The organism is Pseudomonas sp. IT-P294, assembly GCF_949767865.1.
GTDB lineage: Bacteria > Pseudomonadota > Gammaproteobacteria > Pseudomonadales > Pseudomonadaceae > Aquipseudomonas.
This window is the reverse complement of sequence record NZ_CATKQW010000044.1, coordinates 282,374-339,156: the sequence shown is the minus strand read 5'-3', so window position 1 is coordinate 339,156 and position 56,783 is coordinate 282,374. Positions and strand designations below refer to the sequence as shown.

The following is a 56,783-nucleotide window of genomic DNA, read 5'->3' as shown; positions in this document are numbered from 1 at the left end:
CATACTCGCGGCACTGGCGGTAGCCTTGAGCTTTGCCTTGCGCAAACCATTCAATAGCGCGCTGGATGCACCGCTGCCGCCTCTGCGCAATCGGTTGTTGAATGCCGTGGCTCTGTTGCTCGTTGCCGGCCTGAGCCTGCAGTTACTCAGCCAGGACGCGCCGCGCGCTCAAGGCGGGAACGCCTATCAGAACGAATTGGCAAGCAATGGCCCCTACCAGTTCTTCGCCGCCTTCCGTAACAATGAACTGGATTATCCGCAGTTCTACAGCAGCCTGCCGCCCGCCGTCGTTGCCCAGCAGATTCGTACCGAACTGAGCGAACCCAATGCTCGTTTCGTTGGCGAAGACCCGCAGGACATCCGCCGCATGATCGACAACCCGGGGACGCTGCGAAAGCCCAATATCGTACTGGTGACCATCGAGAGTTTCAGCGCCAAGTACATGGGCAGCAATGGTGACAGCCGTAACCTGACCCCTAATCTCGACGTCTTGCGCAAGCAGAGCCTGTATTTCAACAATTTCTACGCTACTGGCACCCGCACCGATCGTGGTCTGGAAGCCATCACGCTGGCGATCCCGCCAACGCCGGGGCGCTCGATCGTCAAGCGTGTGGGGCGTGAAAGCGGGTTCGCCAGCCTCGGGCAGCAACTTTCCGCGGTGGGCTACGACAGCGTGTTCGTCTATGGCGGTCGTGGTTACTTCGACAACATGAACGCATTCTTCAGCGGTAACGGTTACCGCGTGGTCGACCAGAGCAGCGTCGATGAAGCCGAAATTCACTTCAAGAATGCCTGGGGCATGGCGGATGAAGACCTGTATGCCCAGACGTTGAAGCTGGCCGATGCCGACCACGCCAAACAACAGCCTTTCTTGCTGCAACTGATGACCACCTCCAATCACCGTCCTTATACCTATCCCGACAACCGGATCGACATCAAATCCGGCAACGGTCGTGACGGTGCGGTGAAATACACTGACTATGCCATCGGTCAGTTCCTGGATCAGGCACGCAAGAAGCCGTGGTTTGATAACACCATCTTTGTCTTTGTCGCCGACCACACGGCCGGCAGCGCGGGCAAAGAGGATTTGCCGATCAGCAACTATCAGATTCCACTGTTCGTCTATGCGCCGAAATTGATTGAAGCTCGAGAAACGGCGCAACTGGCCAGTCAGATCGACCTCGCCCCGACCTTGCTGGGCCTGCTGAACCTGGATTATCAGTCGACGTTCTTCGGCCGTAACCTGTTGCAGGATAATCCGCTGCCGCCACGCGTGGTGGTTGGCAATTATCAGCATCTGGGCTTGTTCGATGGCAAAAATCTGGCGATCCTGAGCCCCCGGCAAGGATTGCGCCGCCACGATGATGCGTTGACCGAAAGTCGCGAGTCACGTGCCACCAACAGCGATCCGTTGATCACTCGCGCCATCACGTATTACCAAACCGCCAGTTATGGCTTCAAGCAACAGCTGCTTGGCTGGAGAGCGCCCATGGAGGGTGCCGGCCAAGTCAGCGAACGTTAATCGAATGGCCCCGGGCTGATGCCCCGGGGTTTATTCAATCGCAGGATCTCTCATGTCATCATCCGCTGTCCGTCCCACCCCACGCCCGCTCAATTTCTGGGTATGCCTGGGTGTCCCCGCCGTTGCGGCCATCATTTTGATGTTGCTCGAGCTGACATCGCTGGACATGGACCTGGCCAAACTGTTCTACGACCCGGTCGCCGGGAATTTCATCGGGCGCCACAGTTACTTCCTGGAAACCATCGTCCACACCCGCGCCAAGCAAGTGGTCATCGCGTTTTCGGTGTTTGCTATCCTCGCCTTCATCGGCTCCTTTTTCATGGACAAGCTCAAGCCACTCAAGCGTGAACTGGGTTGTCTGGTGCTGTCGTTGGCGTTGGCGACTTCATTCGTGACGCCGATGAAAGCGGTGACCGCGGTGCAATGTCCCTGGAGCCTCGAGCAATTCGGCGGGCATGAGACCTACAGCGAACTGCTCAGCCCGCGCCCGCACACCGACAAGCCAGGCCGTTGCTGGCCGGGTGGTCATGCCGCTACCGGCTTCACACTGTTCGCGCTTTTCTTTGTCCTGCGTGATCGTCGTCCGCGTCTGGCCCGCCAGGCGTTTGTGTTCGCTTTCGCCTTGGGCTCGGTGTTTTCCATCAGTCGGATGATGCAGGGCGCGCACTTCTTCTCCCACAACGTGTGGACGGCGATTTTCTGCTGGCTGATCTGTCTGGGGTCGTATTACTACATCCTGTATCGACCCGCTTTAAAGGCCGGGCGAATAGACAAAGCAGTACCCGCCCGCGCCTGATACACCGTTCTAAATGCGGGAGTGAGGTTGCTCGCTCCGGCAATCAACCGATCCCTCCCCCACGAAATCCGCACAATAAAAAACCCCGCTGGCTCACGCCAGCGGGGTTTTTTCGTACAGGGTAAGGCTGGCTTACATCATGCCGCCCATGCCGCCCATACCGCCCATGTCTGGCATGCCGCCAGCTGGACCGTCTTCCTTGATCTCGGCGATCATGGCTTCGGTGGTGATCATCAGGCTAGCGATGGAAGCCGCTGCCTGCAGAGCCGAACGAGTCACTTTAGCCGGGTCGAGGATACCCATTTCGATCATGTCGCCGTATTCGCCGGTAGCAGCGTTGTAACCGTAGTTACCCGAACCCTGCTTGACCTTGTCGACAACTACGCTTGGCTCGTCACCGGAGTTAGCAACGATCTGGCGCAGTGGCGCTTCAACAGCGCGACGCAGCAACTGGATACCAACGTCCTGATCAGCGTTGTCGCCTTTCAGTTCGGAGATAGCCTGCAGAGCGCGAACCAGTGCCACGCCGCCGCCAGGTACCACGCCTTCTTCAACGGCTGCACGGGTAGCGTGCAGGGCGTCTTCAACGCGGGCTTTCTTCTCTTTCATTTCTACTTCGGAACCAGCGCCAACCTTGATCACTGCAACGCCGCCGGACAGCTTGGCCAGACGCTCTTGCAGTTTTTCACGGTCGTAGTCGGACGAAGTGTCGGCCACTTGCTGACGGATCTGCAGAACGCGAGCCTGGATGTCAGCCTCAACGCCGGCACCGTCGATCACGGTGGTGTTTTCTTTGGACAGGATCACGCGCTTGGCATTACCCAGGTGTTCCAGGGTAGTGCTTTCCAGGCTCAGACCGATCTCTTCGGAGATAACGGTACCGCCAGTCAGGACAGCGATGTCCTGCAGCATGGCCTTGCGACGGTCGCCGAAGCCCGGAGCCTTGACGGCTGCGACTTTAACGATGCCACGCATGTTGTTCACAACCAGAGTCGCCAGGGCTTCGCCTTCAACGTCTTCGGCCACGATCAGCAGTGGACGGCCGGCTTTGGCAACGGCTTCCAGTACTGGCAACATTTCGCGGATGTTGGAGATCTTTTTGTCGACCAGCAGGATCAGCGGACCGTCGAGTTCGGCGGTCATGGTCTCTGGCTTGTTGACGAAGTACGGGGACAGGTAGCCACGGTCGAACTGCATGCCTTCAACAACCGACAGTTCGTTTTCCAGGCCCGAGCCTTCTTCAACGGTGATCACGCCTTCTTTACCGACTTTTTCCATGGCTTCGGCAATGATGTCGCCGATGGAGCTGTCGGAGTTGGCCGAGATGGTGCCGACCTGAGCGATTGCACGGGTGTCAGCGCAAGGCTTGGACAGTGCTTTGAGCTCTTTGACGATAGCGATGGTCGCTTTGTCGATACCGCGTTTCAGGTCCATCGGGTTCATGCCGGCAGCGACGGCTTTCAGGCCTTCGTTGACGATCGACTGAGCCAGAACGGTAGCGGTGGTGGTGCCGTCGCCTGCGTCATCGTTGGCACGGGAGGCAACGTCTTTGACCAGCTGCGCGCCCATGTTTTCGAAGCGATCTTTCAGCTCGATTTCTTTGGCAACGGAAACGCCGTCCTTGGTGATGGTCGGAGCGCCGAAGCTTTTCTCGATGATCACGTTACGGCCTTTAGGGCCCAGGGTCGCTTTTACTGCGTCAGCCAGGACGTTGACACCGGCGAGCATTTTCTTGCGGGCGGAATCGCCGAATTTAACTTCTTTAGCAGCCATGATCGATATTCCTTAAATACTTTGTAGTAGCGGGAAAATGAGCGGGGGAATCAGCCTTCGACAACAGCGAGAATCTCGTTCTCAGCCATTACAACCAGGTCTTCGCCATCAACTTTCACAGTGTTGCTGCCGGAGTACGGGCCGAACACAACCTTGTCACCCACTTTCACGGACAGTGCACGCACTTCACCGTTGTCCAGCACTTTGCCTGGGCCTACAGCGAGGACTTCACCCTGGTTTGGCTTTTCAGCAGCCGAACCTGGCAGGACGATACCGCCAGCGGTTTTCTTTTCTTCTTCGCTGCGACGGATAACGACGCGGTCATGCAGAGGACGAAGCTTCATTGTCGATCTCTCCTAATTGTGGTTTTCATCGGCCGGTGTATTCCCGGCGGGTTTAACAAATCCGGCGGTGCCGGGTGCGGCTCGACAAGCGAGACGCGGAAGTCTGTCTGGCGTGATCGCCAGAAACCTTGCGGTGACCGTTACATAAGGGCGTACAAGCTGATTACAAGGGCGGGCAGCAAAAAATTTTCACCTTGTTGCCCCAAAAACGAACACGGCACCCAAAGGTGCCGTGTCATTGAAAGGTGTTACTTGGAATCGCGGTGTTCGAACTCGCCTTCGATCACATTGGGCTCGCGGCCCAGCGGCGCTCGCGGAGCAGGACCGCCTCGGGGTTGCAGGTCATCGGCGAACGCACGCTGACGGATCGCTTGTTCCTCGGCGCGCTGGCGCATTTTATTGGCCAGCAGTCGACGGGAGATCGGCAGCAACATGATCAAGCCCAGGACGTCGGTGACGAAACCCGGCAGGATCAACAGACCGCCCGCCAGGGCCAGCATCAGGCCTTCGAGCATGGTCTGCGCCGGCAGTTCGCCGCGGTTCAGGCTTTCACGCGCCCGCAATGCAGTGGCCAGACCGGCGATGCGGAGCACGAACACGCCGAGCATCGAGCCGAGAATAATCAGCAGCAGGGCCGGGAAAAACCCGATCGCCCCGCTGACCTTGACGAATACGAACAGCTCCAACACCGGAAACAGTACAAAGAGCAATAAAAAAGGGCGCATCAAATGGTTCCTCAACGCAAGAATGCCTTGCCAGTCTTCCCTAGATGACGTCGCCGATTCGTGAATTCAAGCACCGGCCACTTCATTTTTCGGCCAATGCTCGGCGTGGGCCAGGAAAACCAAGGCTTCGCGCACTTGTGTCGGCGTATTACAAGGCGCTTGAAACGGCAGCCAGTACAGGGCCTGACCAATGCGCAGGTGCATGCCTTCAGTGTCGATGCCCGCCAGTTGCGCCGGCTCGGTTTTGGGCAGGCCTGCCAGATCGACGTAATGAGCGATGGCCTTGGCGTGATCGGCATTCATGTGCTCGACCATACTCGCTTCGGCTTTGCCGGCAAACGGGTTGGCCAGGGTCAGGTGATCGACCCAGTGAATCGCGCCAAAACCACCGATGTAGCGGTGACGCACAGGCTTGAGCACCCAGAAATCGAAATCGTGAGCCTTGTGGTAGCTCTGCGAATCAGGGAAATAGCGGTAGTAACGTTCCGCCGCCGCTTCGATGGCCGCATCGTCCTCGAGCTTTTCTGCTTCGGCGAGGTAAGTCAGGCGACCAACGGCTTGCACGTCATCGGCCTCGCGCTCGCCCACGAACAACGAACATTTCGGGTCTTTTTGCAGGTTATGGGTGTGCTGTGCGATGCGGCTGATAAGGATTAGCGGCCGCCCCTGCTCGTCGAGGCAGTAAGGAACGACGGAGCCAAACGGGAAACCCGGCATCGACTTGGAGTGTGTCGACAACACCCCACGGTATTCCTTGAGAAGCAATTCTCGGGCATTCTTGGCCGCTTCTACGCTCAATTTATGACTCCTTAAATAGAATCCGTCGAAAAAACGGACAGGCGCCTGGGGATAGTTTCCAGTACGCCATCGGGGCAGTTCTCATGTGCAACCAGGCCACATCCGGTGCAGATCGAGAGGCTCTCTAGAAGGAAGACCACTCCAACCTGCTACTGGGGCATGCGAATGCAACTCACCGACAAAGTAATCATTATCACTGGCGGTTGCCAGGGTTTAGGCCGTTCCATGGCCGAGTATTTCGCAGGCAAAGGCGCGAAACTTGCGCTGGTCGACTTGAACCAGGAAAAGCTCGACGACACCGTCGCCGCTTGCAAGGCCAAGGGTGTCGAAGCCCGTGCTTACCTGTGCAACGTTGCCAATGAAGAGCAGGTCACGCACATGGTCGCCCAGGTGGCTGAAGATTTCGGCGCGATTCATGGCCTGATCAACAACGCCGGGATCCTGCGCGACGGCCTGCTGTTGAAGGTCAAGGACGGCGAAATGACCAAGATGAGCCTGGCCCAGTGGCAGGCGGTGATCGACGTCAACCTGACCGGCGTGTTCCTGTGTACCCGTGAAGTCGCGGCCAAAATGGTCGAGCTGAACAACAGCGGCGCGATCATCAATATCTCCTCGATTTCCCGTGCCGGCAACGTTGGCCAGACCAACTACTCTGCCGCCAAGGCCGGTGTGGCAGCGGCGACCGTGACCTGGGCCAAGGAACTGGCGCGCTACGGTATTCGTGTGGCGGGCATTGCGCCGGGCTTCATCGAAACCGAAATGACCCTGGGCATGAAGCCCGAAGCGCTAGAGAAAATGACGGCCGGTATTCCGCTCAAGCGAATGGGCAAGCCGGACGAGATCGCCCATTCGGCGGCGTACATTTTCGAGAACGATTACTACACCGGCCGGATCCTGGAAATGGATGGCGGGTTGCGCATCTAAGGCCCCCCCAAAACAACTGTGGGAGCGAGCTTGCTCGCGATGGGGCCATAACATCCACCCTTGATGGTGACTGTTACACCGCTATCGCGAGCAAGCTCGCTCCCACAGGTTTCAGTGTTGATTGATGGATATCAATCGTCGCTGATGGTGATGTTCGGCATTGCCGGCGATACCGCTTCCTGCAACACAATCCGCGCGCCAACGTGGCGGGCGAGTTCCTGGTACACCATCGCAATCGGGCTGTCCGGCTCGGCGATCACGGTTGGCTTGCCGCCATCGGCCTGTTCGCGGATGGCCATCGCCAGCGGCAACGAGGCCAGTAGCTCAACGCCGTACTGGCTGGCCAGCTTCACCCCACCGCCCTCACCGAACAGATGCTCGGCATGTCCGCAGTTGGAACAGATGTGCACGGCCATGTTTTCCACCACGCCCAACACCGGGATGTTGACCTTGCGGAACATCTCGACGCCTTTGCGCGCATCCAGCAATGCCAGATCCTGCGGGGTGGTGACGATGACTGCACCGGCCACCGGGACTTTCTGCGCCAGGGTCAGCTGGATGTCCCCGGTGCCTGGCGGCATGTCGATGACCAGGTAATCCAGATCGCCCCAGGCGGTCTGCGTTACCAGTTGCAGAAGCGCGCCGGACACCATCGGCCCACGCCAGACCATCGGCGTGTTGTCGTCCGTCAGGAACGCCATCGACATCACTTCGACGCCATGGGATTCGATCGGCACGAACCACTTCTGATCCTTGATCTTCGGCCGGGTGCCCTCGGGGATGCCGAACATGATGCCCTGGCTCGGACCATAGATATCCGCATCGAGAATCCCGACCTTGGCGCCTTCACGGGCCAGGGCCAGCGCAAGGTTGGCGGCGGTGGTGGATTTGCCCACGCCACCCTTGCCGGACGCCACGGCCACCACGTTCTTGACGTTGGCCAGGCCTGGAATTTGCGCCTGGGCCTTGTGGGCAGCAATCACGCTGGTGATGTCAACGCGAGCAGTCGTCACGCCGTCGAGGCCTTCGATCGCCATTTGCAGCATTTGCGACCAGCCACTCTTGAACAGGCCGGCGGCGTAACCCAATTCCAGCTGGACGCTGACGCGATCGCCCTGGATGTCGATGTTGCGCACACACCCGGCGCTGACCGGGTCCTGGTTCAGGTAAGGGTCGGTGTATTGGCGAAGGACGGCTTCCACCGCTGCGCGATTGACGGCGCTCATGGGCAACTCCGATAGCAGGACTGAAAATCAGGCGGGTATCCTACCTGTTCTAAAGGCCGGACGGCATGCTTTCAGAATGTGACAATTATCCCATGGCCACACGCAATTTCTCAGACCGTGCATAAGGTTCTCGGGGGTGAAAAATATGCGCTGGCGCTTTATAGTGGCCGACCTCCGTTTCATCAAGTAGCCGAGCCCCATGTCCGAGCCACGCAAGATCCTCGTTACCAGCGCCCTGCCCTATGCCAATGGTTCGATCCATCTTGGCCACATGCTGGAATACATCCAGACCGATATGTGGGTGCGTTTCCAGAAGCACCGCGGCAATCAATGCATCTATGTCTGCGCCGACGACGCCCACGGTTCGGCCATCATGCTGCGCGCGGAAAAGGAAGGCATCACCCCGGAACAACTGATCGCCAACGTCCAGGCTGAACACAGCGCCGACTTTGCCGAGTTCCTGGTGGACTTCGACAACTTCCACTCCACTCACGCCGAAGAAAACCGTGAGCTGTCGAGCCAGATCTACCTGAAGCTGCGCGACGCCGGGCACATCGCCCAGCGTTCGATCACTCAGTACTTCGACCCGGAAAAGAAAATGTTCCTGGCCGACCGCTTCATCAAGGGCACCTGCCCGAAATGTGGCACCGAAGACCAGTACGGCGACAACTGCGAAAAATGCGGTGCGACCTACGCACCGACCGACCTGAAGGATCCGAAGTCGGCGATCTCTGGCGCCACCCCGGTGCTCAAGGATTCCCAGCACTTCTTCTTCAAGCTGCCGGACTTCCAGGAGATGCTGCAAACCTGGACCCGCAGCGGCACCCTGCAAGAAGCCGTGGCGAACAAAATCGCCGAATGGCTGGATGCCGGCCTGCAACAGTGGGACATCTCCCGCGATGCGCCGTACTTCGGTTTCGAAATCCCGGACGAGCCGGGCAAGTACTTCTACGTCTGGCTGGACGCGCCGATCGGCTACATGGCCAGCTTCAAGAACCTGTGCAACCGCACGCCGGAGCTGGACTTCGACGCGTTCTGGGGCAAGGACTCCACCGCCGAGCTGTACCACTTCATCGGCAAGGACATCGTCAACTTCCACGCCCTGTTCTGGCCAGCGATGCTCGAAGGCGCCGGTTTCCGTAAACCGACCGGTATCAACGTGCACGGTTACCTGACTGTCAACGGTCAGAAAATGTCCAAATCGCGCGGCACCTTCATCAAGGCCCGGACCTATCTGGATCACCTGTCGCCGGAATACCTGCGCTATTACTACGCGGCCAAGCTGAGCCGTGGCGTCGACGACCTCGACCTGAACCTTGAAGACTTCGTGCAGAAGGTCAACTCCGACCTGGTCGGCAAGGTCGTCAACATCGCCAGCCGTTGCGCCGGTTTTATCCAAAAGGGCAACGGTGGTTTGCTGGTGGCCGGCAACGCCGCACCGGAACTGACCGAAGCGTTCCTGGCGGCAGCGCCAAGCATCGCCGAAGCCTATGAGGCGCGCGACTTCGCCCGGGCCATGCGTGAAATCATGGGCCTGGCCGACCGCGCCAACGCCTGGATCGCCGACAAGGCGCCGTGGTCGCTGAACAAACAGGAAGGCAAACAGGATGAAGTCCAGGCCATCTGCGCCCTGGGCGTCAACCTGTTCCGCCAGCTGGTGATTTTCCTCAAGCCGGTCCTGCCATTGCTGGCCGCCGATGCCGAGGCATTCCTGAACGTCGCGCCATTGACCTGGAACGACCACGCGACGTTGCTCAGCAACCATCAGCTGAACGAGTTCAAGCCGCTGATGACCCGTATCGACCCGGTGAAAGTGCAAGCCATGAGTGACGCCTCCAAGGAAGACCTGACCGCCAGCGCTACCGACACCGGCGACGCTGCACCTGCCGGCAACGGTGAACTGGCCAAGGATCCGCTGTCTGCGGAAATCGAGTTCGACACCTTCGCCGCAGTCGACCTGCGCGTTGCCTTGATCCTCAAGGCTGAACACGTTGAGGGCGCCGACAAGCTGCTGCGCCTGACCCTGGACATCGGTGACGAGCAACGCAACGTATTCTCCGGGATCAAGAGCGCTTATCCGGATCCGTCCAAGCTCAATGGTCGCCTGACCATGATGGTCGCCAACCTCAAGCCACGGAAAATGAAGTTCGGCATCTCCGAAGGCATGGTGATGGCTGCCGGCCCTGGCGGCGAAGAGATCTACCTGCTCAGCCCTGACAGCGGCGCCAAGCCCGGCCAGCGCATCAAGTAAGGTTTGATCGGCTAAACCGATCCCACAGTCGTGCGTGACGCGACTGTGGGATTTTCATATCTGGCCCACCCTCCATCCTTGCCGGATAATGCCTAAGCTTTTTAGACCGCCGCGTTTAAAAGCCCCGTTCTTGCCGGCACGATCATGACTGAATTTGTTTTTACGCTTATCAGCACTGCCCTGATCAACAACCTCGTGTTGCACTGGCCGCTGGGCGTCGATCCGCTGTTGGGCAGCGAGCGTGAACGAGTTCATGCCCTGGGCATTGCGACGACGAGCCTGATGCTGATGGTTGGCATTCTGGGCTACTCGGCCTATCACTGGCTGCTGGTCCCGCTGGAACTCACTTCGCTGCATCTGTTCGTGTTCCTGCCGTTGAGCGTATTGCTGGTCGGTCCGCTGCTGAAACTGCTTTCACGATTGCTGCCAAAGCGCTCGTTCGATGGCCTCTGGCTTTTGCTGCTGGGTAATGCCGGCGTACTCGGCCTGACCTTGCTCAACGCCCAGGCCGACCAGGGATTTTTCCACGCCACGGCCCTGAGCCTCGGCGCCGGGCTGGGCTTCTGGCTGGTGCTGAGCCTGTTCAGCGACTTGCGCCAACGCACACTCGATAACGATGTTCCCCTGCCCTTTCGCGGCCTGCCGATCGAGTTGATCGGCGCCGGGCTGATGGCAGTGGCTTTTCTCGGATTCAGCGGACTGATCAAAACATGAGTCTGATTCAACGCATCGACGCCCTCTTGCCGCAGACTCAGTGCGGCAAGTGCGGCCACCCCGGATGCAAGCCCTACGCCGAAGGCATTGCCAGTGGCGAACCGATCAACAAGTGCCCGCCGGGCGGCAGCGAAACCATTGCGGCCCTGGCCGACTTGCTGAAAGTACCGGTGCTGGAACTGGACGTCAGCCGCGGCTCGGCCCCGGCGCAGATCGCCTATATTCGTGAAGCCGAGTGCATCGGTTGCACCAAGTGCATTCAGGCGTGCCCGGTGGACGCCATCGTTGGCGCGGCCAAGTTGATGCACACGGTGATCGTCGACGAATGCACCGGTTGCGACCTCTGCGTCGCGCCCTGCCCGGTGGATTGCATCGAGATGCGCCCGCTGCCAATCGCCACGGTGCTGCCGATTGTTGGCGGCCTTGCGTTCAGCCTCGATGAACAACGAGCCCGCGCCGCCAAGCGCAATCGCGCACGCCACCGTTTCGAACAGCGAAATGCCCGCCTGCGCCGCGAAGAAGAACACAAACTTGCTGAACGTCAGGCCCGTGCTCAACGCGCCGCGCCGCAAAGTGAAGTGACAACGCTTGATCCGGTGCAGGCGGCGCTTGAGCGAGTGCGTGCACAGAAAGCGGCAAACATTGATGCGGCAGTGAAAAAAGCCAAGATCGATGTGGCGATGAGCCGTGCGCAACTGAACAAATCACTCAAGGCATTCGGGCATCCACCGACCTTCGATCAGCAGTCGCAATTGATTGTCTTGCAACAACAGTTCGAGGCTGCCGAACAGGCTTTGGCGAATCTGGAAAGCACGGCACCACCAGCCCCGGTCACGCCGGTCATTCCAGCGAAAAATGCAGAATTAAATCGAGCAAAGATCCAGTTGGCCATGCGCCGCGCCGAACTCAAGAAAGCGCAAACCGGCGAAGCAGCGGCTGAACAGATCCAGGCGCTGGAACTGGCGGTGAAGGAAGCCGAGCGTCTGCTGGAGGCCTATGTCACCCCTTGAATCGGTGGACGAACGCCTTCAGCAGGCCATGAAGCTGGTGTTGCTGGCCACCGTGCCGGGCCTGCTGGTGTTGTTCTGGCTGTATGGCTGGGGCGTGTTGATCAACCTGATCCTGGCGAGCGTGGCGGCGCTGGCTGTTGAAGCGGCGGTGTTGCAGCTGCGCAAACGCCCCTTGCGACCGACCTTGAGCGACGGCAGCGCCTTGGTCACCGCGACGTTGCTGACTGTGGCCTTGCCGCCTTACTGCCCGTGGTGGCTGACGGTGAGTGCTGCAGCGTTCGCGCTGTCGGGCAAACAGGTGTATGGCGGCGTCGGCAAGAACCCCTTCAACCCGGCAATGCTCGGTTTCGCCTTTGTCCTGTTAGCCTTTCCCCTGCAAATGACCCTTTGGCCATCGTCACACGGCATGGACCTGCTCGGCGGTTTGCAACAGGTCTTCGGTTTCAGCCTCAACCATGCGCCGGATGCCTGGGTCCAGGCGACTGCACTGGACAGTCTGCGGATCAATAAAAGCCTGACCATGGAGGAGCTCTTCGCCGGTAACCCGGCCTTCGGCCATTTTGGCGGCCGTGGCGTGGAATGGGTCAATCTGGCTTTTCTGGCAGGCGGCGCTTTTCTGCTGCAGCGACGCGTATTCAGCTGGCATGCGCCGGTCGGCATGCTCGCCAGTCTGTTTATCATCAGTCTATTGTGCTGGAACGGTTCGGGCTCCGACTCCCATGGCTCACCACTGTTTCACCTGCTCACCGGCGCGACCATGCTCGGTGCATTCTTTATCGTCACTGAACCGGTGTCCGGAGCGAAGAGCCCCGGTGCCCGCCTGCTGTTCGGCGCTGGCGCGGGATTACTGACCTACCTGATTCGTACATGGGGCGGTTATCCGGACGGTGTGGCCTTTGCGGTGTTGCTGATGAACCTCTGCGTACCGGCGCTGGAACGTTTCGTCGCGTCCAGACAGGAGCACATTGCGCCATGAACCGAGCGACGAGCGTTGTGATGCTGGTGCTGCTGGCCGGGCTGGGGATTGGCGCGACGTACCTCGTGCAACATGCCAGCGCACCTCGCATAGCCGCTACACACCGATTGATCGACAGCCGGAACCTGCTGGACCTGCTGCCACCGGGAAGCTACGACAATCAGCCGCTGGAACAGCCGCTGCCCGTCGACAACATCGAACTGAGCAACAGCAAGCTCTTGGGCGGCTACCTGGCAACCAAGGGCGGCCAACCGAGCGCGGTGTTGCTGCGTAGCCAGACATTGGGCTACGAAGGCTCCATCGAGTTGTTGATCGCGATCGGCACCAACGGCAAGTTACTGGGGGTCAAAACCCTCAAGCAATCGGAAACCCCGGGGCTGGGCGGCAAGATCGCTGACCGGCCCAACGCATGGCTTGAGGGATTTACCGGCAAGTCTCGAGCCGAACCTGGCGACACGGGCTGGGCCTTGAAAAAAGATCAGGGACAATTCGATCAGATCGCGGGCGCAACCATCACTTCAAGGGCCGTGATCAGCGCCATCCATGAAGCCCTGCGCTACTTTGATGAACACGCACAACAGCTGATCGGGAGTAGCGCTCATGAATAAGTCATCGACGCTGCAAAACTCACTGATGCTGGCGCCACTGATCGGCGCCACCGACGCCTGGGCAAACGCTCTGGGCCTGTGGCTGATGTTTGTCGTGGTGACCTGCGCCTACGCCCTCTTGATGGGCGTGCTGCGACCACGACTAGAGCCGTCCACCCGTTTGCTGGCCAGCGTCGTGCTGGCGGCTACGTTGACCGCTTGCGCGGAGCTTGGTGCGCAAGTCTGGTCGCTTCAATGGCATCTGCACGCAGGCGTCTACGCCGGATTGATTGCCTTGCAATGCGTCGTGCTGGAACACAATGGCTTTTTCCAGGAATCCCGGCGCGATCGCCTGCGCTTGTGCGCAGGGTTTGGCGCACTGATGGTGGGCCTTGGCCTGCTGCGCGGATTCATCGGCGACAGTGGCCTACACCTGGCGACGCTGGCCCCCGGCGGCTTCATTCTGTTGGGGCTGTTGATCGCCGCGCGCCAGGCCTGTCTCCGCTCGACCTCTTCAATTTGATTGCCTTCGAGGAAACGCATCGCCCATGAATGCCGCAAAACGTCTGGAAATTTTCCGCAGATTTCACGAAGACAACCCGGAACCGAAGACCGAACTGGCATATTCCTCGCCGTTCGAATTGCTGATTGCGGTGATTCTATCCGCCCAGTCAACCGATGTCGGCGTCAACAAGGCCACCGCCAAACTGTATCCGGTGGCCAATACACCGGCGGCGATCTATGCCTTGGGGGTCGAGGGACTTTCGGAATACATCAAGACCATTGGCCTGTACAACAGCAAAGCAAAAAACGTGATCGAAACCTGTCGCTTGCTGGTAGAGCGCCACGGCGGTGAAGTACCGCAAACCCGCGAGGAACTGGAAGCGCTGCCCGGAGTGGGTCGCAAGACTGCCAACGTGGTGCTCAATACTGCGTTTCGTCAGCTGACCATGGCGGTCGATACCCACATTTTCCGCGTCAGCAATCGCACAGGTATTGCACCCGGCAAGAACGTCGTCGAGGTGGAGCACAAACTGATGAAGTTCGTGCCCAAGCAATACCTGCTCGACGCCCATCACTGGTTGATCCTGCACGGACGCTACGTCTGCCTGGCCCGCAAGCCTCGCTGCGGCAGTTGCCGTATCGAGGATTTATGCGAATACAAGGCAAAGACCTCGGACGATTGAGGCACTATTAGATTTATTGATATACCGATTGAAAAAATCTTTTTTACCCGCCGGTCGATTGTCGATATAAGGAGCGCCAAAGGCAGTCTTAGCCTGGAGTTAACCTATGAGCACTGGCAAAGAGCAATTGGACGTAGAAGACGACTTCACACCCGTTGAGGCCGATGACGCTGAACCGGTGGTTGAAGTGGCAAAGACCAACCTGAGCAAACGCCGTACCATCGACAATCTGCTGGAGGAGCGCCGACTGCAAAAGCAATTGGCCGATTACGATTTTGACCTATAACACCTAAAAGCCTCCCGAAACGGAGGCTTTTTACTAAGTGCCGATCCTGCAGGCAGTCCCTTCATCGTGGTTCGTCAAACGCTGGCGTACTCATACCAGACCATTGCGTTGAGCCAATTCGATCAGATCGACCAGGGAGCGAGCATTGAGCTTCAACAACAGGCGGGTCTTGTAAGTACTGACCGTTTTGTTGCTGAGAAACATGCCATCAGCGATCTCCTTGTTGGTCTTTCCTCGAGCAAGCTGTTGCAACACCATCATCTCGCGCCCCGACAGACGATCCACCATGTCCGCCTCACTGGCATTGCCAAGACTTGAACGCACGGTGTGCAACGCCTGATTGGGGAAGTAACTGTAGCCAGACAGCACTGCCTTGATCGCACTGAGCAACTCAGTGAGATCCTGTTGTTTGCAAACATACCCGGCGGCCCCCGACTGCATGCAACGCATGGAAAAATGCCCGGGCGCCTGAGACGTCAGTATCAGCACTTTAAGAGGCATTGCCGTTGAGGTAAGACGCGCAATGACTTCCAATCCATCCAGTTTCGGTATTCCAATATCCAGAATGACAATATCCGGCATTAGCTCACGGGCAAGTTGTAACGCATCCACGCCATTATCTGTTTCTGCAATGACCTCGTAGCCATGTCGCTCCATTAGCATACGTACCGCAAGACGAATGACGGGGTGATCATCCACGATCAGCACTTTATTCATGGGCAAGTCCAATTTTCGCTGTTCGAATTTTTAGAGCCCGCACAATAGCCTAGTCGTTTCAGACATGGCATGCCGCCCCCCTCGGCCACCCACACCGAGAGACATTCCCTACAAAAAAGCAGGAGAAGTCTTACAAGATTCTTACGATTACTGTGTGTCTTAAATTTTATTGACCCGTGCACGTGTTACGTTTCAATTTTTTTTGTATCGATATACATCTGAAAACAAACGATCTGCCGAAGTCCATTTGTCACACGAAAGGCCCGGAATTGAGCTACGCTTGAAATCAACCCGCCCCCAAGACACCTGGGTTGAACGCAACTCCCCCATGTCTGCACGCGCGTTACTTTCAGTAAAAAAGCTCACACCAGCGCCACGCCGGAAACAAAAACAAACTCAACAATGACTAAAACAACTACCCACTCACACCTGATTTAACATGAACACAGCTACTATAACAACTTACTGAAAACCCCTATAACAAGGAGTTCCTACACACAACTAATAAACAACACAACACCAACTTATACCCCTTTAAAAAAACCTCTAAATCTTCGAGAAAAAGACATCATTCATGAGCATACGACATGATAAAACCCAAGAGAAAAATTACCAACCCCATGACAATCATTGCGATATTTGCAGCACTGTCTGAAACATCAGCAGCTGTCTCCCTTCCCTTCCTCGACAACAAGGAGCGAGAGATTTATATCTGGTTCCTTATCAGCTTCCCCTTTTATTTGCTCTTTCTGTTCTTTGCCACACTCAACTTCAATTACCGATCGCTTTATGCGCCCACTGACTTTGAGAAAGGAAAGCACTTCATAAAAGTCATGGGCAACGCTGATCGACCGCACAGCAGCACTTTCGAAGACCCTCCGGAACATTGGGTGAACCACTACCTGCGTTTGCCCATGCGGTCACAGGACCTGCACATCATTGATGCGCGGGTCATGTGCAGAAAAACGGAATTCAACCACCTGATGGAGAAGGTCCAGCAACAACAGGAAAAGCCTGAGCAACTGATCGTGTTTATCACCAGCGCCGACTCGGAGGCATTTTTGAAGGAAAACGCGCTCAAGCACTCGAAACAAACCCGAAAGCGTCATGCTTTCTGCATTGCTTACAATTTGAGTTCACGTGACGTGACGACGGTGGGCTGAGGATTTATTCCCACAGCAGCAGGCGATGCTCTGGAAGAGAATCGGGGAGAAACGCAGAAGGAGAGGTATGAGCAACAACGAATAGAACGATAAATCGCATGTCCGGGCAGAAAATCCCCCCCTTTCAGCAATGTGGCCTTGTCATCGACAAGGCCACATTTCTATTGCGACTTCAAAGGTCTCAGAACAGCTTCCGGCCTTTGTTTGCAGCAATGCGCATACGCAAGGCGTTGAGCTTGATGAAACCCGCCGCGTCGGCCTGGTTGTAGGCGCCGCCGTCTTCTTCGAAGGTCGCGATGTTGGCATCGAACAACGATTCGTCGGACTTGCGGCCGGTGACGATCACATTGCCCTTGTACAACTTCAGGCGCACAACGCCGTTCACGTGAGCCTGGGACGCATCGATCATCTGTTGCAGCATCAGACGCTCAGGGCTCCACCAGTAACCGGTGTAGATCAGGCTGGCGTATTTAGGCATCAGCTCGTCTTTGAGGTGAGCCACTTCACGGTCCAGGGTGATCGATTCGATCGCACGGTGAGCGCGCAGCATGATGGTGCCGCCAGGGGTTTCGTAGCAGCCACGGGACTTCATGCCCACGTAACGGTTCTCGACGATGTCGAGACGGCCGATACCGTGTTCGCCACCGATACGGTTCAGGGTCGCCAGCACGGTGGCCGGGGTCATTTCGACGCCGTCCAGTGCCACGATGTCGCCGTTGCGGTAGGTCAGTTCCAGGTACTGCGCCTTGTCTGGAGCCTTCTCCGGAGAGACGGTCCACTTCCACATGTCTTCTTCGTGCTCGGTCCAGGTGTCTTCCAGCACGCCGCCTTCATAGGAGATGTGCAGCAAGTTGGCATCCATCGAGTACGGGGATTTTTTCTTGCCGTGACGCTCGATCGGGATGTTGTGCTTTTCAGCGTAATCCATCAGCTTTTCACGGGACAGCAAGTCCCATTCGCGCCACGGAGCAATCACTTTTACGCCTGGCTTCAAGGCGTAGGCACCGAGTTCGAAACGAACCTGGTCGTTGCCTTTGCCGGTAGCGCCGTGGGAAATGGCGTCAGCGCCGGTTTCGTTGGCGATTTCGATCAGGCGTTTGGCGATCAACGGACGAGCGATGGAAGTACCCAGCAGGTACTCGCCTTCGTAAACGGTGTTGGCGCGGAACATCGGGAAAACGAAATCGCGCACGAACTCTTCGCGCAAGTCGTCGATGTAGATCTCTTTGACGCCCATGGCTTGTGCCTTGGCGCGTGCAGGTTCGACCTCTTCGCCCTGACCCAGGTCAGCGGTGAAGGTCACGACTTCACAGTTATAAGTATCCTGCAGCCACTTGAGGATCACCGAAGTGTCCAGGCCGCCGGAATACGCCAGAACGACCTTGTTTACGTCCGCCATGCCATCACTCCACGGGGTTCTACGGAAAGCCGTGAAGTCTACCGGTCATACGAAATAATTTACAGAGGCGCGACAGCTTATGACGACGAAGCGACAGATTATGTCGAGCGAGCGACGATTTCAGCGGGTTCAGGAGGTCGTGGCAGCGCTGCCGGGCGTCGCGACTTGAGGCGCCACTTTATCGGTCGGGGCCACCCGTTCCAGGCGCACCGCGACCCGGCGATTCTTCGCGCGGTTGGTGGCGCTGGTGTTTGGCGCCACAGGGTAACGCTCACCGTGGAAACGCAGGGTGATCTGCGATTCCTGAATGCCATTGGCCTTGAAAAAGTCCATCACCGCCAACGCCCGACGGCGTGACAACTCACGGTTGGTCAGGCGATTGCCGCTGTTGTCGGAGTGCCCGTCGAGCTCGATGTGATTGACCGTCGGATCGGCCTTCATGAACTCCAGCATCACCTGCAACTGGGCCTTGCCCCGCGCGTCGAGGTCAACACCTTCACCCGGGAACCCGATTTCGGACTGTTTGACCTGTTCGAAATTCTTCGGCAGCAATTTTGCGACGCAACCCTGGTAGTCGTTGAAGGCTTTGCTGAACTTGACCGGCAACAGGCGCACCTCAGACACACGACCGTCGCCGGAGGAATGCCGGATGACCGGACTGCGACCGTCCATCAATCCGCTGATCAGGCGTCCAGCCTGAACTTGCGAACTGTTGAACAGCACATTGCCACTGCCGATTTGCACCGACCCCAGGTTGATGTCGCCACGTCCCGGTTGCCACGGTGCAGCCGCTGCCAGAAGGGTCGCTGAACCGCCGCCGATCATCGCGTTGTAGGATTTGAGACGAAACGTCGCCTGCTCGCCAGCACGGCGCACGAACTCACCCGACCCGAAATCGGTGATCGGCTGACTCAGGCGGCATTCGAACTTGTCACCTTCGACCGTCCATTCGATGCTCTCCAGACGCGTCTGGAAAGTGAGCGCCATTGCAGGAAGGCTGGCAAACACACTGAGCAAGGCTAAATAACGCTGGCGCACGGGAGGCTCCACTGGCTTCTACAACAAAAAGACCGACACACGCATGTTTACGGCGTACTACTGGATATCGGAAGCTTCCTTCAAAACTTGATAGCGAGTGCCTGGAAGAGTCTTTTCCGGTAGCATTCCCCTCAGTTTGACCCGCCTGGAATCCCCTCATGTCCGACCGCCTGACCCTGCTGCGTCCCGACGACTGGCATATCCATCTTCGCGATGGTGCCGTGTTGACCAATACCGTTGCCGATGTTGCGCGCACCTTTGGTCGCGCCATCATCATGCCCAACCTGGTACCTCCGGTGCGTAACGCCGCTGAAGCCGATGGCTATCGACAGCGGATTCTCGCTGCACGCCCGGCTGGCAGTCGCTTCGAACCGTTGATGGTGCTGTACCTGACCGACCGTACCCAACCCGAAGAAATTCGCGAGGCCAAGGCCAGCGGTTTCGTTTACGCCGCCAAGCTGTACCCGGCCGGCGCGACCACCAATTCGGACTCTGGCGTCACCAGTATCGACAAGATCTTCCCTGCACTCGAGGCCATGGCCGAGGTCGGGATGCCCTTGCTGATTCACGGCGAAGTCACCCGTAGCGATGTCGACGTGTTCGATCGCGAAAAGCTTTTCATCGATGAGCACATGCGTCGTGTGGTCGAGCGTTTCCCGACGCTCAAAGTGGTGTTCGAACACATCACCACCGCTGACGCCGTGCAGTTCGTCAACGAGGCTTCGGCCAACGTTGGCGCAACCATCACCGCCCATCACCTGCTGTACAACCGCAACCACATGTTGGTGGGCGGGATTCGGCCGCACTTCTATTGCCTGCCGATCCTCAAGCGCAATACCCACCAGGAAGCCCTGCTCGATGCCGCCACCAGCGGCAGCGACAAGTTCTTCCTCGGCACCGACTCGGCGCCTCATGCCCAGCATGCCAAGGAAGCGGCCTGCGGCTGCGCCGGTTGCTACACGGCTTATGCCGCCATCGAGATGTACGCCGAAGCCTTCGAACAGCGCAACGCGCTGGACAAGCTCGAAGCGTTCGCCAGCCTCAACGGCCCGCGTTTCTACGGCCTGCCGGTGAACACCGATCGCATTACCTTGGTCCGCGATGAGTGGACCGCCCCAACCAGCCTGCCTTTCGGCGAGCTGACTGTCATCCCGCTGCGCGCCGGTGAAAAACTGCGCTGGCGCCTGCTGGAGGAACACGCGTGAGTGAAGACCATTTCGACGACGAACAGGACGGTCAAGGCGGTGGAGGCGGTCCTCGTCATCCAATGGCTGCCAGATTCCGTGGTTACCTGCCGGTTGTCGTCGACGTAGAAACCGGTGGCTTCAACTCGGCCACCGATGCCCTGCTGGAAATTGCTGCAACCACCATCGCCATGGACGAAAAAGGCTTTGTGTACCCCGATCACACCTATTTCTTTCGTGTAGAGCCTTTTGAAGGCGCCAACATCGAAGCGGCCGCGCTGGAATTCACCGGGATCAAACTCGATCACCCGCTGCGCATGGCCGTGAGCGAAGAAGCCGCATTGACCGATATCTTTCGAGGTATCCGCAAGGCCCTGAAAGCCAACGGCTGCAAACGGGCGATTCTGGTCGGGCACAACAGCAGCTTCGATCTGGGTTTCCTGAATGCCGCGGTCACGCGCCTGGACATGAAACGTAACCCGTTCCATCCGTTCTCCAGTTTCGATACCGCGACCCTTGCCGGTCTGGCTTACGGTCAAACCGTGCTGGCCAAGGCCTGTCAGGCTGCCGACATCGATTTCGACGGTCGTGAGGCTCACTCGGCTCGCTACGACACCGAAAAGACGGCCGAGCTGTTCTGCGGCATCGTCAATCGCTGGAAGCAAATGGGCGGCTGGGAAGACTTCAACGACTGATCCTGTCGCTGAATAATCCCGCGCATAAAAAAACCGGCCACTGAGGCCGGTTTTTTTATGCCTGACGCTTGGGCTTACAGCGCCGCAGCGTGCTCGGTCAGGTAAGCAGCAACGCCTTCTGGCGAAGCGTTCATGCCCTTGTCGCCTTTTTTCCAGTTGGCAGGGCAAACTTCGCCGTGCTCTTCGTGGAATTGCAGAGCGTCGACCAGACGAATCAGCTCTTCCATGTTACGGCCCAGCGGCAGGTCGTTGATGATCTGCGAGCGGACAACGCCTTTGTCGTCGATCAGGAACGCACCACGGAAAGCTACGCCGTCAGAGGACTGCACGTCGTAAGCCTTCATGATTTCCTGCTTGATGTCAGCAGCCATGGTGTAGCGAACCTGGCCGATACCGCCATTGTTCACCGGGGTGTTGCGCCAGGCGTTGTGGGTGAAGTGCGAGTCGATCGAAACGGCGACCACTTCAACGTTACGTGCCTTGAAGTCAGCCATGCGGTTGTCCAAAGCGATCAGCTCGGACGGGCAAACGAAGGTGAAGTCCAGTGGGTAGAAGAACACCAGGCCGTATTTGCCTTTGATGGCCGAGGACAGGGTAAAGCTGTCTACGATTTCGCCATTGCCCAGTACAGCCGGCACGGTGAAGTCAGGGGCTTGTTTGCCTACGAGTACGCTCATTGAATATCTCCTGGTCTATTAACGTGAAGAACTGGGTTCGCGTCAGCCTGCCACCCTCAGGCGACAGCCCTGTGACACGACCCCCTTCGCAAGGACCGACCATCATACACGGCGTATTTGAGCTGTCCTTAACGGTTTTTCAACGCGACGGAAAAATTGCCGCTTGCCTGGATACTGGCCGATGGCCTTATTGGAAACCGTTCGTCAGTGATGCGGATTTATAACGCGAAGCTTTCAGAAAGCACTTTGACAATCATTCTCGTTAACATTAAGATCCATCGCAATTGAGTCTCAACCAGCGACGGTTTTCACTTATGTATGTTTGCCTCTGCACTGGCGTCACCGACGGTCAAATCCGCGATGCAATCTATGAAGGTTGCTGCAGCTACAAGGAAGTCCGTAACGCCACCGGCGTCGCCAGCCAATGCGGCAAATGCGCCTGCCTTGCCAAGGAAGTCGTTCGCGAAACGCTGGGCAAACTGCAATCGGCACAGGCCGCGATTCCTTATCCTGTAGAATTTACCGCCGCCTGATACCCCGAATTTCAATGAACCGGACTTGATGTCCGGTTTTTTTATGGCTGCAAATCAATCGCTTACGCGCAAGACGCGGAACACAAACATTCTTATTCCGATTAATTTTCATATAAGTTTCAATTACTTAGGTTTGACACCCTTAGTTGCGCGGCTCAAACTCCGGCTTATAGACAGCTAATAAAGGGCAGGACCCCATCATGAAAGGCGACATTACAGTCATCCAGCATCTCAACAAGATCCTTGCCAATGAACTGGTCGCGATCAATCAATACTTCCTGCATGCACGCATGTATGAAGATTGGGGCTTGAACAAACTCGGCAAGCACGAGTACCACGAATCCATCGATGAGATGAAGCACGCGGACAAGCTGATCAAGCGCATCCTGTTCCTCGAGGGCCTGCCGAACGTTCAGGACCTTGGCAAGCTGCAGATCGGTGAACACACCCAGGAAATGCTTGAGTGCGACCTGCGCATCGAACGCACCGGCCATGCCGACCTTAAAGTCGCTATCGCTCATTGCGAAACCGTTGGCGACTACGGTAGCCGCGAACTGCTCGAAGACATTCTGGAATCTGAAGAAGAACATATCGACTGGCTGGAAACCCAACTGGGCCTGATCGATAAAGTCGGTCTTGAGAACTACCTGCAATCGCAGATGGGCGAAGACGAGTAAGTTTGCACCCGCTGAAATCGAGACAATAAAAAGCCCCGCGCTCTTTTAAAGAGGCGGGGCTTTTTTAATGACCGGGGTTCAGGCTTCGGTCTTGCCAGCAGCTGCTTTTTCAACAGCGGCCTTGATCGTGCTCTGCAACGAACCGTCAGCAGCCATCTCAGTCATGATGTCGCTACCGCCAACCAGCTCACCACCGACCCACAATTGCGGGAAGGTTGGCCAGTTGGCATATTTTGGCAGGTTCGCGCGGATTTCCGGGTTCTGCAGGATGTCCACGTACGCAAACTTTTCACCACATGCCATCACGGCCTGCGCGGCTTTCGCGGAGAAGCCGCACTGCGGGGCATTCGGCGAACCTTTCATGTAAAGCAGAATGGTGTTGTTAGCAATCTGCTCTTTAATCGTTTCGATGATATCCATGGAGCACCTCGGCTGAACTTTCCGACTCATAGGTCGGCACGGTGGCGCATTGTAACGGAAACCCGAGCGCCATGCTCGGTCTCCCCGACAGACTCAATCAAGCCGCCACCACGGTCACCGGAACGCCGTTCAACGCCGCATTTCCCGACAACTCATCGAGCTGACACTCGTCGGTCAGGTCGTTGGCGCTGGAACCCGGCTGGCTGCTGGCGATCGTCATTTGCACGCCCGGGCGCGCATGCCCCCAACCGTGAGGAAGACTGACCACGCCTTTCATCATATCCAGGCTGGCGAGCACTTCAACTTCGATCACGCCGACCCGCGAACTGACCCGTACGCGCTGTCCGTCGCCGAGTCCGCGACTGCTCAGATCATCCGGGTGCATCAACAATTGATGGCGCGGCTTGCCCTTCACCAAGCGGTGATAGTTGTGCATCCAGGAATTGTTGCTGCGCACATGCCGGCGGCCAATCATCAGCAATTCGTCGGCGGCCGGTGCTTGCAGCGCGGCGAAACGGGCCAGGTCGGCGAGAATAACGGCAGGCGCTGCCTGGACCCGCTGGTTGGCGGTTTTCAGACGCGGCGCCAGGTTGGACTTGAGCGCACCCAGATCGACGCCATGCGGGTGATCGAACAGCGTCGCCAACGAAAGCTTGTGTGGCGAGGCATCGCCATAAAGCCCCATCCGCAAGCCATGATCAATCATCTGCGCGGGAGCAATGGTCGGTTTCAATTCCTTGCCGGTCTTCGCCGCGAACGCCTTGGCCAGGCCGACGAAGATTTCCCAGTCATGCAACGCGCCTTCGGGTTTGGCCAGGATCGCCCGGTTGAAGCGCGTCACGTTGCGCACCGCGAACAGGTTGAACGTGGTGTCGTAGTGATCGTTTTCCAGCGCCGAGGTCGACGGCAGGATCAGGTCGGCGTAGCGCGTGGTTTCATTGATGTAGAGGTCAACGCTGACCATGAACTCCAGCCCGTCCAGCGCCTGTTCCAATTGCCGGCCATTGGGCGTGGACAGGACAGGATTGCCGGCCACGGTGATCAGCGCACGAACCTGCCCTTCTCCGCCGGTGAGCATCTCTTCGGCCAACGCCGAGACCGGCAACTCGCCGCTGTATTCCGGACGCCCGGACACACGGCTCTGCCATCGATTGAAATGCCCGCCCGACGTCGAAGCCACCAGATCCACCGCCGGCTCTGTACACAGTGCACCACCGACGCGGTCGAGGTTGCCGGTGACGAGATTGATCAGTTGCACCAGCCAATGGCACAGCGTGCCGAAGGCCTGGGTCGAAACTCCCATGCGGCCATAACAGACCGCTGTCGGCGCCGCCGCGAAATCCCGCGCCAGTTGGCGGATCTGCTCCGCCGGCACTGCGCACAGGGGGCTCATGGTTTCGGCGGTGAACGTTGCAATCGCCTCGCGCACTTCATCCAGGCCGTCCACCGGCAGATGACTGTCGCGGGCCAGGCCTTCGGTGAACAACGTGTTGAGCAAGCCGAACAACAACGCCGCATCGCCACCGGGGCGCACAAACACGTGCTGGTCGGCAATCGCCGCCGTTTCGCTGCGGCGCGGATCGACCACCACCACTTTACCGCCCCGGGCCTGAATCGCCTTCAGGCGCTTTTCCACATCTGGCACGGTCATGATGCTGCCGTTTGACGCGAGCGGGTTGCCGCCCAGAATCAGCATGAAATCGGTGTGATCGATGTCCGGGATCGGCAACAGCAAACCGTGGCCGTACATCAAATGACTGGTCAGGTGATGAGGCAACTGATCGACCGAGGTCGCGGAAAACCGGTTGCGGGTTTTCAGCAGTCCCAGGAAGTAATTGCTGTGGGTCATCAACCCATAGTTGTGCACGCTGGGGTTGCCTTGATAGACCGCAACCGCGTTCTGCCCGTGACGCTCCTGAATCGCGCAGAGGCGTTCAGCAACCAGGTTGAACGCGTCTTCCCACTCGATAGGCTGCCATTCACTGCCGACCCGCAGCATCGGCTGGCGCAGGCGATCCGGATCATTCTGAATGTCTTGCAGGGCAACCGCTTTGGGGCAGATGTGCCCGCGGCTGAACGTATCCAGCGAATCGCCTTTGATCGAGGTGATCTGCACGCCGTTGCCGTCGATTTCGGACGTCTCGATGGTCAGGCCGCAGATGGCTTCACACAGGTGGCAGGCACGGTGATGGAGAGTCTTGGTCATGGCCAGTCTCTGTTTTGTTCTGGGCGGGCAATGTCGGCCGCGGGAACAAAACTATGGCGCCTGCCCCGCGCCTGCGCCAGCGACGTTCGTCTCGTGAATTGCTGACTATCAGGCCAGCCGATGGCCGCGCACGATCAGTTCGGCGGCAACCCGGGGGGCGGCGCCTGCAACTGGATCTCCTGAATGGTTTCGATCTGTTCCTGTGCGATATGCACGCCCGTGAGCTCACCGATCAGTCGCCAATGCTCGTCGAGCCCGGTGCTGATAGTTGCCATGCGGTCGATCATCCGTCGACCGGCAGCCTTGGTCACATCGTCGTCACTGCGCATCAATTCGAAGGACATCGACGTCATGGAGGCGGTGAGGTGAGTCAGTGAGCGGGCCGTGAGGCTCAGTAGATCCATTAACAACTGTTCTTTTGATTCCATTCCGATGCTTCCTGCGTCGCTCGTGACTTAGTTATAACCCAGCACCTTGCATTAGCAAATGTTTCAGACTGAACACATGTCTTGGCGGCGAGCGAATGCCAGGTCAAAAACCGACCGAGAAGACGCCATCCCCGCCCCACTTGATTGCCAAGCCCGTCGAGCCCGGTGTACAAATGACGGGCTGCTGTCTGGAAACCGGCTTCAAATGCGCTACTGCGGTCACCCCGTAGCCCCTCTGAAATCCCCGAACACCGTAGCCTATTGGAAAAACGCGACATTTAATGTCAAGATCGCGCCTTCCCCTATTTCGTCGCCCCGTGCGGCTTACGCCGCAGGTCTCGCCCGTTTTTTTAGTTAAACAAGGCTTTGAGTATCTGCGGTCTGTTGCAAAAAGGTAGTCAATGATGAGCGCAAGGCACTTTCTCTCCCTGATGGATTGCACGCCCGAAGAGCTGGTCAGCGTGATCCGTCGAGGCGTTGAGCTCAAGGACCTGCGTAACCGCGGCGTACTGTTCGAGCCTCTGAAAAACCGCGTCCTGGGGATGATTTTCGAAAAATCCTCGACCCGCACCCGTATTTCCTTCGAAGCGGGCATGATCCAGCTCGGTGGCCAGGCTATCTTCCTGTCGCCGCGCGACACCCAGTTGGGCCGTGGCGAGCCGATCGGTGACGCCGCCATTGTCATGTCGAGCATGCTCGATGCGGTGATGATCCGCACGTTTTCCCATAGCACACTGACCGAATTCGCCGCCAATTCGCGCGTCCCGCTGATCAACGGCCTGTCCGATGACCTGCATCCGTGCCAGTTGCTGGCCGACATGCAGACGTTCCTCGAGCACCGTGGTTCGATCCAGGGCAAGACCGTGGCCTGGATCGGCGATGGCAACAACATGTGCAACAGCTATATAGAAGCGGCGATCCAGTTCGACTTCCAATTGCGCGTTGCCTGCCCTGAAGGTTTTGAACCCAATGCGCAATTCCTGGCCAAGGCCGGCGATCGCGTGACCATCGTCCGCGATCCGCAGGATGCCGTGCGCGGCGCCCACCTGGTGAGCACTGACGTCTGGACCTCCATGGGCCAGGAAGAAGAAACCGCCAAACGCCTGAAGCTGTTCGCGCCGTACCAGGTCACCCGCGCCCTGCTCGACCTGGCCGCCGAAGACGTGCTGTTCATGCACTGCCTGCCGGCTCACCGTGGCGAGGAAATCAGCCTCGACCTGCTCGACGACAAACGCTCGGTCGCCTGGGATCAAGCAGAAAACCGTCTTCATGCACAAAAGGCCCTGCTCGAGTTTCTCGTCCCGCCTTCGTACCATCACGCATGAGCCATCCATTACTGCTCAATCTGCGCAACCTCGCCTGCGGCTATCAAGAGCAGCGGGTTGTGCAGAACCTCAACCTGCATTTGAATGCCGGCGATATCGGTTGTCTGCTCGGTTCCTCGGGCTGCGGCAAGACCACCACACTGCGGGCGATTGCCGGTTTCGAACCGGTGCACGAAGGTGAAATCACCTTGGCGGGCGAGACCCTGTCCAAACCCGGTTTCACCCTTGCCCCGGAGAAACGCCGGATTGGCATGGTGTTTCAGGACTACGCGCTGTTTCCGCATTTGAGTGTCGCCGAGAACATCGCCTTCGGGATCCGCAAGCATCCGCAAAAGGAGCGTGTCACTGAAGAATTGCTGGAACTGGTCAACCTGAAAAACCTTGGCAAGCGCTTTCCGCACGAGTTGTCCGGCGGTCAGCAGCAGCGTGTCGCATTGGCCCGCGCACTGGCGCCTGAACCGCAATTGCTGCTGCTCGACGAACCCTTCTCCAACCTCGATGGCGAACTGCGACGCAAGCTCAGCCATGAGGTGCGTGACATTCTCAAGGCCCGTGGCACCAGTGCGATTCTGGTGACCCACGATCAGGAAGAAGCCTTCGCGGTCAGCGATCATGTCGGGGTTTTCAAGGAAGGTCGCCTGGAACAATGGGACACGCCCTACAACCTGTATCACGAACCGCTGACACCCTATGTGGCGAGTTTCATTGGCCAGGGTTATTTCATCCGCGGCCAGTTGAGCAGCCCGGAGTCGGTGCAGACCGAACTGGGTGAGTTGCGCGGCAACCGAGCCTACACGTGGCCGGTAGGCGGTGCAGTGGACGTATTGCTGCGCCCGGACGATATCGTTTATGCGCCGGACAGCGCATTGAAGGCGCGGATTGTCGGCAAGTCGTTCCAGGGCGCATCCACGCTCTATCGTTTGCAGCTGCCAACCGGCGCGCAATTGGAGTCGATTTTCCCCAGCCACGCCGATCATCTGGTCGGGGCAGAAGTGGGCATTCGTGTCGCGGCTGAACATCTGGTGTTGTTCCAGGCGTCCGGCAGCACGGCCGCGCAGATTCCGGCGACCGAATCCGGCGTGCGCCGCTACAGCACCGCCAGCTGATACACACGGACAAAAAATGTGGGAGCGAGCCTGCTCGCGATGACGGTGTATCAGTCAACATCATCGTTAACTGACACGCAGCCATCGCGAGCAGGCTCACTCCCACATTTGTCTTGTGGTCAACCGAGAATGAGCGTTCCGCTCGCAACCAGCGTTGCCTGCCCGCCAATCTTCACTCGATCCCCTTCCAGCCGACAGAACAGCTCCCCGCCTCGCTTCGAGCACTGGTAGGCGGTGAGATTCGTCTTGCCCAACCGCTTCGACCAGTACGGAATCAGACTGCAATGGGTCGAACCGGTCACCGGGTCTTCGTTGATGCCGATCGCCGGAGCAAAGTAGCGGGACACGAAATCATGCCGACTGCCCTTGGCAGTGACGATGGCGCCCGGCCACGGCAGCTTGGCCAGCGCGACCATGTCAGGCTGACAATCGAGCACAGCTTGCTCGGACTCCAGCACCACGAACAATTCATTGGAACCCAACACATCGACCACTTCGACGCCCAAGGCGCGCTCGACATCCAGGGTCACACCCACTTCTGACGGCACAATGGCCGGGAAATCCAGCCACAAGCGCCCGCCCTCACGACTCACACTCAACGGACCGGACTTGCACATGAAGTCCAGACGTTCGACCGGTTCGTTGTAGATCTCAAACAAAACATAAGCGCTCGCCAGGGTCGCATGACCGCATAGCGGCACTTCGGTGGCCGGCGTGAACCAGCGGATGTGCCAGCCCTGCCCTTCGCGCACCACGAAGGCAGTCTCGGCGAGATTGTGCTCAGCGGCGATCTTCTGCATCAACTCATCGGCGAGCCAGGCTTCGAGCCGATAGACCATCGCCGGGTTGCCACTAAATGGCCGATCGCTGAACGCGTCGACCTGATGAAACGCTAGCTGCATGACTTTCTCCTTATGTCCGGCCACCGAGGATGTCGTTGCCTGACCATTCGTACCAGTGACAGAGCGGGCAATTTTTCGTCATTCAGCGGCTCAGGCTCGGCCAATGTCGGCGAATTTCGCTTGGGTATGTTCAGCCAGCACCGCTGGCGCCAACTCGACTTCCAGCCCGCGTCGACCGGCGCTGACAAAAATGCTGGCGAAGGGCTGCGCCGAGTTGTCGATGAAGGTGCGCAGGCGCTTTTTCTGTCCCAGCGGACTGATGCCGCCCAACAGGTAACCCGTCGCGCGTTGTGCCGCGGCAGGATCAGCCATTTCAGCTTTTTTCACACCGGCCGCATGAGCCAGGTGCTTGAGATCCAGACTTCCGACGACCGGCACCACGGCCACCAGCAATTCACCTTTTTCACTGGCGGCCAACAAGGTCTTGAACACCCGTGCCGGGTCCAATCCCAGTTTTTCCGCGGCCTCCAGTCCATAGGACGCAGCCTTCGGATCATGTTCGTAACTGTGCACGCGATGTTCGGCTCGAACTTTTTTCAACAAATCCAATGCGGGGGTCATGACAACTCCAGACGGGGGCGGCTGTAGAAAAATACTGCGCTGAATTCTAGGCCATCGCTCAGTAAAAGGCTCTATTGCGGCACTCATTCATAGGCCTGGCCACATGATTTGCCGTTCATCCACGCTCAGTCCACCGCGTGAACGTTGCGATCATTCACGTGACTAATAGTTGAAATGTGACCGATGGTTCACTTTCGACCTTTGACAGCAGCGTTTCTTGTCTATATTTTTTCGTTTCTGAATACAGCACGAAATGTCTTACAGCAGCACCCGCAGCAGGCCGAGAACAGGATGGGGATTCTGCCTCGGAGGAAAACGCGCTTTGGCCATGATGAAAGAAGCGCCAGACAACAACAAAAAACGAGGTTTTCAATGACTACTGCTTTACAACAACCGTCGCTCTCCAGCCAATGCACGGCCGAGTTTCTGGGCACTGCGCTGCTGATCTTTTTCGGCACTGGTTGTGTTGCCGCGCTTAAGGTCGCTGGCGCCAGCTTTGGCTTATGGGAAATCAGCATCATCTGGGGCGTCGGCGTGAGCATGGCGATTTACCTGACTGCCGGCGTTTCCGGCGCTCACCTCAATCCAGCTGTCAGCATCGCGTTGAGCATTTTTGCCGATTTCGAAAAGCGCAAACTGCCGTTCTACATCCTCTCCCAGATTGCCGGCGCGTTCTGCGGGGCCTTTTTGGTCTATACGCTGTACAGCAACCTCTTCTTCGATTTCGAACAAACTCACCATATGGTTCGTGGCACCCAGGCCAGTCTTGAATTAGCGTCGGTGTTTTCCACCTTCCCTAACCCGGCCCTGTCCACGGCGCAGGCGTTCCTGGTCGAGGTGATCATCACGGCGATCCTGATGGGCGTGATCATGTCCCTGACCGATGACAACAACGGTCTGCCAAAGGGCCCTCTGGCACCACTGCTGATCGGTCTGCTGATCGCAGTGATCGGCAGTTCGATGGGCCCGCTGACCGGTTTCGCCATGAACCCGGCACGGGATTTTGGTCCCAAGCTGATGACTTTCTTTACAGGCTGGGGTGAAATTTCCCTCACTGGCGGCCGCGATATTCCGTATTTCCTGATTCCGATTTTTGCACCGATTGTCGGTGCCTGCCTCGGCGCTGCCGCCTATCGCGGGCTGATTGCCCGTCATCTGCCCGGCGCCATCCCTGCTACAACGGACGCAACACCGGCCATTGACGGCAAACCAAGAACTTCTTGATACCGTAGGCGCGTGATCCTGCCCAATTGATTGCGCGCCTGATCCCTCTCCCTTTTTTCGTCCAAGGCAATCGACATGACCGACACTCAGAATAAGAACTACATCATTGCCCTCGATCAGGGTACGACCAGTTCCCGCGCGATCATTTTCGACCGCGACGCGAACGTGGTCTGCACCGCCCAACGTGAATTCGTACAGCACTATCCGCAAGCCGGCTGGGTTGAACACGACCCGATGGAAATCTTCGCTACCCAAAGCGCCGTGATGGTCGAGGCCCTGGCTCAAGCCGGCCTGCATCACGATCAGGTCGCCGCCATCGGCATCACCAACCAGCGCGAAACCACCGTGGTCTGGGACAAGACCACTGGCCGCCCGATCTATAACGCGATCGTCTGGCAGTGCCGCCGCAGCACCGAGATCTGCCAGCAGCTCAAGCGTGACGGCCACGAGCAATACATCAGCGACACCACAGGCCTGGTCACCGACCCGTACTTCTCCGGCACCAAGCTCAAGTGGATCCTCGACAATGTCGAAGGCAGCCGCGAGCGTGCGCGCAATGGCGAATTGCTGTTCGGCACCGTCGACAGCTGGCTGATCTGGAAATTTACCGGCGGCAAGGTGCACGTTACCGACTACACCAACGCCTCGCGCACCATGCTCTTCAACATCCACACCCTGGAGTGGGACGCGAAGATGCTGGAGGTGCTGGATATTCCGCGCGAAATGCTGCCGGAAGTTAAATCCTCTTCCGAAATCTATGGCCACACCAAAAGCGGGATTGCCATCGGCGGTATCGCTGGCGACCAGCAGGCTGCCCTGTTCGGCCAGATGTGCGTCGAGCCCGGCCAGGCGAAAAACACCTACGGCACCGGTTGCTTCCTGCTGATGAACACCGGCGACAAGGCTGTGAAATCCAAGCACGGCATGCTGACCACCATCGCTTGCGGCCCACGTGGCGAAGTGGCTTACGCGCTCGAAGGCGCCGTGTTCAACGGTGGTTCGACCGTGCAGTGGCTGCGCGATGAACTGAAAATCATCAACGATGCCCACGACACCGAATACTTCGCCAACAAGGTCAAGGACAGCAACGGCGTTTACCTCGTGCCGGCCTTTACCGGTCTGGGCGCGCCGTACTGGGACCCGTATGCACGCGGCGCCTTGTTCGGCCTGACCCGCGGTGTACGCGTGGATCACATCATTCGTGCAGCGCTGGAATCGATCGCCTACCAGACCCGCGACGTGCTGGACGCCATGCAACAGGATTCCGGCGAACGCCTGAAATCCCTGCGCGTGGACGGCGGCGCGGTAGCGAACAACTTCCTGATGCAGTTCCAGGCCGACATCCTCGGCACACAAGTCGAACGTCCGCAAATGCGCGAGACCACGGCACTGGGCGCTGCTTACCTGGCCGGCCTGGCGTGTGGCTTCTGGGGCAGCCTGGACGAGTTGCGCGGCAAGGCGGTCATCGAGCGCGAATTCGAACCGAACCTGGACGAAACCGCCAAAGAAAAACTCTACGCCGGCTGGAAAAAAGCCGTCAGCCGCACCCGTGACTGGGAACCGCATGAGGGCGCTGAATAAGCCAAGCTGAGGACTCGTATCAGTATGTAACTGGCAGGGAGTGGATTCGTGCGGCATCATGGGCAAATTTTGCACGGCAGCCCAAAGGAAGCCCCATGAATCTGCCTCCCCGTCAGCAACAAATCCTCGAGCTGGTCCGCGAACGCGGCTATGTCAGCATCGAGGAAATGGCTACGTTGTTCGTCGTTACACCGCAGACCATCCGCCGCGACATCAATCAGCTCGCGGAAGCCAATTTGCTGCGCCGCTACCATGGCGGCGCTGCCTACGATTCCAGTGTCGAAAACACCGCCTACGCCATGCGCGCCGATCAAATGCGCGATGAAAAGCAGCGTATCGGTGAAGCCATTGCGGCCCAGATCCCTGATCACGCCTCGCTGTTCATCAACATCGGCACCACCACCGAGTCGATTGCCCGGGCGCTGCTCAATCACAATCATCTGAAAATCATCACCAACAACCTGCACGTCGCCTCGATGCTCAGCGCCAAGGACGACTTCGACGTCCTGCTGACGGGTGGCAATGTGCGGCGCGACGGTGGCGTGGTCGGTCAGGCGAGTGTCGATTTCATCAATCAGTTCAAGGTCGACTTTGCGCTGGTCGGCATCAGCGGCATCGATGAGGACGGCAGCCTGCTGGACTTCGATTATCAGGAAGTGCGGGTGTCGCAGGCGATCATCGCCAATGCACGCCAGGTCATTCTGGCAGCGGACTCCAGCAAATTCGGGCGCAACGCCATGATTCGCCTGGGGCCGATCAGCTTGATCGATTGCCTGGTGACCGATCAGCCGCCATCGCCAGCGTTGGCGCAATTGCTGAGTCAGCACAAGATTCGGCTGGAAGTCGTTTAACCCCCCTCATCTCTTCGTCGTTCCTACACGCCATCGCGGGCAAGCCCGCTCCCACAAGGCCGCCTGGACCTGTGGGAGCGGGCTTGCCCGCGATGGCGATCGCCTGCGCAACACACTTCTTGCGCCTTATCGCGCGTTTAAATGTTCGGAAATTTTCCTTTAGCCGCCCTTCGATCAGTATTTTCAATCGAAGTTGACTGGCTGTGGGCGGCTTTATGGGCTACCATTTTCGCAAATGAACATTAATGTTCGAATTCCAATACAGAAAATCAAAAAAGCCCGAGGCCTGCCGATGCCCACTTCTACCTTGCCTACGCCCCCCCTTGCTGAGGTCTACGACATTGCCGTCATCGGTGGCGGGATCAATGGCGTGGGGATCGCAGCGGATGCCGCCGGTCGCGGTCTTTCGGTATTCCTTTGTGAAAAGGACGATCTGGCCAGCCACACCTCGTCGGCCAGCAGCAAGCTGATCCACGGCGGCTTGCGCTACCTGGAACATTACGAATTCCGTCTGGTGCGCGAAGCACTGGCCGAGCGCGAAGTGCTGCTGGCCAAGGCTCCGCACATCGTCAAGCAAATGCGTTTCGTGCTGCCGCACCGTCCGCACTTGCGCCCGGCGTGGATGATCCGCGCGGGCCTGTTCCTGTATGACAATCTAGGCAAGCGGGAAAAACTGGAAGGTTCGAAAAGCCTGAAGTTCGGTCCCGACAGCCCGCTCAAAAGCGAAATTACCAAGGGCTTCGAATATTCCGACTGCTGGGTCGACGACGCGCGCCTGGTGGTGTTGAACGCCATGGCCGCCCGCGAGAAAGGCGCCCATGTCCACACCCAGACCCGCTGCGTCAGCGCTCGTCGTATCAAGGGTCTGTGGCACCTGCACCTGGAACGCGCCGATGGCAGCCTGTTTTCGATTCGCGCCAAGGCACTGGTGAACGCGGCCGGCCCATGGGTCGCCAAGTTCATTCGTGACGACCTGAAGATGGAATCGCCGTACGGCATCCGCCTGATCCAGGGTAGCCACCTGATCGTGCCGAAGCTGTACGAAGGCGAACACGCGCACATTCTGCAAAACGAAGATCAGCGCATCGTCTTCACGATTCCGTACCTGAACCACTTCACCCTGATCGGCACCACCGACCGTGAGTACACCGGTGACCCGGCCAAAGTGGCGATTACTGAAGGCGAAACCGATTACCTGCTCAAAGTGGTCAACGCTCACTTCAAGAAGCAGATCAGCCGCGAGGATATCCTGCACAGTTACTCCGGGGTTCGCCCGCTGTGCAACGACGAATCCGACAATCCGTCGGCCGTCACCCGCGATTACACCCTGGCGCTGTCCGGCACCGGCGAAGAAGCGCCGCTGCTGTCGGTGTTCGGCGGAAAGCTGACCACTTACCGCAAACTGGCCGAGTCGGCGCTGGCTCAACTCGCTCCGTACTTCAAGCACATCAAGCCAAGCTGGACGGCCACCGCCACCCTGCCGGGCGGTGAAGACATGACCACCCCGCAGGCCTTGTGCGCCTTGATTCGCGACAAGTACGACTGGGTGCCGACCGAGATCGCCCGCCGCTGGGCCACCACCTATGGCAGCCGTACCTGGCGCATGCTCGAAGGCGTGCAGAATCTCAGCGACCTGGGCGAGCACATCGGTGGCGGTCTCTACACCCGTGAAGTCGACTACTTGTGCAGCGAAGAGTGGGCGACCACCGCGCACGACATTCTGTGGCGCCGTAGCAAGCTGGGCTTGTTCACCACCCCGGCGGAACAGCAGAAACTGGCGGATTACCTGAGCAAGGTCGAGCAAAACCGTAGCAAGATCGAAGCGGCCTGATCGGTAGCCCGGTTAAACGAAAGCCCCTGAATCTCACGATTCAGGGGCTTTTTGCATTCCCCCAGGCAAACATTTCTCTTGTGGGAGTGAGCCTGCTCGCGATAGCGGAATGTCAGTCAACACCGCTGCCGGATCTGACGACCTCATCGCGAGCAGGCTCACTGCTATAGGGATTAGGATAGGCCGGAGATTGCATTCGGTTTTCCGAACGCGACCTGTCGGTCGATTCGGTAAACCGGATTATCTTTTGGGAAAAACCCTGCCATAAATATTTATTCTTCTTATAAATCAACAGTTTGATTTGTCGCACCTGGCCTGGCACGAGTCATGCTCTACACTCTTGGACGAATGCCAGTTGCCCCCGCTCTTCAAGAGCTGCCGGTCATTCGAAGCACAAAAGGGCCGATGAACTGGCTCCATAAAAAAAACAATGTCGAGGAAAATTTGATGCGCATCGTTCCCCATCTCCTGGGCGCAGCCATTGCTGCCGCTCTGATTAGCACTCCAGTTTTCGCTGCCGAGCTCACCGGCACACTGAAGAAGATCAAAGAGTCCGGCACCATCACCCTCGGGCATCGTGACGCTTCCATTCCGTTTTCCTATATCGCGGACGCCACCGGCAAGCCGATGGGCTACTCCCACGATATCCAGATGAAAATCGTCGAAGCCATCAAGAAAGACCTGGATATGCCCAATCTCCAGGTCAAATACAACCTCGTGACTTCGCAAACCCGTATTCCGCTGGTGCAGAACGGCACCGTGGACGTCGAGTGCGGCTCCACCACCAACAACGTGGAACGTCAGCAACAAGTTGACTTCTCCGTCGGCATCTTCGAAATCGGCACCCGCCTGCTGACCAAGAAAGGCTCCGCGTACAAGGACTTCGACGACCTCAAGGGCAAGAACGTCGTGACCACCGCGGGCACCACGTCCGAGCGCATCCTCAAGTCGATGAATGCCGACAAGCAGATGGGCATGAACGTCATCTCCGCCAAAGACCACGGCGAGTCCTTCCAGATGCTGGAATCGGGTCGTGCCGTTGCGTTCATGATGGATGACGCCTTGCTGGCCGGCGAAGCAGCCAAGGCCAAGAAAGCCGATGACTGGGCCGTTACCGGTACACCTCAGTCCTACGAAATCTACGGCTGCATGGTCCGCAAGGGCGACGAACCGTTCAAGAAGGCTGTGGATGACGCGATCATCGCAACCTACAAATCGGGCGAGATCAACAAGATCTACGACAAGTGGTTCATGCAGCCAATTCCGCCAAAAGGCCTGAACCTGAACTTCCCGATGAGCGACGAGCTCAAGGCCCTGATCGCCAACCCGACCGACAAAGCGGCTGACGACAAGAAGTCCTGATTTCTGACTAACCTTATCTCCTGAAAGGGCCGCTGCCCTTTCGGGAGGTTGTCACTCCCTGCTGACATTTTTGGAAACACTCGAACCGGTGGTTGTCGAGCCGCTCGTGTGTGCCTGATCGACTAGATCGGGCGGGAACGGAGCTTCCCCAGGCGGGCACTTGTACATCGATCGATCAGAGGGGAGACCCTAATGAATTACAACTGGGACTGGGGCGTGTTCTTCAAGTCCACCGGCGTGGGCAGCGAGACGTATCTCGACTGGTACATCTCCGGTTTGGGCTGGACTATCGCCATCGCCATCGTGGCCTGGATCATTGCCCTGACACTGGGTTCGGTTCTGGGCGTCATGCGCACCGTGCCGAATCGCATCGTATCGGGCATCGCGACCTGCTACGTCGAACTCTTCCGTAACGTGCCGCTGCTGGTTCAGCTGTTCATCTGGTACTTCCTGGTACCCGACCTGCTGCCGCAAAACCTGCAGGACTGGTACAAACAGGACCTCAACCCGACCACTTCGGCTTTCCTCAGCGTCGTCGTCTGCCTGGGCCTGTTCACCACTGCTCGCGTTTGTGAACAAGTGCGCACCGGTATCCAGGCCCTGCCCAAAGGCCAGGAGTCCGCGGCTCGCGCCATGGGTTTCAAGCTGCCGCAGATCTACTGGAACGTGCTGCTGCCCCAGGCCTACCGAATCATCATTCCGCCGCTCACCTCGGAATTTCTCAACGTGTTCAAGAACACGTCCGTGGCCTCGCTGATCGGCCTGATGGAGTTGCTCGCGCAGACCAAACAGACCGCCGAGTTCTCTGCCAACCTGTTCGAGGCGTTCACCCTGGCGACCCTGATCTATTTCACCCTGAACATGAGCCTGATGCTGCTGATGCGCCTGGTCGAGAAGAAAGTCGCCGTACCGGGCCTGATCTCCGTAGGGGGTAAATGATGGAATTCGACTTTTCGGGCATCATCCCGTCCCTGCCGGGTTTGTGGAACGGCATGGTCATGACCCTGCAGCTGATGGCCATGGGCGTGATCGGCGGGATCATCCTCGGCACCATCCTGGCGCTGTGCCGTCTGTCCCACAGCAAACTGCTGTCGAACCTTGCCGGCGCCTACGTCAACTACTTCCGTTCCATCCCGCTGCTGCTGGTCATCACCTGGTTCTACCTGGCGGTGCCGTTCGTGCTGCGCTGGATCACCGGCGAAGACACTCCGATCGGTGCGTTCGCGTCCTGCATCGTGGCCTTCATGATGTTCGAAGCGGCGTACTTCTGCGAAATCGTCCGGGCCGGCGTGCAGTCGATTCCCAAGGGCCAGATGGGTGCCGCCCAGGCGCTGGGCATGACCTATGGCCAGATGATGCGTTTGATCATCCTGCCGCAAGCGTTCCGCAAGATGACCCCGCTGTTGCTGCAACAGAGCATCATCCTGTTCCAGGACACGTCGCTGGTCTATGCGGTCGGCCTGGTGGACTTCCTCAATGCTTCACGTGCCAGTGGCGACATCATCGGCCGCTCCAATGAGTTCCTGATCTTCGCCGGTTTCACATACTTCATCATCAGCTTTGCCGCCTCGCAGCTGGTCAAGCGTCTGCAAAAAAGGTTCGCCGTATGATCTCTATCAAGAACGTCAACAAGTGGTATGGGGACTTCCAGGTACTGACTGATTGCAGCACCGAGGTCAAAAAAGGCGAGGTGATTGTGGTGTGCGGGCCGTCCGGTTCCGGTAAATCCACGCTGATCAAATGCGTCAACGCCCTGGAACCGTTCCAGAAAGGTGACATCGTGGTCGACGGCACCTCCATCGCCGACCCGAAGACCAACCTGCCGAAACTGCGTTCGCGCGTGGGCATGGTGTTCCAGCATTTCGAACTGTTCCCGCACCTTACCATCACCGAAAACCTGACCATCGCGCAGATCAAGGTGTTGGGCCGCAGCAAGGAAGAAGCCACCAAGAAAGGCCTGCAACTGCTTGAACGCGTCGGGCTGTCTGCCCATGCGCACAAGCATCCGGGCCAGCTTTCCGGTGGTCAGCAACAGCGTGTGGCGATTGCCCGTGCGCTGGCGATGGACCCGATCGTCATGCTGTTCGACGAACCGACCTCGGCGCTGGACCCGGAAATGGTCAACGAAGTGCTCGACGTGATGGTGCAACTGGCCCACGAAGGCATGACCATGATGTGCGTAACCCACGAAATGGGCTTCGCCCGTAAAGTGGCCGACCGGGTGATCTTCATGGACGCAGGCAAAATCATCGAAGACTGCAAGAAAGAAGAGTTCTTCGGCGATATCACTGCCCGTGCCGAACGGACACAGCATTTCCTCAACAAGATTCTGCAGCACTGAGTAGCGAACGCTCGCTCGATACCACACAAATCACCTGTGGGAGCGAGCTTGCTCGCGATGGCGGACTGACATTCAACATCAATGTTGGCTGGACTGACCTTATCGCGAGCAAGCTCGCTCCCACAGGGGACGGTGGTGGTTCGAGATCAAGTGTTGTGGTTGACCCAAGGCATCTGTGATGAAATGCGACCCCACTCTCTATCGCGCAGCGCCGCCATCACTCGCCGTGAAACCCCGTCTGATTCGCCAGTTGTGCCTGCCGCCGCTGATCATCGCCCTGATGATCGGACTGGGTTACATCGGCTTCTGGGTCAGTGAACACTACGGAATCCGTAGCCTCAGCGAGAACGGTCAGCGTCAGCTCGAACTGCACGCCCGTGCCGTCGAGAGCGAGATCAGCAAATACACCTACCTGCCCAGCCTGCTGGAACTCGAATCCAGCGTTTCAACGCTGCTGGCCGACCCAACGCCGGAACACCGGCAAACGGTCAATGATTACCTTGAAGGCCTGAACCGGCGCAGTCGCAGTCGGGCTATCTATGTGATGGACACCACCGGCCGCGTGATGGCCACCAGCAACTGGCGCGATGTCGACAGTTACCTGGGTGAAGACCTGTCCTTTCGCGCCTATTTCCAGAACGCCGTGCGCGGTCAGCCGGGGCGCTTCTACGGCATCGGCAGCACCAGCGGCGAACCCGGTTACTACCTGGCCCACGGCCTGGAAGAACACGGCAAGATCATCGGCGTCGCGGTGGTCAAAGTGCGCCTCGAAGCCATGGAAGAACGCTGGCAACGCGCACGCCTGGAAGCCTTCGTCAGTGACGAGAACGGCATCATCATTCTTTCCAGCGATCCGGCACGGCGTTTGAAATCAGTCGTGCCGCTGAGCGATGAAACCAAGGAAAAACTCGCCCGCAGCCTTCAGTACTACTGGTACCCGCTGAACGAGCTGCAACCGCTGGCTCGGGAAAAACTGGCCGAAGGCGAGGAAAAACTGACCTTCCCCGCCAACAGCGAAGTGGAATCCGATCAAGAGGACATCAGCTACCTCTCGCAAACCCGCCCCTTGAGTGACACGCCCTGGAATTTCACCCTGCTCACGCCGCTACAGGATTTGCGCCGCGAAGCGATCAATCAGGGGATTCTGGTGGCGGTCGCATTTGCCCTGGTGGCGTTCCTGCTGATCGCCTGGAACGAGCGGCGCAAGGTCATTGCCACCCGCCTCGCGGCCCGGGAAGCCTTGCAGGAAGCCAACAATCAACTGGAGCGTCGGATTACCGAACGCACCACCGACCTGCGCGCCAGCAACGAACGGCTCAAGAGCCAGATCCGCGAACGGCGACAGGCCGAAGAAACGCTGCGTCGCGCCCAGGATGAACTGGTGCAGGCTGGAAAACTCGCGGCCATCGGCCAGATGTCGACCAGCATCGCCCACGAATTGAATCAGCCGCTGGCGGCGTTGCGCACGTTGTCCGGCAACACGGTGCGCTTTCTGGAGCGCGGTCAACTGGACGTCGCCAGCACCAACCTCAAGACCATCAACGAATTGATCGACCGCATGGGCCGAATCACCGCCAGCCTGCGTTCCTTTGCCCGCCGTGGCGACGACAAGGGCCAGGCTTGCCTGGGCAAAGCGGTGGACGCGGCGCTACAACTGCTCGGCGGCCGCATGGAAAGTGCACCTGTGCAAGTGCACCGCGAATTCGACGATGTGCAGGTGTGCATCGACCAGACTCGCCTGGAGCAGATCCTGGTCAACCTGATCGGCAACGCCTTCGACGCCATGCAGGCCCAACCGCTGCCGGAATTGTGGCTGGAAGGCGAAGAATTCGATGGTAAATACCGCCTGCGCGTTCGCGACAACGGCCACGGTATCGACGCCGAAGCGCGCAAGCATTTGTTCGAACCGTTCTTTACCACCAAACCCGGTGAACAGGGCCTGGGCCTCGGCCTGACCCTGTCCGCCAGCCTGGCCGCCGCCACTGGCGGGCACCTGGGTGTCGAACACCCGGCCAGCGGTGGTACCACCTTCGTCCTCAGTTTACCGTTGGTAAGCCCCACTCCCGCCGAGCCAATATGAACAACGACCTTAGTGTGCTGATCGTCGAAGACGACCCCCATGTGCTGCTCGGCTGCCAACAGGCGCTGACCCTCGAAGACATTCCCTGCGTGGGCGTGGGCAGCGCCGAAGAAGCGCTGGAGCGGGTCGGCGACAACTTTGCCGGCATCGTCATCAGCGACATCCGCCTGCCGGGCATCGACGGCCTGGAACTGCTGACCCGGCTCAAGGCCCGTGATCGCAGCCTGCCGGTGGTGCTGATCACCGGCCACGGCGATATCTCCATGGCGGTGGGCGCGATGCAGAAAGGCGCCTATGACTTCATGGAGAAACCCTTCTCCCCGGAACGTCTGGTGGATGTGGCACGCCGCGCACTGGAGCAACGCAGCCTGGCGCGGGAAGTATCGTCGCTGCGTCGCCAACTGGCGGAGCGCGATTCCCTGGAAGGCCGGATCATCGGCCGTTCGCCCGCCATGCAGAACTTGCGGGAACTGATCGCCAACGTCGCCGATACGTCGGCCAACGTGCTGATCGAGGGCGAGACCGGCACCGGCAAGGAACTGGTTGCGCGCTGCCTGCATGACTTCAGCCGTCGCCACGCCAAGCAGTTCGTTGCGCTCAACTGCGGCGGCTTGCCGGAGAACCTGTTCGAAAGCGAAATCTTCGGCCATGAAGCCAACGCCTTCACCGGCGCCGGAAAACGGCGGATCGGCAAGATCGAACACGCCGACGGCGGCACGCTGTTCCTCGACGAAGTGGAAAGCATGCCCCTGCCCTTGCAGATCAAACTGCTGCGGGTGTTGCAGGAACGCACCCTGGAACGCCTTGGTTCGAACCAGAGCGTGGCGGTGGATTGCCGGGTGATCGCGGCGACCAAGTCCGACCTTGACCAGTCAAGCAAAGCGGGCGAATTCCGCAGCGACCTGTATTACCGCCTGAACGTGGTGACCCTTGAACTGCCGCCCTTGCGCGAACGGCGCGAGGATATCCTGCAACTGTTCGAGCACTTCCTGCAGCAGTCGTCCCTGCGCTTCGACCGCGCGGTGCCGGAGCTGGACAACCAGACGCTGTCGAACCTGATGAGCCACGACTGGCCGGGCAACGTACGGGAATTGCGCAACGTCGCCGAACGGTTTGCCCTTGGCCTGCCAGCCTTCAAGAAGTCCGGTGCCAGCGGCAGCAATCAGGGCCTGGGCTTCGCTGAAGCGGTGGAAGCGTTTGAACGTAATCTGCTCAGCGATGCATTACAACGCAGCGGCGGCAACCTGACCCAGGCCAGCCTGGAACTGGGCATGGCCAAGACCACACTGTTCGATAAAGTCAAAAAATACGGGTTGAGCCACTGATGGATCTGCTTCTCAAAGCCGCGCTGGGTGCGGCGGTCGTGGTCATTCTGGCGGCGCTGGCCAAGACCCGGAACTATTACATCGCAGGGCTGGTGCCGCTGTTTCCGACCTTTGCGCTGATCGCGCATTACATCGTCGGCAAGGGCCGCTCGCTGGATGACCTGAAGACCACCATCGTGTTCGGGATGTGGTCGATCATTCCGTACTTCGTGTATTTGGCGACGCTGTATGTGATGGTCGACCGCATGCGGCTGGAAGCTTCGCTGGCGGTGGCGGCGGTGGCGTGGTTGATGGCGGCCACTGTGCTCGTTTCAGTCTGGGTTCGCCTTCACGCCTGAGTAACGCCAATCCCCCTGTGGGAGCGGGCTTGCTCGCGAAGGCGTCGTGTCAGTCGACGTCAATATTGAATGTGCCGGCATCTTCGCGAGCAAGCCCGCTCCCACACTGGGACGGCGCAGCAGGTGCTGGCCCGCCCCTTGCATTTACCCCCAAAGCCCTCTCGGCCGGCCTTCATGTGTGATGAACCCGGTGTCTGGGAGCGCCCACCAAAGGGTGAATCCTGACCGTGACCTTCCTAGATCCCGACCTGACGCTGACCGTCGTGCTGCTGGTCGCCTTTTCCATCGTGCTGGACGTCATCGGCCAGCTTTGCTTCAAGCTCGGCCTGGACCGACTGCCAGAACTGGAAGGCGGTTTCCGGCTGAATGCATTCTGGGGCCAAGTGTTCAACGCTCCGCTGCTGTGGGCCGGTATCGGCGCTTATGCGCTGGAATTTTTCGTCTGGCTCGAAGCCTTGTCCCGAGCGCCTTTGAGCCTGTTGTTCCCGGCCGGCGCCCTGGCCTATTGCGGCGTGGTGCTGGCGGGCAAAGTGGTGCTCGGTGAAACCGTCAGCCGCCGACGCTGGCTCGCAACCCTGGTGATTACAGTGGGCGTGATGCTCGTGTGTGCCGGCCATGCCTGACGCTCAATTGATCAGTAAAAGGAACCTTTCGATGGATTGGCTGCACGGGAGATTCGGCACTGTTGTGCTTTGGGCGCTGTTGATTCTTCTGGAAAGTGCCGGGCAAATCGCGACCAAGGTGGGCGGCGATCAAATCGGCCAAATGACCTTCACCTTGCAATGGTTGCAATCGGTGGTGGTCGACCCCGGCGTACTGTTTGCGGTGGGGTGCGGCATCGGCGCGTTCTTTGTGTGGATGCTGATTTTGCGCCGCAGCAGTCTGTCCCTGGCGTTTCCACTCAGCTCATTGGTGTTTGTCGGGGTGTTGTTGGGCTCGTGGCTGGGGCTGGGCGAACAGATCAGCCTGCTGCACTGGGTGGGCGTGGCGGTGATTATTGGCGGGATTGCGTTGTTGGCCGAGGGTGAAGAAACCTGACCCGGATCGTTCCCACGCAGAGCGTGGGAACGATCATCGAATGTCTACTTGAACTTGTAAGCCACCGCTGCCTGCACCTCACCCTGATTGGTATCGCCGACCGCTTTGACGATGCTGCTGTCCGCCGCCGAGCCGGTCAGGTGAATCCAGCTGGCGCTGGTCACCAGCGACCACTGCGGGGTCAACGGAAACTCGAAGCTCTGGGTCAGCGCGACATTCTGAAAACCGCCACTGGCGTTGTAACGGGCAATGCCCGAGGCCTGCGACGCGTGGGCACCGACGCCGTAAAACGCCTGATTCTGCTGGGCATCGGCATAGTGCGCGGTCAGGTTAGTGCTGCCGATCACGCCGCCACCCAGCGGGTAACCCATCTCGCCACCCAAGCGCCCGACCACGCCCTCCGGCCCGCCGATGGCCTCGCCCAACGTGGCAAACACCCGCCAGAAATCAGCCGGCGCGTACTGCACGAACCCACCGACGACGCCCATGTCCGGCACGTCGTGCAAGCCCTGCAAATCGCCGTTGGCGGTGCGCCCCGGCAGGTAATTCAGAAACGGCCCGGCGCTGAAGCCATTGGTCTTCAAGGCACTCCAGGTCAACCCGTCATCAGTGCTGAGGCTGACATCACCCCAATCCAGATCCAGATACGGCACCGGCCGGGTTTCATAGCGGCTGCCGGTCGGGTCGTGAGGCTGATAACTCAGGCCCAAACCCGCTTCACCCGTGATGCCATCGGCCATCACATGGGCCGACAGGCACGTCAGCGCCGCGCATAGAACAACTGTAATCCTCACCATGAGGCATTCCTTATCTGAACATGCGCGCATCAATCCTCGGTTTGCCCGTTATGCGCAATCACTCATGTTGTTTGTAGCAAGCTACAAAATTTGTAGCTTGCCTGACACATCCCCCTACAACAACCCCGGTATTACTGGGCCGAACAGGGTTGGCACAGTCCCTGCTCTACCCCCTTGGCAAGCGCAAACAGCGCGCACTGCTCAATAGGTAATGCAGATGAATGATTGGCATATCGTTTGTGATTTCGACGGGACCATCACCCGCACCGACGTGATCGACAGCATCCTCCAGCGTTTCGCCGACCCCAGTTGGGAAGCGATCGAAGATGAGTGGCTGCAAGGTGACATTGGCTCTCGTGAATGCCTCAGCCGCCAGCTCTCGCTGGTCAAGGCCACGCCGACCGAACTGCTCGCCTTTTTCGACACGATCGAAATCGACCCGGACTTCCCCGACTTCGTCGATCACGTGATCGGCCTCGGCGCGTCCCTGGAAGTGGTCAGCGACGGCATCGAACAAGGTATTGCGCGGATCCTCGCGCGCAACTACGTGACCCTGTTGCCGATCCTCGCCAACCGCTTGCGTCAACTCGATCACGATAGCTGGCGCATCGACTTTCCGTACTCCAGCGACGCCTGCCGCGCCGCTTCCGGCAACTGCAAATGCAAGTCCACGCCCAAGACCAAACGCGTGTTGGTGATCGGCGATGGCCAGTCCGACATGTGCGTGGCCTCCTCCGCTGACTTCGTGTTCGCCAAGGATCGCCTGGCCGAACACTGCGAGCGCAACGGCATTGCCTTCGCCCGCTTCGACAGCTTCGCCGAGATTCCGGCCCTGCTGGCCCAACTGCCGGCCGGCCGCGCAGCCAACGCTACCGCTTTCGCGCTTGAAACCTCTTCTGACTACGCGTCAAACAATCAGGAACTCTTCAATCATGTCTGATATCCGAATTGCGACTCCCGAAGACCAGGTGCTTCTGGATAAAGAAGCCAAGTACTGCTCCTACGGCGACACCGTTCACTACATCGATCCGCCGCGTATTTTCAGCCGTTGCGAAGGCTCCTATGTCTGGGACACCGAAGACCAGGCTTACCTCGACCTGCAAATGTGGTACTCGGCCGTTAACTTCGGTTACGCCAACCCGCGCCTGAACAACGCGCTGAAACAGCAGATCGACACCCTGCCGCAGATCGCCAGCCAATACCTGCACAAAGGCAAGATCGAGCTGTCGGAAATGATCGCCGTCGATGCCAAGAAAAAGTTCGGCCTCGACGGTCGTGTGCACTTCAACGTCGGCGGTTCGCAGTCCATCGAGGACTCGCTGAAAGTCGTGCGTAACGCCACCAACGGCAAAAGCCTGATGTTCGCCTTCGAAGGCGGCTACCACGGTCGTACCCTCGGCGCCTCGTCGATCACCTCCAGCTACCGCTATCGCCGCCGCTACGGCCACTTCGGCGAGCGTGCCAATTTCATTCCGTTCCCTTACCACTTCCGCGGCCCGAAAGGCATGACCAAGGAAGAGTACGGCAGCCATTGCGTGCAGCAATTCGCCCGTTTGTTCGAGACTGAATACAACGGCGTCTGGGACCCGAAAGTCGGCCAGAGCGAATATGCCGCGTTCTACGTCGAGCCGATCCAGGGCACCGGCGGCTACGTGATTCCGCCGATGAACTTCTACAGCGAACTCAAGCAAGTGCTGGATCAGCACGGCATCTTGATGGTCGTAGACGAAATCCAGATGGGCTTCTGGCGTACCGGCAAGCTGTGGTCGATCGAGCACTTCGACGTCAAACCTGACGTGATCGTCTTCGGTAAAGCGCTGACCAACGGCCTGAACCCACTGGGCGGCATCTGGGCTAAAGAAGAACTGATCAACCCGAAAATCTTCCCGCCAGGTTCAACTCACTCCACCTTCGCGTCCAACCCGTTGGGCACCGCGGTCGGTCTGGAAATGTTCAAAATGACCAGCGAAGTCGATTACGGCGCGATGGTGATGGCCAAGGGCAAATACTTCCTGGAAGGCCTGAAAGAACTGCAAAAACGCTACCCGATCATCGGCGATGTCGATGGCCTGGGCCTGGCGCTGCGCTGCGAAATCTGTGGCCCGGATGGTTTCACTCCGGACAAGGCCACCCTGGACTTCATGGTCGACGAAGGCATGAAGGGCGACATCGAAATCGACGGCAAGCGCCTGGGCCTGATCCTCGACGTCGGCGGTTACTACAAGAACGTGATCACTTTGGCGCCGTCGCTGGAAATCAGCTACCCGGAAATCGACCTCGGCCTGGCCCTGCTCGACCGTCTGCTGCATCGGGCAATGAAAAGATGAACCACGAAGAGATCGATCTTGGCGAAGGCAACGCCGGTTTCGTTCTCGGCACTGGGGAGGTCGCGGTGCTGTTGATCCACGGCCTCACCGGCACCCCGACGGAACTCCGTCGGGTGGCCATGGGCCTGGCGAAAGCCGGGCACACGGTCTACGTGCCCACCCTGGCCGGGCACTGCGGTGGCAACGCCGACCTGCAAGCCACTGGCTGGCGAGACTGGTACGAGAGCGCCCGCAACACGTTCGTCGGTGTACGGCGCAAGCACGAGCGGGTATTCGTCGGTGGCTTGTCCATGGGCGCAGTCCTGTCGATGTACATGGCCGCCGAGCATCCGGGGCAAATCGAAGGGTTGATGCTGTATTCGACCACCCTGCGCTATGACGGCTGGAGCATCCACAAACTGGCGTTCCTCACGCCGTTGCTGATGAAAATTCCGTTCGGCGTGAACCTGTGCAGCTTCGAAGAAAAACCACCTTACGGCATCAAGAACGAACGCCTGCGAGCGATCGTCGAGCGTCAGATGAAGGAAGGCGAAAGCAGCCAGGCCGGTTTGCTGACCATGGAAGGCGTCACTGTGCGCGAATTGCATCGTCTGAACGCCGTCGTGAAAAAACGCATGCCGTCGATCACCACGCCTGCGTTGGTGGTGCACTCCATCGAAGACGACATCACCAGTCGCTGGAACGCCGATTACGTCGAACGCAAGCTCGGCGGCCCGGTGGTCAAAGTGTTGCTGGATGACTGCTATCACATGATCACCGTCGACCTGCAATACCGTCGGGTGATCGAACTGAGCGTGGACTTCATCGCACAACGTTTCATGCAACAACGCTGCGCCCCGCCCCCCCTGAACGAAGGGTATCGGCAGTTAGCCTGACAGCCTGGCGAACCCGGTTGTAGACGGGTCGCCACTGGCGGGGCAATGTCGGCTACTGTATTGACCAAGGCATCACCCAATATCCTGTAGTGAACCTGTTTATCGATTCGAACCGAACCGACCCGCCATGGCTTTCGACAAGCGAAACCCGATGACCAAACACCGACCTGCCAAAGCCCGACCCTTCGCCCTCTCCGGCTGGAGCCTGCAACGCAAACTGGTCCTGGCCTTCTGGCTGGTCAGCGTGATCCCGACCATGATCGCCGCCGAACTCGCGGCCACCACCCTGTCGCAGATCTTCGACAGCAACGTGCGCATCTGGCTGAAAGAGTCGACCAAGATCGTCGAAGACGAAATCAGCGAAATCCTGCGTGACAACGCCAGGGTTGCGCAGTTGTTTCTGCGTTACACCCACCCACAGGTTGGTGGGTTTTCGTCGCGCCACAACCGCATGACCACCGACATCGCAGACTCCATGGGCATCGACGTGGTTGCCCTGGTGCGCAACAGCGACCATGCCGTGGTGTTCAGCACCGCCGCCGACGACATCGTCCGGCAAATCAGCACCGCGCCCAAAGCCGTGTTGCAAACCCTGCAAATCGGCGGTGTCGCCACCGGCGCAGTGGTCTCGACCTTCGAGAACGAGCAGGACGGCATCGCTTACAAACTGGTGATTGCCACCTACCTCGACAACAGCTTCCTGACCAGCGTCTCCGACGTTCACTCGTTGGACTTGCGTCTGTATCTGGCCAAGGGCGACAACTTCTCGGAGATCTTCTCCAGTCAGCGTTTCGAAAATCACCCGGCAGCCGTGCCGGAAAATATCGAGCAGATCCTGCGTACCACCAAGCAGCCGACCGAGCAATTCACCAGCAGTTACAGCGGCATCTATCGGCCGATCTTCAACGAGAATGGCGACCTTCAAGGCGTCATTTTCAGCGGCCTGTTGCGCCACTCCAGCCTCGTGGGTCTGGTGAACCAGAGCAACCTGTTCATCCTGATTTTCCTGCTCAGTTCGGCCGCCTCTCTCTGCGTTGGCTGGTTGGTATCGCAACGCCTGACCCAACCGTTGCGCGGCTTGTCCAAAGGCGTACAAGCGGTGATTGCCGGGGATTATCGCCAGCGTTTGCCGGTGACCGGTGGCGATGAACTGGCGGAACTGAGCAGCACCTTCAACCACATGAGCGAACGCCTCGGCGAGTTGCAAAACCTCGAATCGCAGCTGCGCCGCCGCGACCGCCTGCACGCCCTGGGCGAAGTCGCCATGGGCCTGGCCCATGAAATCCGCAACCCGCTGGGCATCATCAAAACCGCGACCCAACTGTTGCACCGCCGCGCCGATTTGCCCGAGACCGATAAGCGTCACCTGGAATACGTGGTCAGCGAAGTCAGCCGGATCAACGACCTGATCACCGACTTCCTCGACTTCGCCAAACCCAGCGCGCCGCTGCGCTCGACCGAACCGGCTCGACTGTTCGTCGATGAACTGGTCGGGTTCTGCGCTCCGGAACTGGCCAGCCATCACATTGACGTGCACATCGACGATCAGGCCCCCGGCGCAACCCTTTACGCCGATGCGCGCCAGCTCAAACAGGCCGGTCTGAACCTGATCGTCAACGCCATCGACGCCATGCCCGACGGTGGGCAACTGACCCTGGGCATTCGCCGTGATGGCGCCTTTACCGTGATCAGCGTGGCGGACACCGGCACGGGCATTGAACCGGACATGCTCGAACGGATTTTCACACCGTTCGTCACCACCAAGGCCTCGGGCACCGGACTGGGCCTGGCGAAGGTCTTCTCGATCATGGAAAACCACGACGGGCGCATCGAATGCGTCAGTGAAAAAGATGCCGGAACCACCTTCACGCTGTACATTCCGGCCAATGGGAAAGACTTCGACGAGGGCAGTGATGACACATAACGTACTGGTGGTCGACGACGAACCCAAGCTCTGCGACCTGCTGGCATCGGCCTTGAGTCAGAACGGCGTTACGGTGTTCACGGCCGGCAATGGCTTGCACGCGCTCAAGGTGCTGGAAGCGGAAGACATCGACCTGGTGATCAGCGACTGGCGCATGCCCGGCATGGACGGCCCGCAATTACTGGCGGAAATCAAAAGCCGTTTCCCACAGCTGCCGGTGATTGTCATGACGGCCTACAGCACGGTGAAAAACGCCGTGCAGTCGATGCGCAACGGCGCCTTCGACTACATCGCCAAGCCCTTCGACATCGACGAACTGGACATCACTGTCAGCAAAGCCCTGCAATTTCGCGACATCCTCAAAGACAACCAGCGCATGCGCGCCGAACTCGATGAGCATCAACAGATCGACAGTTTGATCGGTGACAGCCCGACATTCCGGCGGGTCCTGCAATCCATCGATTCGGTGCGCGACAGCAACGCGACGATACTGCTGACCGGCGAAAGCGGCACCGGCAAGGAAATGGTTGCACGGGCGATCCACAAACACGGCAATCGCGCCGACAAGCCGTTCGTGGCCGTGAACTGCGCGGCCATCCCGGAGGGTTTGCTGGAAAGCGAAATGTTCGGCCACCGCAAAGGCGCCTTTACCGGCGCGGTGGCGGACCGCGTCGGGCGTTTCATGCAGGCCGACCAGGGCACGCTGTTTCTCGATGAAATCGGCGAAATGCCCTTGGCCTTGCAGGCGAAAATCCTGCGCGCGCTGCAGGAACGGGTGATCGAACCGGTGGGCGATCCTCGCGAACGCAAAGTGGATGTGCGGGTGATTGCCGCGACCAACAAAAACCTGCTGGACGCGGTGGCCAACAAGGAATTTCGCGAAGACCTTTATTACCGTCTCAACGTGTTCCCGATTCCGCTGCCGGCCCTGCGCGAGCGGGCGGAAGACATCGCGCCGCTGGCCCGGCATTTTGCGCACACCCTGGGCGCCGCGGCGGGCAAGCGGTTCACCGGATTCAGCGCCGAGGCCTTGCAGGCGATGGCCAGTTATTCGTGGCCGGGCAATATTCGCGAACTGCAAAATTGCGTGGAACGGGCAACGATTGTCGCTGGCGGTGCGGTGATTGAAGAGCAAGACCTGCCGGCTTATCTGTTTGCCTCGAACCCCGGCGGCAGCGGCGTGCCAATCATGGAAGGCAACGTGCCGGCGGATCTGGACGCGGCGCTGGCCGAGGTCGAGAAAGCCTACATTCTGGCGGCACTGGCGCAGAGCAATGGCGTGCAAGCCGCAGCGGCGCAGTTGATCGGGATCTCCGAGCGCAGCTTCTGGTATCGCTTGAAGAAACTCGGCATCCACGTCGACAAAATCGTCCGCTGAACCTTGGCACTGATCGTGTTGATCGTTCCCACGCTCCGCGTGGGAATGCAGCCCGTGACGCTCCGCGTCACTGGACGCGGAGCGTCCCTTGAGGCATTCCCACGCGGACGGTTCGACGCCTCGACGTGGGAACGATCTCGTATGCTCAGGTCACCGTGCCGCCTTTGGCTTCGCTCATGATCTGGCGGATCGCCGCGACAAAGGTCTCCACCGGCTGCCCGCCGCTGACGGCGTATTGCCCGTTGAACACCACCGTCGGCACCGAACTCACCCCGCGCGACAGCCACAACTGCTCTTCTTCGCGAACCTCTTTGGCAAACTCGTCCGAATCCAGAATCGCCTCGGCCCGCTGCCGGTCCAGCCCGACGCTTTCAGCAATCTTCGCCAACTGACCCTGATCGGACGGATTGCCGCCATCGGTGAAATACGCCTTGAAAAGCGCTTCCTTCAAATTGAACTGCAACCCTTCCAGCCCCGCCCAATGCAGCAGCCGATGGGCATCAAAGGTGTTGTAGATACGGCTATTGCCGTCCGTGCGAAAAGCAAACCCGAGTTCGGCGCCACGGGCGCGGATCATCTCGCGGTTTTTCTGCGACTGTTCCGGGGTCGAGCCGTACTTTTCGCCGATATGTTCGGTGATGTTCTGCCCCTCAGGCCCCATCTTCGGGTTGAGCTCGAACGGCTGGAAATGGATCTCGGCCTGGACCTCATCACGCAGCACGTCCAGCGCACGGGTCAGGCCGTAGAGGCCGACGACGCACCATGGGCAGGACACGTCGCTGACGAAATCGATTTTCAGGGGGGTACTCATCATTCACCTCGCAGGCTTGGATCGCGCCGGAAAGTTCGAACGATACACCCGAAGGCCGGAGCGCGCAGGTCCCTTGTGGGAGCGAGCTTGCTCGCGATAGCGGACTGACATTCAACATCGTTGTTGACTGCCCCACCGCCATCGCGAGCAAGCTCGCTCCCACAGGGATTTTCAGTGTTTTGAAGGGGGTGTTTAGTTCTGTTTAAGGTTACTTCCTGAAAGCTACAGCGCCTTGCGTCGTTGCCTACGACCACGTCAGAATCCGCCGGCTTGTGCGGTTTTGGGGCCGTCGGTAACTTGGTTCGTGTCACTGATTCCCAGTGATCGGGTTTAGTAGCCCGGCTTTTCCAACCCGGACGTACAAGCGTCATCTAGTCAGGCATTCGCCTGCACTCGATGGTAGCTGTGCGCATGGCGTCCTCGGACGCGCCGGTTTTGGGTTGGTGGCCGGTCTACTAACTTGCGCACAGCTGCCACCCTTCCGTTTAGTAGCGAGACAGGTTGCAGCTCTACTAACAGGAGTACCAATCCAATGTTCAAGCCAACGCCGAACCCACCGGAAGCCGACGACGTTTCCCCCTACGAATCCACCGATCCCAAAAAGCTCAACGAAGCCGCCGACCGCGCCCTCGATTACTACCTCAAACCGGTCATCCCCCAAACCATCCCACGCAAACCCAGCACCATTTTCCTGATCGCCCCCGACATCGATAACGAAACCCTGCTGGCCAACGCCTGCGAGTCGCTGGCCTCGGCAAGCGTGATGCTGAGTGATTTTGCGGGGCTGGTCGAAGGCACGCACCGCAACACCCTGCTCGGCATTCAGCAATCGGTCATGCTGGGTGAACTGGCGGTGAACCGCCTGCTGGATAATCTCGATCCACCGGGTTGCACCGTCTAACTGACGGGTAAGATTTCACTCACACCAAAAACCAACTGTGGGAGCGGGCTTGCCCGCGATGGCAATGTACCAGTCGATATAGCCATTGACTGATACACCGCCATCGCGGGCGAGCCCGCTCCCACAGTGTTGGATTGGGGGTTACAGGAGATTCGGGCTCGGCACCGGATCAATCTGCGCCCAATGTGCGCGCCTACCCCATGGAATGGCTCAACGTGCAGCGCATTCATCAGGCCTGGTGCGTCGTCCGCCAAATGGGCAGACCGCAGCGATGCTGCATTTCCAGCACCATCAAGCTCAATGACTCAATGGGCTCGATTCCCTTTCGGCCTGTTTAGCACCGTTCGTCTAAAACCAGTGTTTGCCTGTCAGTTCTGACAGTAGCCACTCTCTCCTCCAAAGCCCTTAATTGGCCACTCCTACGTCCCGAGTCACGGGACAACTAACCACTGCGCCGCGAGAGGACATCATGAGTATCGACGAACTACTGGTGGAGAACAGCCCGGCCCGGTTTGCTACCTCGACGGTAGGCGAAAGCAGAATTGATATACCCGCAGCTCTCACCGTAATCGACGGAGCAGATGTCGGTATCAACCGAGCGCTGGCCCGAGGCAACATCAACGGCATGGCGATCGTTATTCCCCCCACAAAAGTCTTTGTCGGTGACCGGGTGGAAGTGTTCATTCGCTCCCCGGCCTCGTCCGTCCTGCCGATCACCTGGTTCACAGTGCCAAGTGACTATAACGGCAGGCCGCTCTTGAGAAGAATTCAGGTCAATGACATTCCTGAGGGTTTCAGTACCTGGTTCTACCGAATCAATCGCGTGGAGTCGGGGCCTCTCAAGGTGTTCGTCAAAACCGAACTGCCCGGGGGGATCGACCCACAACCGGAGTACCCGGGCCACAGATTGTTGCGACGCCCCGTCATTAATCCGCCTGTCATCGACGGTACAGAGGACGTCACTGTCACCGTGCTGCCCTGGCAAGGCATGCGCCACAACGATACCGTGACGCTTCAATATGTCGGCTGGCGCATCGAACACCGGGTTTTAAAATCCGAGATAGGTCGCTCGGTCGAACTCACGATTTCCAAAGAGATGATCGAGGCCGACGGCAGTGGCCAGGCCTTGCTTCAGTACTGGATAGCAGACGAGGTCGGCAACATGGCCTCTGACCATTCCATCGGGTTGATGGTCGACATTCAGGACGCCAATCACGCACATCGCCTGCCCGCCCCGCACGTCTGCGGAACAGATCAGGACAACGCCATTTACATGACCGCGCTAGGGGCCAACTCCGTCAGCGTGAAAGTCGCAACCCCGGCCTCGGTCTTTGCCGACGCTGATGTGGTGGAGCTCAACTGGCGAGGCGAGCCTCGTGCCGGTCTGATCCAGTTGCACACTGATTCCCTGACCGTCGGCTCGCAGGAAGCGCTGACATTCGAGGTGCCGAACGCCGTGGCCCAGCGCCTGGCCGGTGGTTTTGCCAACGTGGCGTATACACAAGTCACCGCCAGCGGCGAGCGCCGAGTATCGAAATACGTCCAGCTGTTCATGGTCGGCAACACTCGCCGAATCGATTGAATCCCATTACCCACTTCTTCACAGGTCGTCCGCCATGAACACGTTTAGCACACCCGGCCCCCTCGTCGAAGCACAGCAAATTGACTTGCTTGCATCGCTGCCAAAACCCGGCGACGTCAGAGTCAATCGCATCAATCCGCTCTGGATATCCGGATTGATCAACAACCTGCCAGCGGATGAGGGTGACGTCTATGGTATCAATCGACTCGCGTTCCTGGACGAAAAAGGCCAGCCAACAGAGCTGAATACGGCGATCGATCCGTGGCTCAACATGTCACAAGGCGATGAATGGATTATTGAAGCGACCTACTCGCAGGGGAACCCAATCACGCTTGCCAGTGACACTGTCAGCGCCACTCAGGTGGATAATCGACTGTTCCCTACCATCAAACAGGATCAGTTGCCCGACGGCGTGTGCGAGCTGCTTGTCGGCGTACGCAGAATCAGCAATGCCGGGGGTGAATACGAACGCTCAGCGCCATTGACGGTACTGATCAAAACCACCCTGCCCGGCGGCCCGGATACAGACCTGACGGAGCCTTACCATCAAGGCCTGCAACCCATCGAGGTGGAACAGGACGTCCTGGACAACGGCCTTACCAAGGACTATCTGGACGACAACGGCGGGCTGCCTGTCACCATCCCTGCCTACGAGAACATGCGCAAGAACTCCACCATTTATATCGTGTGGGGAAGCAGAGATACGGAATTCAAACTACCTCTGGTTACTGCCACCCAGGTTGGCAAGCCCATTAAATATACGATTCCTGCAAGCGCCCTCAAAAACCTTCCCCCCATAAATCCTTTGCTGCTCACTTATCGCCTCAAGGATGTGGTGGACAATCACAGCTCGGCCGATGCGCCTCCGGTGTTCTTCCTGTTCGATCCTGCTCTTGTACTGCTCGAACCTCCGATTATCGACAAGGCGGACGGCGAACAACAACTCGACCTCGATGCACTACTGGGTGAAGACGTACAAACCGATATTTTCTCGTCGAAGGTCAGTTTTGTCCCGGGGGATGTGGTGGCTCTGAGCTGGCGGGGAGTCAGCGCTGGTGGCCGCCAGGTCCCCGTGGATATGACATGGGAACCCGAAGCGTCGACCCGTTCTCACACGTTCATGATTCCCTATTACCCGGTCCATCTGATTGCTCGGGGTTTCGTCAAAGTCGACTACAGACTGACCCAAGCCACCACGCCCGCCAGCCCTCGCTATTCACGCACGACCTACGCCAAAATGATTGGCATGCCCCTGAAGCTGGCGGCACCTGAGGTGCGTGAAGACGCCGGTGGCTCCATTGCAGTGGACACCGATCCGGCCCACGTGATCGTGAAAAGCCAGCCGGGCGCCATCGTCCTCGACGACATCATTTACGTTGACTGGTACGTCATGATTCCCGACCCAGACAATCCTGGTCAGGAAATCGTGGGGAGTTACTACCCGACGTCCAGCCCTGTCAGCGAGGAGATGGTGGACCGGGACGTCTCGTTCACTATTCCCAAGGACCATATTCAAGATTGGCACGGGGCCAGAGTGCTGGTCTCCTATACCGTCAGACGCGCTGACACTGAAGACGTGAACTCTGAAATTCTGGTGCTGCAAATTGGCGACATCCTGAGTGAATTACCGCCACCGGTAGTCCACGACGCGAAAGACGACGTGTTGATCCCCGAAGATGTGCCGCAGGGTGCCGGCGTCACCATCGAACCCTATCCCGGCATGCGCGCCCTGCACATCATCAGGCTCTATTTCATCGGGGCCAACCCGCAAGACTCCTGGTCGTCAGTGCCCATAGAGCTGACACCTGAAATGGTAGGCGTGGACCTTACGCGAACCGTGCCCTTCGAGAAGCTGGTGGCCAATCGTAACAACACCGTGGAGCTGGTCTATTCCGTCACCAACCCCTTCACCCATACCCAACAGGTCTCGAAACGGCTGCTATTGAACATTGGGTCACCGATTCCAAACCCTGACATCACGGCAGTCAAAGACGCCAACGGCATCGACATTGCGCGCAACAGCGAGACTTTTGCCACCCGCGCAACACTGACGGGCCCCGCCGGGGT

At 58.7% G+C, this 56,783-nt stretch carries 54 protein-coding genes and 1 pseudogene (2 of these 55 running past the window's edge); 39 read left to right on the top strand and 16 right to left on the bottom strand.

The annotated features are described in order from the left end of the window. Both ACM6I0_RS24330 and ACM6I0_RS24325 read left to right on the top strand, forming a co-directional pair. On the top strand, positions 1-1,522 hold the 3' portion of the coding sequence (locus ACM6I0_RS24330; protein WP_414923477.1) for an LTA synthase family protein. The gene continues 428 nt to the left of window position 1, outside the view; the window shows 1,522 of its 1,950 coding nt (coding positions 429-1,950); its start codon lies off the left edge, out of view; the stop codon is at positions 1,520-1,522. 52 nt (positions 1,523-1,574) lie between these two features. Further along, the gene (locus ACM6I0_RS24325) at positions 1,575-2,318 is read left to right on the top strand and encodes a phosphatase PAP2 family protein (protein WP_414923476.1); all 744 of its coding nucleotides are present in this window, start codon (positions 1,575-1,577) and stop codon (positions 2,316-2,318) included. Between the two features lie 132 nt (positions 2,319-2,450). On the opposite strand, the gene groL is transcribed toward ACM6I0_RS24325, so the two are convergent. From groL to ACM6I0_RS24305, 4 genes are all read right to left on the bottom strand, one after another. Further along, entirely contained in the window at positions 2,451-4,091 is a 1,641-nt protein-coding gene (gene groL / locus ACM6I0_RS24320) for a chaperonin GroEL (RefSeq protein ID WP_414923475.1), read from the bottom strand. A gap of 50 nt (positions 4,092-4,141) precedes the next feature. Continuing rightward, positions 4,142-4,435: a co-chaperone GroES gene (locus ACM6I0_RS24315; RefSeq protein WP_033057492.1), complete on the bottom strand. Its 294-nt coding sequence runs from the start codon at positions 4,433-4,435 to the stop codon at positions 4,142-4,144. Between the two features lie 248 nt (positions 4,436-4,683). After that, complete coding sequence (locus ACM6I0_RS24310) at positions 4,684-5,160, bottom strand: FxsA family protein (protein ID WP_285429522.1); 477 nt, start codon at positions 5,158-5,160, stop codon at positions 4,684-4,686. A 66-nt stretch (positions 5,161-5,226) separates the two neighbouring features. After that, on the bottom strand, positions 5,227-5,958 hold the full coding sequence (locus tag ACM6I0_RS24305) for a HugZ family protein (RefSeq protein WP_414923474.1): 732 nt from the start codon (positions 5,956-5,958) through the stop codon (positions 5,227-5,229). A 165-nt stretch (positions 5,959-6,123) separates the two neighbouring features. Between ACM6I0_RS24305 and ACM6I0_RS24300 the strand changes: the two genes are divergently transcribed. Then, positions 6,124-6,882, top strand: a complete 759-nt coding sequence (locus ACM6I0_RS24300) for an SDR family oxidoreductase (protein WP_208669672.1) — start codon at positions 6,124-6,126, stop codon at positions 6,880-6,882. 131 nt (positions 6,883-7,013) lie between these two features. On the opposite strand, the gene apbC is transcribed toward ACM6I0_RS24300, so the two are convergent. After that, positions 7,014-8,108: an iron-sulfur cluster carrier protein ApbC gene (gene apbC / locus ACM6I0_RS24295; protein WP_285429519.1), complete on the bottom strand. Its 1,095-nt coding sequence runs from the start codon at positions 8,106-8,108 to the stop codon at positions 7,014-7,016. Between the two features lie 199 nt (positions 8,109-8,307). On the opposite strand from apbC, the gene metG reads away from it, so the two are divergent. From metG to ACM6I0_RS24255, 8 genes and pseudogenes are all read left to right on the top strand, one after another. Next, a complete protein-coding gene (gene metG / locus ACM6I0_RS24290) occupies positions 8,308-10,359 on the top strand; it encodes a methionine--tRNA ligase (RefSeq protein WP_414923473.1) in 2,052 nt (683 codons plus the stop codon). Positions 10,360-10,503: 144 nt separating this feature from the next. Continuing rightward, on the top strand, positions 10,504-11,073 hold the full coding sequence (locus ACM6I0_RS24285; protein WP_414923472.1) for an Rnf-Nqr domain containing protein: 570 nt from the start codon (positions 10,504-10,506) through the stop codon (positions 11,071-11,073). Between the two features lie 17 nt (positions 11,074-11,090). After that, positions 11,091-11,465, top strand: a pseudogene (rsxB, locus tag ACM6I0_RS24280) (electron transport complex subunit RsxB); the annotation flags it as partial. A gap of 604 nt (positions 11,466-12,069) precedes the next feature. Continuing rightward, positions 12,070-13,059 carry an RnfABCDGE type electron transport complex subunit D gene (locus ACM6I0_RS24275; RefSeq protein ID WP_414923471.1) on the top strand — a complete coding sequence of 330 codons (990 nt, stop codon included), beginning with the start codon at positions 12,070-12,072 and terminating at the stop codon, positions 13,057-13,059. After that, the gene (locus ACM6I0_RS24270) at positions 13,056-13,667 is read left to right on the top strand and encodes an RnfABCDGE type electron transport complex subunit G (RefSeq protein WP_414923470.1); all 612 of its coding nucleotides are present in this window, start codon (positions 13,056-13,058) and stop codon (positions 13,665-13,667) included. The genes ACM6I0_RS24275 and ACM6I0_RS24270 overlap by 4 nt, the downstream gene beginning before the upstream one ends. Continuing rightward, entirely contained in the window at positions 13,660-14,169 is a 510-nt protein-coding gene (locus ACM6I0_RS24265) for an Rnf-Nqr domain containing protein (protein WP_285429512.1), read from the top strand. Before ACM6I0_RS24270 ends, ACM6I0_RS24265 begins: the two co-directional genes overlap by 8 nt. Positions 14,170-14,194: 25 nt before the next feature. After that, positions 14,195-14,833: an endonuclease III gene (gene nth, locus ACM6I0_RS24260; RefSeq protein WP_285429510.1), complete on the top strand. Its 639-nt coding sequence runs from the start codon at positions 14,195-14,197 to the stop codon at positions 14,831-14,833. Positions 14,834-14,939: 106 nt separating this feature from the next. After that, complete coding sequence (locus tag ACM6I0_RS24255; protein ID WP_007898493.1) at positions 14,940-15,119, top strand: PA3496 family putative envelope integrity protein; 180 nt, start codon at positions 14,940-14,942, stop codon at positions 15,117-15,119. Between the two features lie 90 nt (positions 15,120-15,209). Here the strand turns inward: ACM6I0_RS24255 and ACM6I0_RS24250 are convergent, their stop codons facing one another. Further along, the gene (locus tag ACM6I0_RS24250; protein WP_007943575.1) at positions 15,210-15,836 is read right to left on the bottom strand and encodes a response regulator transcription factor; all 627 of its coding nucleotides are present in this window, start codon (positions 15,834-15,836) and stop codon (positions 15,210-15,212) included. Positions 15,837-16,423: 587 nt separating this feature from the next. Between ACM6I0_RS24250 and ACM6I0_RS24245 the strand changes: the two genes are divergently transcribed. Beyond that, the gene (locus ACM6I0_RS24245; RefSeq protein ID WP_414923469.1) at positions 16,424-16,999 is read left to right on the top strand and encodes a hypothetical protein; all 576 of its coding nucleotides are present in this window, start codon (positions 16,424-16,426) and stop codon (positions 16,997-16,999) included. Between the two features lie 181 nt (positions 17,000-17,180). Here the strand turns inward: ACM6I0_RS24245 and ACM6I0_RS24240 are convergent, their stop codons facing one another. Both ACM6I0_RS24240 and ACM6I0_RS24235 read right to left on the bottom strand, forming a co-directional pair. Then, positions 17,181-18,398, bottom strand: coding sequence for an argininosuccinate synthase (locus tag ACM6I0_RS24240; RefSeq protein WP_007898502.1), 1,218 nt, complete (start codon positions 18,396-18,398; stop codon positions 17,181-17,183). 129 nt (positions 18,399-18,527) lie between these two features. Continuing rightward, positions 18,528-19,436, bottom strand: a complete 909-nt coding sequence (locus ACM6I0_RS24235) for a flagellar protein MotY (protein WP_285429507.1) — start codon at positions 19,434-19,436, stop codon at positions 18,528-18,530. Between the two features lie 158 nt (positions 19,437-19,594). On the opposite strand from ACM6I0_RS24235, the gene pyrC reads away from it, so the two are divergent. Together pyrC and rnt are read left to right on the top strand one after the other, a co-directional pair. Next, positions 19,595-20,641, top strand: a complete 1,047-nt coding sequence (pyrC, locus tag ACM6I0_RS24230; RefSeq protein WP_090180762.1) for a dihydroorotase — start codon at positions 19,595-19,597, stop codon at positions 20,639-20,641. Further along, entirely contained in the window at positions 20,638-21,315 is a 678-nt protein-coding gene (gene rnt / locus ACM6I0_RS24225) for a ribonuclease T (protein ID WP_285429506.1), read from the top strand. The genes pyrC and rnt overlap by 4 nt, the downstream gene beginning before the upstream one ends. Before the next feature lie 74 nt (positions 21,316-21,389). Here the strand turns inward: rnt and ACM6I0_RS24220 are convergent, their stop codons facing one another. After that, the gene (locus ACM6I0_RS24220; protein ID WP_414923468.1) at positions 21,390-21,992 is read right to left on the bottom strand and encodes a peroxiredoxin; all 603 of its coding nucleotides are present in this window, start codon (positions 21,990-21,992) and stop codon (positions 21,390-21,392) included. Between the two features lie 314 nt (positions 21,993-22,306). Here ACM6I0_RS24220 and ACM6I0_RS24215 point away from each other — a divergent pair, with 314 nt between their 5' ends. After that, positions 22,307-22,525, top strand: a complete 219-nt coding sequence (locus tag ACM6I0_RS24215; protein ID WP_090180756.1) for a bacterioferritin-associated ferredoxin — start codon at positions 22,307-22,309, stop codon at positions 22,523-22,525. Between the two features lie 200 nt (positions 22,526-22,725). Next, positions 22,726-23,202 (top strand): bacterioferritin, encoded by a 477-nt coding sequence (bfr, locus tag ACM6I0_RS24210; protein WP_090180704.1) that lies wholly within the window; start codon positions 22,726-22,728, stop codon positions 23,200-23,202. A gap of 78 nt (positions 23,203-23,280) precedes the next feature. Here bfr and grxD read toward each other — a convergent pair whose 3' ends face one another. The 3 genes from grxD to ACM6I0_RS24195 all read right to left on the bottom strand — a co-directional run bounded on the left by grxD (position 23,281) and on the right by ACM6I0_RS24195 (position 26,256). Beyond that, positions 23,281-23,622: a Grx4 family monothiol glutaredoxin gene (gene grxD, locus ACM6I0_RS24205; protein ID WP_090180701.1), complete on the bottom strand. Its 342-nt coding sequence runs from the start codon at positions 23,620-23,622 to the stop codon at positions 23,281-23,283. A 97-nt stretch (positions 23,623-23,719) separates the two neighbouring features. Continuing rightward, positions 23,720-25,828: a molybdopterin oxidoreductase family protein gene (locus ACM6I0_RS24200; RefSeq protein WP_414923467.1), complete on the bottom strand. Its 2,109-nt coding sequence runs from the start codon at positions 25,826-25,828 to the stop codon at positions 23,720-23,722. 134 nt (positions 25,829-25,962) lie between these two features. Then, positions 25,963-26,256, bottom strand: coding sequence for a hypothetical protein (locus tag ACM6I0_RS24195; protein ID WP_285429504.1), 294 nt, complete (start codon positions 26,254-26,256; stop codon positions 25,963-25,965). Between the two features lie 404 nt (positions 26,257-26,660). On the opposite strand from ACM6I0_RS24195, the gene argF reads away from it, so the two are divergent. Next, on the top strand, positions 26,661-27,581 hold the full coding sequence (gene argF / locus ACM6I0_RS24190; protein WP_222588257.1) for an ornithine carbamoyltransferase: 921 nt from the start codon (positions 26,661-26,663) through the stop codon (positions 27,579-27,581). Beyond that, a complete protein-coding gene (locus ACM6I0_RS24185) occupies positions 27,578-28,687 on the top strand; it encodes an ABC transporter ATP-binding protein (protein ID WP_414923466.1) in 1,110 nt (369 codons plus the stop codon). The genes argF and ACM6I0_RS24185 overlap by 4 nt, the downstream gene beginning before the upstream one ends. Positions 28,688-28,806: 119 nt before the next feature. Here the strand turns inward: ACM6I0_RS24185 and ACM6I0_RS24180 are convergent, their stop codons facing one another. Further along, positions 28,807-29,589 carry a PhzF family phenazine biosynthesis protein gene (locus ACM6I0_RS24180; protein ID WP_285429502.1) on the bottom strand — a complete coding sequence of 261 codons (783 nt, stop codon included), beginning with the start codon at positions 29,587-29,589 and terminating at the stop codon, positions 28,807-28,809. Between the two features lie 90 nt (positions 29,590-29,679). Then, positions 29,680-30,150: a Cys-tRNA(Pro) deacylase gene (gene ybaK, locus ACM6I0_RS24175; RefSeq protein ID WP_285429501.1), complete on the bottom strand. Its 471-nt coding sequence runs from the start codon at positions 30,148-30,150 to the stop codon at positions 29,680-29,682. Between the two features lie 372 nt (positions 30,151-30,522). Between ybaK and ACM6I0_RS24170 the strand changes: the two genes are divergently transcribed. From ACM6I0_RS24170 to ACM6I0_RS24110, 13 genes are all read left to right on the top strand, one after another. Next, a complete protein-coding gene (locus ACM6I0_RS24170) occupies positions 30,523-31,374 on the top strand; it encodes an MIP/aquaporin family protein (RefSeq protein WP_285429654.1) in 852 nt (283 codons plus the stop codon). A 75-nt stretch (positions 31,375-31,449) separates the two neighbouring features. Then, positions 31,450-32,955: a glycerol kinase GlpK gene (gene glpK / locus ACM6I0_RS24165; protein ID WP_285429500.1), complete on the top strand. Its 1,506-nt coding sequence runs from the start codon at positions 31,450-31,452 to the stop codon at positions 32,953-32,955. 95 nt (positions 32,956-33,050) lie between these two features. After that, positions 33,051-33,806, top strand: coding sequence for a DeoR/GlpR family transcriptional regulator (locus ACM6I0_RS24160; RefSeq protein ID WP_208669689.1), 756 nt, complete (start codon positions 33,051-33,053; stop codon positions 33,804-33,806). Positions 33,807-34,098: 292 nt separating this feature from the next. Continuing rightward, entirely contained in the window at positions 34,099-35,637 is a 1,539-nt protein-coding gene (gene glpD, locus ACM6I0_RS24155) for a glycerol-3-phosphate dehydrogenase (protein ID WP_414923465.1), read from the top strand. Positions 35,638-36,084: 447 nt separating this feature from the next. Further along, the gene (locus ACM6I0_RS24150; RefSeq protein ID WP_285429497.1) at positions 36,085-36,999 is read left to right on the top strand and encodes a glutamate/aspartate ABC transporter substrate-binding protein; all 915 of its coding nucleotides are present in this window, start codon (positions 36,085-36,087) and stop codon (positions 36,997-36,999) included. A 192-nt stretch (positions 37,000-37,191) separates the two neighbouring features. Further along, the gene (locus ACM6I0_RS24145; protein WP_090180671.1) at positions 37,192-37,938 is read left to right on the top strand and encodes an amino acid ABC transporter permease; all 747 of its coding nucleotides are present in this window, start codon (positions 37,192-37,194) and stop codon (positions 37,936-37,938) included. Then, positions 37,938-38,609, top strand: a complete 672-nt coding sequence (locus ACM6I0_RS24140) for an amino acid ABC transporter permease (RefSeq protein ID WP_090180668.1) — start codon at positions 37,938-37,940, stop codon at positions 38,607-38,609. Before ACM6I0_RS24145 ends, ACM6I0_RS24140 begins: the two co-directional genes overlap by 1 nt. Beyond that, positions 38,606-39,340, top strand: coding sequence for an amino acid ABC transporter ATP-binding protein (locus ACM6I0_RS24135; RefSeq protein ID WP_090180665.1), 735 nt, complete (start codon positions 38,606-38,608; stop codon positions 39,338-39,340). The genes ACM6I0_RS24140 and ACM6I0_RS24135 overlap by 4 nt, the downstream gene beginning before the upstream one ends. 178 nt (positions 39,341-39,518) lie before the next feature. Then, a complete protein-coding gene (locus ACM6I0_RS24130; RefSeq protein ID WP_285429496.1) occupies positions 39,519-41,420 on the top strand; it encodes a sensor histidine kinase in 1,902 nt (633 codons plus the stop codon). Then, complete coding sequence (locus ACM6I0_RS24125) at positions 41,417-42,745, top strand: sigma-54-dependent transcriptional regulator (RefSeq protein ID WP_285429495.1); 1,329 nt, start codon at positions 41,417-41,419, stop codon at positions 42,743-42,745. Before ACM6I0_RS24130 ends, ACM6I0_RS24125 begins: the two co-directional genes overlap by 4 nt. Beyond that, positions 42,745-43,083 carry a GlpM family protein gene (locus ACM6I0_RS24120; protein WP_285429494.1) on the top strand — a complete coding sequence of 113 codons (339 nt, stop codon included), beginning with the start codon at positions 42,745-42,747 and terminating at the stop codon, positions 43,081-43,083. Before ACM6I0_RS24125 ends, ACM6I0_RS24120 begins: the two co-directional genes overlap by 1 nt. A 248-nt stretch (positions 43,084-43,331) precedes the next feature. Continuing rightward, positions 43,332-43,706 carry a transporter gene (locus ACM6I0_RS24115; protein WP_090188490.1) on the top strand — a complete coding sequence of 125 codons (375 nt, stop codon included), beginning with the start codon at positions 43,332-43,334 and terminating at the stop codon, positions 43,704-43,706. A 31-nt stretch (positions 43,707-43,737) separates the two neighbouring features. Further along, positions 43,738-44,121 (top strand): EamA family transporter, encoded by a 384-nt coding sequence (locus ACM6I0_RS24110; protein ID WP_285429493.1) that lies wholly within the window; start codon positions 43,738-43,740, stop codon positions 44,119-44,121. Between the two features lie 44 nt (positions 44,122-44,165). Here the strand turns inward: ACM6I0_RS24110 and ACM6I0_RS24105 are convergent, their stop codons facing one another. Further along, on the bottom strand, positions 44,166-44,918 hold the full coding sequence (locus ACM6I0_RS24105; RefSeq protein WP_285429492.1) for a MipA/OmpV family protein: 753 nt from the start codon (positions 44,916-44,918) through the stop codon (positions 44,166-44,168). 217 nt (positions 44,919-45,135) lie between these two features. Between ACM6I0_RS24105 and ACM6I0_RS24100 the strand changes: the two genes are divergently transcribed. From ACM6I0_RS24100 to ACM6I0_RS24080, 5 genes are all read left to right on the top strand, one after another. After that, entirely contained in the window at positions 45,136-45,858 is a 723-nt protein-coding gene (locus ACM6I0_RS24100) for an MtnX-like HAD-IB family phosphatase (RefSeq protein WP_090180650.1), read from the top strand. Then, positions 45,851-47,245: an aspartate aminotransferase family protein gene (locus ACM6I0_RS24095; RefSeq protein ID WP_285429491.1), complete on the top strand. Its 1,395-nt coding sequence runs from the start codon at positions 45,851-45,853 to the stop codon at positions 47,243-47,245. The genes ACM6I0_RS24100 and ACM6I0_RS24095 overlap by 8 nt, the downstream gene beginning before the upstream one ends. Further along, the gene (locus ACM6I0_RS24090; protein WP_414923464.1) at positions 47,242-48,120 is read left to right on the top strand and encodes an alpha/beta hydrolase; all 879 of its coding nucleotides are present in this window, start codon (positions 47,242-47,244) and stop codon (positions 48,118-48,120) included. Before ACM6I0_RS24095 ends, ACM6I0_RS24090 begins: the two co-directional genes overlap by 4 nt. Before the next feature lie 151 nt (positions 48,121-48,271). Continuing rightward, on the top strand, positions 48,272-50,044 hold the full coding sequence (locus ACM6I0_RS24085) for a sensor histidine kinase (protein ID WP_285429489.1): 1,773 nt from the start codon (positions 48,272-48,274) through the stop codon (positions 50,042-50,044). Beyond that, a complete protein-coding gene (locus ACM6I0_RS24080) occupies positions 50,034-51,422 on the top strand; it encodes a sigma-54-dependent transcriptional regulator (RefSeq protein ID WP_285429488.1) in 1,389 nt (462 codons plus the stop codon). The genes ACM6I0_RS24085 and ACM6I0_RS24080 overlap by 11 nt, the downstream gene beginning before the upstream one ends. A gap of 145 nt (positions 51,423-51,567) precedes the next feature. Here the strand turns inward: ACM6I0_RS24080 and ACM6I0_RS24075 are convergent, their stop codons facing one another. Further along, positions 51,568-52,233, bottom strand: coding sequence for a DsbA family oxidoreductase (locus ACM6I0_RS24075; RefSeq protein WP_414923463.1), 666 nt, complete (start codon positions 52,231-52,233; stop codon positions 51,568-51,570). Positions 52,234-52,765: 532 nt separating this feature from the next. On the opposite strand from ACM6I0_RS24075, the gene ACM6I0_RS24070 reads away from it, so the two are divergent. The 3 genes from ACM6I0_RS24070 to ACM6I0_RS24060 all read left to right on the top strand — a co-directional run. Further along, entirely contained in the window at positions 52,766-53,134 is a 369-nt protein-coding gene (locus tag ACM6I0_RS24070) for a DUF6124 family protein (protein WP_414923462.1), read from the top strand. A gap of 469 nt (positions 53,135-53,603) precedes the next feature. Continuing rightward, positions 53,604-54,716, top strand: coding sequence for a hypothetical protein (locus ACM6I0_RS24065; RefSeq protein ID WP_414923461.1), 1,113 nt, complete (start codon positions 53,604-53,606; stop codon positions 54,714-54,716). 34 nt (positions 54,717-54,750) lie between these two features. After that, positions 54,751-56,783 carry the 5' portion of a hypothetical protein gene (locus tag ACM6I0_RS24060; protein WP_414923460.1) on the top strand. It continues 901 nt past the right edge of the window, so the window shows 2,033 of its 2,934 coding nt (coding positions 1-2,033); its start codon is at positions 54,751-54,753; its stop codon lies off the right edge, out of view.

What these genes read in the sequence shown, in the direction of transcription:
- ACM6I0_RS24325 (WP_414923476.1), top strand. Translation starts at nt 1,575, where the DNA reads ATGTCATCATCCGCTGTCCGTCCCACCCCACGCCCGCTCAATTTCTGG.
- groL (WP_414923475.1), bottom strand. Translation starts at nt 4,091, where the DNA reads ATGGCTGCTAAAGAAGTTAAATTCGGCGATTCCGCCCGCAAGAAAATG.
- ACM6I0_RS24315 (WP_033057492.1), bottom strand. Translation starts at nt 4,435, where the DNA reads ATGAAGCTTCGTCCTCTGCATGACCGCGTCGTTATCCGTCGCAGCGAA.
- ACM6I0_RS24310 (WP_285429522.1), bottom strand. Translation starts at nt 5,160, where the DNA reads ATGCGCCCTTTTTTATTGCTCTTTGTACTGTTTCCGGTGTTGGAGCTG.
- ACM6I0_RS24300 (WP_208669672.1), top strand. Translation starts at nt 6,124, where the DNA reads ATGCAACTCACCGACAAAGTAATCATTATCACTGGCGGTTGCCAGGGT.
- apbC (WP_285429519.1), bottom strand. Translation starts at nt 8,108, where the DNA reads ATGAGCGCCGTCAATCGCGCAGCGGTGGAAGCCGTCCTTCGCCAATAC.
- metG (WP_414923473.1), top strand. Translation starts at nt 8,308, where the DNA reads ATGTCCGAGCCACGCAAGATCCTCGTTACCAGCGCCCTGCCCTATGCC.
- ACM6I0_RS24285 (WP_414923472.1), top strand. Translation starts at nt 10,504, where the DNA reads ATGACTGAATTTGTTTTTACGCTTATCAGCACTGCCCTGATCAACAAC.
- ACM6I0_RS24275 (WP_414923471.1), top strand. Translation starts at nt 12,070, where the DNA reads ATGTCACCCCTTGAATCGGTGGACGAACGCCTTCAGCAGGCCATGAAG.
- ACM6I0_RS24270 (WP_414923470.1), top strand. Translation starts at nt 13,056, where the DNA reads ATGAACCGAGCGACGAGCGTTGTGATGCTGGTGCTGCTGGCCGGGCTG.
- ACM6I0_RS24265 (WP_285429512.1), top strand. Translation starts at nt 13,660, where the DNA reads ATGAATAAGTCATCGACGCTGCAAAACTCACTGATGCTGGCGCCACTG.
- nth (WP_285429510.1), top strand. Translation starts at nt 14,195, where the DNA reads ATGAATGCCGCAAAACGTCTGGAAATTTTCCGCAGATTTCACGAAGAC.
- ACM6I0_RS24255 (WP_007898493.1), top strand. Translation starts at nt 14,940, where the DNA reads ATGAGCACTGGCAAAGAGCAATTGGACGTAGAAGACGACTTCACACCC.
- ACM6I0_RS24250 (WP_007943575.1), bottom strand. Translation starts at nt 15,836, where the DNA reads ATGAATAAAGTGCTGATCGTGGATGATCACCCCGTCATTCGTCTTGCG.
- ACM6I0_RS24245 (WP_414923469.1), top strand. Translation starts at nt 16,424, where the DNA reads ATGATAAAACCCAAGAGAAAAATTACCAACCCCATGACAATCATTGCG.
- ACM6I0_RS24240 (WP_007898502.1), bottom strand. Translation starts at nt 18,398, where the DNA reads ATGGCGGACGTAAACAAGGTCGTTCTGGCGTATTCCGGCGGCCTGGAC.
- pyrC (WP_090180762.1), top strand. Translation starts at nt 19,595, where the DNA reads ATGTCCGACCGCCTGACCCTGCTGCGTCCCGACGACTGGCATATCCAT.
- ACM6I0_RS24220 (WP_414923468.1), bottom strand. Translation starts at nt 21,992, where the DNA reads ATGAGCGTACTCGTAGGCAAACAAGCCCCTGACTTCACCGTGCCGGCT.
- ACM6I0_RS24215 (WP_090180756.1), top strand. Translation starts at nt 22,307, where the DNA reads ATGTATGTTTGCCTCTGCACTGGCGTCACCGACGGTCAAATCCGCGAT.
- bfr (WP_090180704.1), top strand. Translation starts at nt 22,726, where the DNA reads ATGAAAGGCGACATTACAGTCATCCAGCATCTCAACAAGATCCTTGCC.
- grxD (WP_090180701.1), bottom strand. Translation starts at nt 23,622, where the DNA reads ATGGATATCATCGAAACGATTAAAGAGCAGATTGCTAACAACACCATT.
- ACM6I0_RS24200 (WP_414923467.1), bottom strand. Translation starts at nt 25,828, where the DNA reads ATGACCAAGACTCTCCATCACCGTGCCTGCCACCTGTGTGAAGCCATC.
- ACM6I0_RS24195 (WP_285429504.1), bottom strand. Translation starts at nt 26,256, where the DNA reads ATGGAATCAAAAGAACAGTTGTTAATGGATCTACTGAGCCTCACGGCC.
- argF (WP_222588257.1), top strand. Translation starts at nt 26,661, where the DNA reads ATGAGCGCAAGGCACTTTCTCTCCCTGATGGATTGCACGCCCGAAGAG.
- ACM6I0_RS24185 (WP_414923466.1), top strand. Translation starts at nt 27,578, where the DNA reads ATGAGCCATCCATTACTGCTCAATCTGCGCAACCTCGCCTGCGGCTAT.
- ACM6I0_RS24180 (WP_285429502.1), bottom strand. Translation starts at nt 29,589, where the DNA reads ATGCAGCTAGCGTTTCATCAGGTCGACGCGTTCAGCGATCGGCCATTT.
- ybaK (WP_285429501.1), bottom strand. Translation starts at nt 30,150, where the DNA reads ATGACCCCCGCATTGGATTTGTTGAAAAAAGTTCGAGCCGAACATCGC.
- ACM6I0_RS24170 (WP_285429654.1), top strand. Translation starts at nt 30,523, where the DNA reads ATGACTACTGCTTTACAACAACCGTCGCTCTCCAGCCAATGCACGGCC.
- glpK (WP_285429500.1), top strand. Translation starts at nt 31,450, where the DNA reads ATGACCGACACTCAGAATAAGAACTACATCATTGCCCTCGATCAGGGT.
- ACM6I0_RS24160 (WP_208669689.1), top strand. Translation starts at nt 33,051, where the DNA reads ATGAATCTGCCTCCCCGTCAGCAACAAATCCTCGAGCTGGTCCGCGAA.
- glpD (WP_414923465.1), top strand. Translation starts at nt 34,099, where the DNA reads ATGCCCACTTCTACCTTGCCTACGCCCCCCCTTGCTGAGGTCTACGAC.
- ACM6I0_RS24150 (WP_285429497.1), top strand. Translation starts at nt 36,085, where the DNA reads ATGCGCATCGTTCCCCATCTCCTGGGCGCAGCCATTGCTGCCGCTCTG.
- ACM6I0_RS24145 (WP_090180671.1), top strand. Translation starts at nt 37,192, where the DNA reads ATGAATTACAACTGGGACTGGGGCGTGTTCTTCAAGTCCACCGGCGTG.
- ACM6I0_RS24140 (WP_090180668.1), top strand. Translation starts at nt 37,938, where the DNA reads ATGGAATTCGACTTTTCGGGCATCATCCCGTCCCTGCCGGGTTTGTGG.
- ACM6I0_RS24135 (WP_090180665.1), top strand. Translation starts at nt 38,606, where the DNA reads ATGATCTCTATCAAGAACGTCAACAAGTGGTATGGGGACTTCCAGGTA.
- ACM6I0_RS24130 (WP_285429496.1), top strand. Translation starts at nt 39,519, where the DNA reads ATGAAATGCGACCCCACTCTCTATCGCGCAGCGCCGCCATCACTCGCC.
- ACM6I0_RS24125 (WP_285429495.1), top strand. Translation starts at nt 41,417, where the DNA reads ATGAACAACGACCTTAGTGTGCTGATCGTCGAAGACGACCCCCATGTG.
- ACM6I0_RS24120 (WP_285429494.1), top strand. Translation starts at nt 42,745, where the DNA reads ATGGATCTGCTTCTCAAAGCCGCGCTGGGTGCGGCGGTCGTGGTCATT.
- ACM6I0_RS24110 (WP_285429493.1), top strand. Translation starts at nt 43,738, where the DNA reads ATGGATTGGCTGCACGGGAGATTCGGCACTGTTGTGCTTTGGGCGCTG.
- ACM6I0_RS24105 (WP_285429492.1), bottom strand. Translation starts at nt 44,918, where the DNA reads ATGGTGAGGATTACAGTTGTTCTATGCGCGGCGCTGACGTGCCTGTCG.
- ACM6I0_RS24100 (WP_090180650.1), top strand. Translation starts at nt 45,136, where the DNA reads ATGAATGATTGGCATATCGTTTGTGATTTCGACGGGACCATCACCCGC.
- ACM6I0_RS24095 (WP_285429491.1), top strand. Translation starts at nt 45,851, where the DNA reads ATGTCTGATATCCGAATTGCGACTCCCGAAGACCAGGTGCTTCTGGAT.
- ACM6I0_RS24090 (WP_414923464.1), top strand. Translation starts at nt 47,242, where the DNA reads ATGAACCACGAAGAGATCGATCTTGGCGAAGGCAACGCCGGTTTCGTT.
- ACM6I0_RS24085 (WP_285429489.1), top strand. Translation starts at nt 48,272, where the DNA reads ATGACCAAACACCGACCTGCCAAAGCCCGACCCTTCGCCCTCTCCGGC.
- ACM6I0_RS24080 (WP_285429488.1), top strand. Translation starts at nt 50,034, where the DNA reads ATGACACATAACGTACTGGTGGTCGACGACGAACCCAAGCTCTGCGAC.
- ACM6I0_RS24075 (WP_414923463.1), bottom strand. Translation starts at nt 52,233, where the DNA reads ATGAGTACCCCCCTGAAAATCGATTTCGTCAGCGACGTGTCCTGCCCA.
- ACM6I0_RS24070 (WP_414923462.1), top strand. Translation starts at nt 52,766, where the DNA reads ATGTTCAAGCCAACGCCGAACCCACCGGAAGCCGACGACGTTTCCCCC.
- ACM6I0_RS24065 (WP_414923461.1), top strand. Translation starts at nt 53,604, where the DNA reads ATGAGTATCGACGAACTACTGGTGGAGAACAGCCCGGCCCGGTTTGCT.